The sequence below is a fragment of the Modicisalibacter muralis genome (assembly GCF_900102945.1).
GTDB lineage: Bacteria > Pseudomonadota > Gammaproteobacteria > Pseudomonadales > Halomonadaceae > Modicisalibacter > Modicisalibacter muralis.
The window spans coordinates 112616-169554 of sequence record NZ_FNGI01000010.1 but is presented as its reverse complement, the minus strand read 5'-3'; the positions used below and the strand labels follow the sequence as shown (position 1 = coordinate 169554).

Sequence of the window (56939 nt, the reverse complement as noted above, 5' to 3'; positions counted from 1 at the left end):
TAGGGCGTACCGCGCCCCGTCGTGAAGACCTGAAGGTTCATCCCGGCGGCCAGTTGCAACGTGCCGCAGATGAAATCGCTCGCAGGCGTCGCCGCAAACGTCAGCCCTCGCTTCCTGATTCGCTCTCCGGGCCCGATCACATCGGCGATGGGGCTATTGCCGGACTTGATGATCGAACCGAGCGCCTTCTCCACGACATTGCTCAGGCCGCCGCGCTTGTTGCCAGGGGAAGGGTTGGCGCTGCGATCCGCCTGCCCCTGTTCGAGGTACCGGTCGTACCACTGCATCTGCTGCAGAAGCGCCTGCCCGACCTGCTCATCCGCTGCCCGCGGCGTGAGTAGATGAACGGCGTCTCGCACTTCCGTCACCTCGGAGAACATCACACTACCGCCGGCGCGGACGATAAGATCGGTGGCGAAGCCGACGGCGGGGTTCGCCGTTACGCCGGAAAAGGCATCGCTGCCACCGCACTGCATGCCCACGATGAGCTCGGACGCGGGGCAAGTTTCGCGCCGGCGCCGATCGAGCTTTTCCAGATGACCCTTGGCCATGGCCATGATGCCATCGACCATCTCTTCGAAGCCCATGAACGACTCATCCTGCAGACTCAGGATATTCGCATCGGGATCCGCGGCCTGGCTGTTCTCGTAAATTTTGACCGGCTGATCCGACACCAGGGTCGAGGGCTGCAGCTTTTCGCAGCCCAGGCCGATGACCATGACCTCGCCCCCGAAATTCGGATTCAGGGCAATGTTCTGCAGAGTCCGGATCGGCACGATGGCGGCGGGTGCATTGATCGCGACACCACAGCCATAGGTGTGATTCAGCGCGACGACGTCATCCACATTGGGGTAGTTCGGCAGCAGTTCGTTCTTGATGCGACGGACGACATAGTCGGTCGTTCCCGCCACACACTGGACGCTGGTCGTGATGCCGAGCACGTTCTTGGTTCCTACCGAACCATCGGAGTTGCGAAAGCCCTCGAAGGTATAGCCGTCCAGCGGCTCCGCGGAAGGCGCTGGGCGGGTCGCCAGCGGCATGTTCTCAAGCGCCGGAGCCTCGGGCAGACGGACATTCGTCTCGTTGACATGATCGCCCCGTGCGATCCCGGCCAGGGCGGTGCCAATGACTTCGCCGTAACGAACGATCGGCTCGCCCTCGGCGATGGCCGTCAATGCCACCTTATGCCCCTGAGGAATGGGCACGGCCAACGTCGTGCCCTCTCCCAGTTGACTGCCAGCCGGTAGCCCGCCCGCCTGGATAACAATGGCAACGTTATCCGACTCATGCACCTTGATGACCAGGTTGTTTTCTTGCCTGTTTTCCATGGATTCTTCCTAACTAACCAAGGTGATCAATTCGATTGCACGGCATCGCCACCGCGGCGTGAGCGCATACGCATGTAGATAGGAAACGCCACGGAGATGATGATCAGTACCCACAGGACAACGGCGATCGGGCTCTTGGTAAAGAAGATGGTGAAGTTGCCGAAGGATTCCAGGCTTTTTACGAAGTAAACCTCGGCCGATCTTCCCAGGATGAACCCGATTATCAGAGGAACGACCTCAATACCCACCTTACTGGCAATATACCCAAGGACACCGAAAATCAGCAGCACCCAGACATCGAACATAATGCCGTAATTGATCGCATAAGCGCCTGCCACACACATCATGACGATGATGGGATAGAGCAGGTGCTTGGGCACTTCGATGACCTTGGCAATATATTTAATTGCGAAGAACATGGCAGCGAACATGATCAGGTTCGCGACCACCAGCATGGTAACGATCATATACCAGGTATCGATATTGCTATTGATGAACAGCGGACCCACCTGGATGCCTTGCAAGGTGAACGCACCGATCATGATCGCCGTCGTGGAGTCGCCAGGGATACCCAGGGAGAGCAAAGGTACTAATGCACCGCCAGTAAGTGCGTTGTTGGAGGACTCGGAAGCGATAATACCCTGCGGGGCGCCTTTCCCCATCCGCGAAGAGTCTTTCGAGAAATTTTTCTCTTGCGTATAGGCGAGTATCGAGCAGGTACTGCCCCCAACGCCCGGAAGAATGCCCACGAAGGTACCGATGGAGGAAGAGCGAATCATATTGACCAATTGGCCCTTGATATCGCGAAAGGAGAATCCGGATCCCTTGGTCAGCTTGATGGCTTGGCCATCGCCATCGCCCTTTAACCCTTTCTCGGCGTCCAAGAGAATCACCGAAAGACCGAAGATACCGATCAGTACCGGCAGCAGGGAAAAACCGCTGTACATGTAATATTCCATGAAATCGAACATCAAGCGGGTTTCGCCATTACCGCCAACGGTGACTGGATAGACGCCGATCAGGCTCAACCAGACACCAAGGATACCGCTGAAAATGCCCATCAACATGTTCTTGGCTAGCGAACCGATCACGGTCAGCGCCAGGAAGATGATCAGGAATTTCTCGACGTAAGAAAACTTGATAGCAAAATCGGCAAGAACAGGAGCGAGAAAGAACAGTATAGCGGCACTGAAAAGACCACCGAACAGCGATGCGACGATACCGACCTTGAGCGCTTTTTCCCCCTCCCCTTTCTTGGCCATAGGGTGGCCATCGAATGTCGTGCATATGGATGATGGCGTGCCGGGCAGATTAAGCAGCACGGCTGGAACCATGCCCCCCGCGATACCGCCGACGTAGAGACCCAGCAGCAACGCCAACGCGCCATTGATGCCCAGTGAATAAGTCAACGGCAAACAGACGGCCACCGCCATCGTCGCGGTCATGCCGGGGATAGAGCCGAATATTATTCCTATCAATGTGCCGGCGAACACCAGCAGCAGGATCATCGGCGTTAATTGCGAAAAGAAATCCATGCTTTAGCCACTCCTGCATCACGGCAATGTGATATTGAAAAGCTGTGAGAGTACGTACCAAGCCAGCCCAGGGGCGATAACGGCGTTTGCAAAGATGATCATGACATTCCTTCGCGTCTTGATGCCGACAAAAAGCAGCGAGAGCAGAAAGATGAAGGGCATCGACATTAACAAAAACCCGTACCCCGTATTAGGGAACATCCTGCCGACGGCATACATCAGATAAAAATAAGCCGTCGTCAGCGCTAACGTCCCGAAAAAGCGAAACCTGTCAAAGTCTCCCTCTTTCGAGAAAACAGCCTTCCCGGCCCGGCTCAGGCCTGGCAGTATCGCTTTGCGCTCCCTGATAACGATGATGAAAAGCATGATCAGCAGCACCCACGTTACTATTCTTGGGAAGAACAGGTGAGACTGCTCGAAGTCGATCGCCACATCGAACAATGACAAGAAATTACTCTCCATGATATCCCCACCTAACAGTGCCGCTTAGGGTCAGCTGTTGAGTCGCCATTAATTTCATCCGAATGCGAGTGCGTGAAGGTGGCCGGCGCTATCAGCACCGGCCGGCGCTTACATTACTGGATATTCTCGATAACGGTCTCGTACCGTGCCATCTTGTCCTTCAGGTGAGCCGCAGCCTCGGAAGAGGGCAGGAAGTTGGGAATGAAGAACAAGCTCTTCTGCTGCTCCTGGATCTCGCCTTGGGCATAGATCTCCCCGAGCGCATTGTCGATGCAACTAACAATCTCGGGGCTCATGTCCTTGTTGTAAAGGAAGAAGAATTCCTTATCGAAGGTGAAGTCCTTTTCCCCGTCCATCGTGACGGAGACATTGGGTGTGACATATTGGAGAAGCTCTTCCCGCGTTGTCTCGCCCAGCCCTTCTTCATTGGCTTGCTTGATTGTCTCGTTTCTGGCGGTCAACCAGACGAAACGCATCGCCTTCTGGTCGTCTTCGGGAAGCCGCGTGTACTGCTCATTGGCCTGGACGGAACCATTGATCACATCAGCATAGCCATTGAAAAGTAGCTGATTCTTGTCCGCCTGCGAGCCTGTATTGACCGCGACAATATTGTCTTCCATTCCCGGATATTCGATCTTCACGGCATTCTTGAGCGCGCTGAAACCGATCTCCGAAACGCCGCCAGGCTGTATCGCGACGCTGATTTCCTCGCCATTGCCCGCTGCGTCGATGATCTCATCGACCGTCTGGTAGGGAGAATTCTTGGGGACCAGATAAGCATTGCCGGGATTGATGGCGACCGTCGGCCCGACCTTGTACTTCTCGAAGATATTGTCATAGCCATTGATGCCATAGAGATGGCCCAGATAGGCCATGTCGTGGAAGATCATCAACGTGCTGCCGTTGGAACTCCGCTCGAGCGCCCGGAACGCGGGCATCGCTCCGACGGCATCGACCTTCATGTTGATGTCCAGCTTCTCCGCCAGGCGATCCACGACGATGCTCGAGTTCTGATAGGTATCGCCCCCTGTCGAGGTGGAGCCAATAACGACGCGAACATTCCCGGGAATGGGACACTCCTCCGCCGCGAGAGTGGAGGTGGATACGCCTGCGATCGCGAGCGCGCACAGGGATAAACGAAAACTTACGGGCATACTTTTCATCATCTCTTCCTATCGTGGTTTGGTTTTGTTAATAGGATTCGCTGAATTGCGTGCAAAATTAAGTAACTATGTCTTACCGTCACACCTTCAATTGCCACCTTTGCTCTTAACGGGTGACCAATCCACCTCCTTGCCTCATAAGCGTTTTGCAATATCGATCAACGCCTCCAACGCTTGCCGCTCCTTAGCAGAGGGCATCGGCAAGGGTGCGCGCACATCCCCGGCGGGCCGGCCAATGATGTCCGCCCCCGCCTTGACCAGGCTGACCGCGTAGCCTTTCTTGTTATCGCGTAGATCGACGAAGGGAATGAAGAACTCGTTAGTCATCTTCTTGATGACTTCCCTGTTGCCCTGGCGTAGTTCGCGATAAAACTTCACCGCCATCTCCGGCACAAAATTGAACACAGCCGATGAATAGGTATTCACCCCGATCGCCAGATAGGCTTCGGCGAAGATTTCCGCCGTCGGCACGCCACCGATGTAGACCAGGCGGTCACCCACGGTCTTGACGATCTTGTTAAGCGCTTGAATGTCGCCCTTGCCATCCTTCAAGCCGATCAGGTTGGGACAACTATCGGCGAGTTGCTTGACGGCCTCCGCTTCGAGCACGCCATTGCCACGGTTGTAGTAGATGACATTGAGGCTGGTGGAGTCGCAGATCTGCCGCGCATAGTCCAGCAGACCATCCTGAGAGCATTCCGTCAGGTAAGGAGGCATCAGCAAAATGCCGTCGGCGCCGGCCTCCTCGGCCACCCTGGCGAAAGCCTTGCCGCTCTTCACACTCAGTCCTGCGCTGGCGATTACCGGCAGCTTGCCGTTCATCGTCTCGACGGCCAGGGATACGATGTCACGGAACTCATCCAGCGCCAGGTTGAAGAATTCACCGGTACCTCCCGCTACAAAAAGCGCGGAAACGTCGTGGCCGGCAAGCCATTCGAGACGCTTGCGATAGCTCTCCGGGTTGAAATTGCCCGCGCTATCGAAATCGGTAACGGGGAATGAAAGCAGTCCATCTCCAACCGCCCCGATGACATCGTCTTTCGTGAAGTTCACTACGCGTTCCTCTTGCTCATGCAATGCCTTTGAATTCTGGAGCACTGCTTCAGTTGTAATACATCATACAACTCCAAGATAGAACTCGCTCTCCTACGAAGCAATACAACTAAAGTCTCAAAGCTCCACGCAGGCATGGGTCCAATGGACACCTGCTCGCTTAGCTTCAGACGAGACCAGACCAAGACGAAGGAACGGGAACGAGCATGCCAGCATCGCGACCGTCAAGAATGGCGTGACTCCCCAGTGCGAGGGGCGTCCGGCTGTGAATAAATCCATCGAGCGGTGATGTCTCGACCGCTCGTGATTGGCGACATAGGAGCATTTCAGGCGCATCCCTCCTATGAATCGTGAGTCTCGTCGCCGATTCGCTCGAAGCGACCAAGCGACCAAGCGACCAAGCGACAGTGTTTAGTCGTCGGGATGCCCGAGAGCGACGAACTTGCCCCCCTGATGGACCACGGCCGGATCATTGGGATCGATGCTGTCGTCCTGAGCCTCGACCTCGGCGCGCCATGGTTCGGAGCTATCCTTGGGGGTCCAGCCCAAAAACGATGACTTGCCGTTATCCCACCATTTCTCGGCGTTGTCGGAAGCACCATAGATCACGGTATAAGCCAATTTGGGCGCGGCGAATGCTCGCTCAAGCAGGCTGACGAAATCGTCGACACTCAACCAGGTAGCCATCATGCGGGTATCCGCCGGCTTGGGAAAACACGAGCCGATCCGCACGCTCAGGGTCTCGATGGCGAATTTGTCGTAGTAGAGACTCGCCAGGTCCTCGCCAAAACATTTCGAGACCCCGTATAGCGAGTCGGGGCGGCGCGGCACCTCGGTGTCGATCCGAGTAGTGCGTGGATAGTAGCCGATCGTGTGGTTCGAACTGGCGAAGACGATGCGCGGCTTGCCGAGGTTGCGCGCCGCCTCGTAGAGGTTGTAGACCCCCACGATGTTCGACTGGAGGATACTGTTCCAGGGCCTTTCCACCGATACGCCGCCCAGGTGCACGATGCCGTCACAGTCGGCCACCAGGGCGTTGACCGCCTGGGCGTTGGCCAGATCGCAGCTAACGATCTCTTCGTGCTCGCCCGCATCGCCCAGATCGGCGACATCCGACAAGCGCACCTCGTGAGCCAGGCGTGAAAGATGCGGACGAATGGCCTTGCCCACACCACCGGCAGCGCCGGTCACCAACAATCGATTCAGCATGACAGTTTTCCTCGTAGCGTTGGCGAACGGTCCATTGCGCTAGGCGGACCGGTCGCGATATTGATAAAAAAGACGCCCGGGCCCCAACCATAGGTGGCCGGGGCTCGGGCGCTCAGAAACCGTATAGCGCCGCCGGATTGTCGACCAGAATTTTCCGGCGCACCTCGGGACTCGCCCAGTCGAGCAGGACGTCGAGTTGCTCGGCGTCGTCGGGATATTGTGCACGCGGTACGCCGACGTGCGGCCAGTTGCTGCCCCACAGGATACGCTCCGGCGCGTGCGCGATGACCCGCTTGGCGATGGCGCCCACGTCCTCGTAGCGAGGACCGCCGGTCAGGCTGGCCTCGTAGCCCGCGCAGATCTTGAACCAGGCGTTGCCGCGATCGAGTAGCCTAAGGATCGCCTCGACACGGGGATCGTCCGCCGTTACCGGATCCATGAACTTGCCGATGTGATCGATGATGTATTCGCTCTCGATCCCATGCAGCGCAGCGAGGTAGTCGTCGAGATAACGGCCATTGAACTGCACCATCAGGTGCCAGCCCAACGGACGGACCAGCCGCTCGACTGCAGGCATGTCGGCAATCGTCACCGCACCGCCCGGTAGGTTCATGATCCGCGCCCCACGTACGCCCTGCTCGTGCCAGGCTTCGAGCTCAGTCGACGGCGTGTCCGGCGCCACCGCCGCCACGCCGCGCGCGGCATGCGGGCCCAGTTGAGCAAGTGCCTCGAGTAGCGCACGGTTGTCGCATTGGTAGGCATTCGGCTGGGTGAGCACCACGCGCTCCAGCGACAGACGGCGCTGCACTTGGCGGTAGTCGGCAACCGTTGCCAGCTCGGGGATAGGCGGCCCGCCCGGCTGAGCCCGATAGCCCGGCAAGTACATGTGGATGTGGCAGTCGGTAGCCCCGCTCGGCGCCGCGAGAGCCGGCGCTGGCCCGTCCAAGGGACGCGTATTGTCAGGAATCGTCTCCGACACGATTAGCTCTCCTTCAATGCGAATTGGCGCAGCGCATCACGATTGATGGTGATGCCCAGACCGGGACCCTCGGGGATGGGGATGACGCCGCCATCATGCTCGAGCGGGGTCTCGACCACCGCCTGACGAAATGGGTTCTTGGTACGATCGAACTCCATGATCGGTTCGATGGGGTTGCGGCGCGGCGGATTGGGAGGCAGCGCCGCCATGAACTGCAGACTTGCCGCTATGCAGATCGCCGTGCCCCACACGTGCGGCACCAAACGCACACCGAACATGGCGGCCATGTCGGCGACCCGGCGCATCTCTGAGAACCCACCCACCCCGCAGACGTCGGGTTGGCAAATATCCACCGCGCGCGTCGACAGCGGCTCGAGCATGGCGTAACGACCGTGCCAGTTCTCGCCGCTCGCCACCGGAATTGGCTGGCCGGCGCGCACCGCCCGGTAGGTATCGATCTGCTCGGGCAATACCGGCTCCTCAAACCAGTCGACCCGGTAGGGTTCGGCGCGCCTGCCCACCTCGAGGGCCTCGAGCAGGTCGTAGCCGTGATTGGCATCGATCATCAGCCGCCGCTCCGGGCCGATCGCTTCGCGAACCGCGGCGATCACGCGCAGGTCTTCCTCGACGTCGAAGCCGATCTTGATCTTGACACCATGAAAGCCCTCGCGAGCGTAGCCGGCGACCTCCTCGGCGATATCCTGTACGCGGTCCACGCCGTCGCGACGAAACGAGCCAGTGGCGTAGGAGCGCACATGATCGCGAAAGCGCCCTCCGAGCAGTTCGCACACCGAAGCCCCGTAATGCTTGCCCTTGATATCCCACAGGGCGATATCGATCCCGCTCAAGGCGGTCATCGTCAGACCTCGCTGGCCTTGGTCGCGCAAGCGGTTGTAAAGCTCGAGCCAGAGTTTCTCAGTCTCAAGCGGATTGCGACCGACCAGCGCGCCAGCATAGAGCCCTACTACCGCCGCGTTGGCCTTGGCCGGACCCAGACATTCGCCCCAGCCCACCGTGCCGTCGTCGCAAACCACCTCGACCAGGCAGTGCTGGCGTCGTTCGAAGCGCATCGAGGCACTCTCGAAGGCCTGATCAAGCTCGTAGTCGAGGATATGCGTATGGACGCTTGCGATCTTCATTGTCGTATCCCACAAAACCGGATTGAGGAAAGCGCTAACCGAAGAATCCCGGCAGCGTCAGCGATATAGCGGGAACGTAAGTCACCAACATGAGCACTAAAAAAAGCGCCAGATAAAATGGCCATATCGTACGAACCGCCTGCTCTATTTTTATACCTCCGATCGCACTACCCACGAAGAGGCAAGAGCCAACAGGCGGTGTACACAAACCGATGCCCAGATTCATCATCAGGACAATGCCAAACTGGATAGGCCCCATACCGCACTGTACCGCCACCGGCAAGAAAATCGGAGTGCAAATGAGAATAAGCGCAGCCATGTCCATGATCATGCCAAGACCCAACAAAATCAGGTTCAACATCAGCAGGATCACGTACGGATTTTCCGAAATGGTAGTCAATACGTTGATGAGCAGTTCAGGCACACGGTAAAGCGCCAATAAGTACGAAAAGGCGGAAGCACAGCCTACGAGTATCATCACCAGAGCGGTAGTACGCACCGCCTGGTAAACCGCGCGTTTGAAGGATTCCCATTTCAGTTCACGGTAGACAAGGCTCGTAATGACGATGGCATAGATAGCGCCAAAAGCACCGGACTCAGTAACAGTCAATATACCCGAGAGAACACCACCTACGATAATGACGGCGGTTAAAAGTCCTGGCAATGCTGCTGCAAAGCTTATCAATAGCGCATACCATCCGGGGAATTCTTCTCCGGCATATCCCCGCTTGACGGCAACCAGGTAGGCGGCAATGGCCAAGGCGAGACACATCAGAATGCCAGGCACGATGCCAGCGATGAACAGTTGGGTAATCGAAATGCCGCCACCGGCTGCCACGGCGTACAAAATCATGTTATGGCTTGGAGGAATCACGACACCAGCGATCGATGACGTAACGGTCACATTGACCGCGTAATCGGCATCGTAGCCCTTTTCCTTCATAACCGGCATGAGGATGGAGCCCAGTGCCGATACGTCAGCGACCGCCGACCCGGAGATCCCACCGAACATCATGGAAGAACCGACATTGACCAGACCAAGCCCGCCTCGAACTCGCCCGACAGCGGCGGATGCCAGGCGAACCAATCGGTTGGAAATACCACCATGGAGCATTAGCTCGCCGGCAAAAATGAAAAACGGAATCGCCAGTAAGGAAAAAACCGAGATGCCCGAGAGAATACGCTGAAAGGCAACGAAAATCGGCAAGCCCTCATAGAGAAAGGCCCCAACGGCTGCCAACCCTACAGCGAAGGCTACCGGCGCACCGACTATCAAACCCAGGAAAAATAAACCAAAGAGGATACTCAGTCCCATTTTCTATTCCTTCTCGCGCTTAGGAAAGAAAATACGCTCGACAATACTTACCCCGGAAAACAGCATCATGAGTACTCCACAGATAACGAGCGGCGCGGCGCGCCAGCTTTCCGACAGACCGATAATGGGAATAGGCCTATCGAAATTCCCCATAACCATGAGCCATCCCTGCCAAGCCATGAAACCACCGAACACGAGTACGAAGGCGTCCGACAAGTAACGCATGATTTCACGCGGCAGCGGCGATAACCCTTCGCGAATGAAATCGATACTCAGATGACTGTTATTGCGCACCCCCGCCGCGGCACCCAAGCAGGTGATGTATACCGCAATGACGAGTGAAGCTTGCTCCACCCAAGTTGGGGTATCGTTCAAAACATAACGCCCAAACACTAGCCAACCGAAAATGGCGACCAGAAACACCAGTAAAAATCCGGCACTAATAATACATAGCTTCGCCAGGCAATCTAAAAGTACGTCAAGATTGGATAGCTTCTTTGACTCACTCTGACCGTCAGCCTGATCGGGACAAGAGCTCATAGCCTGTAGTCCTATTCCAATATCCTCGACGACTCCAGGGCCGCCGAGGATATTTGCAATTAGATTAAAAAATCACTTAGCTTTTTGAATGTCGTTGATAAGTGATTCGAGATCAGGATTTTCTGCTATAAACTCTTCGTACACGGGTTTCATACTATTTTGGAACGCCTTTTTATCGTCAACTTCGTTGATCTTCACCCCCGCTTCCAACACGATGTCACGACTGGCTTCGACCCTATCGGCCCAGAGCTTACGCTGCATCTCGGCCGCATCAATGGCGGCTTGCCGTACGATTTTCTGATCCTTATCGGAAAGCTCTTCCCAGCTTGACTTGGCGATGCAAACGCATTCCGGAATGATGAGGTGCTCAGTCAGCGAATAATACTTCGCCACTTCGTAGTGTCCGCTAGATTCATACGATGGATAGTTATTTTCAGCACCATCGAGAACACCGGTTTTCAATGACTGGTAAACCTCCCCATAAGCCATGGGAGTCGCATTGCCACCAAGCACATCCGTCATATCAACATAGATGTCATTGTTCATGACACGGAACTTCAAACCCTGCATATCTTCCGGAGTCTCTATCGGGTGCTTTGTATTGTAAAAGCTACGCGCACCCGAGCCAAACCAGGAGAGAGCGATCAGATTCTTTTTCTCGAGTTCCTCGGCAAAGCGTTGACCAATCTCACCATCCATCACCTTGTACATATGATCGACGCTGTTAAATATGAAAGGCAGTGACAGAACATTTGTTGCAGGAACGATCGGACCCATCGGCCCCATATTGAAGTTGGCAAAGTCAAGCGCGCCACTACGAACCTGCATGATCGCATCCGGTTGTGCGCCGAGAACGCCGTTATTATAAACTCTTGGGCTGACACGCCCTTCGGTCTTTTCCGTAACCTCTTTGGCGAAAGTTTCAAGAGCAACGCTGTTCGGGTAACCCGGCGGATGGATATTCCAACCACGCCAGTCTTCTGCCTGTGCCGGCAAGGCCAATGTCATAAGCGCTCCAGCAACAGCGGCCACATGCAGAAAACGATTCGGAACTAGGCTTTTTCTTATTCTCATGTCACATCTCCTTTGGCTTAGTGTAAATTTCTATTTATCATTATAATTGCTTAGCAATACCAATCAGTCTTTCGAGTTTTGATCGCTCTTCGGAAGACGGCATCGTCAACGGCGCACGCACATTGCCAGCCGGCCTTCCAATGATATTCACCCCCTCCTTTACCAGACTTACGGCATAACCCTTCTTGTTATCCCGCAAGCTTATGAATGGAATAAAAAATTCGCGCGTGATTTTTTTGACCACCTCGCTATTTCCGTTACGCAGCTCTCGATAAAACTTTAGGGCCATCTCGGGCACGAAGTTGAACACCGCAGAAGAGTATGTATTCACGCCGATCGAAAGGTAGGCTTCGGCATAGATCTCGGCAGTCGGCACACCACCGATATAGGTCAGGCGATCGCCAACCGTCTTGATGATCTTGTTAAGCGCCTGAATATCGCCCTTGCCGTCCTTCAGGCCAATCAAGTTCGAGCAGCTATCGGCCAATGCCTGCACGGCTTCGGCCCCCAGCACGCCGTTTCCCCGGTTGTAATAAATGACGTTGATGTTGGTCGAGTTGCAGATCTGGCGCGCGTATTCGACCAGGCCGTCTTGAGGGCACTCGGTAAGATAAGGTGGCATCAGCAGGATGCCGTCAGCACCCGCCTCTTCCGCCATCTTGGCAAAGGCCTTGCCACTGGCAACGCTCAAACCGGCGCTGGCGATCACTGGCAGCTTTCCGCCGACCGCTTCAACGGCAAGCGTCACGATCTCGCGATACTCATCCAGCGTTAGATTGAAGAACTCGCCTGTCCCACCGGCGACAAAAACCGCTGAAACCTCATGCTCGACGAACCACTCGAGGCGTTTACGATAGCTATCACGATCGAATTCACCCTGTGCATCGAAATCCGTAACAGGAAAGGAGAGCAGCCCGTCGCCAATCGCCTTGCTGACATCATTTCTTGAAAAGTTCACAGGCCTTCCTCTTGCCTACACTCTACTGTTGCCATGAGCGTTCATAGAAACCATGACTAACCGAAACGACAGAGTGCGTATTGGTATTCATGGCATCATCTTTTTTGTAATACATCATACAACACACAAGCTAGTGTCAGATGGCGATGCCTGCAATACGGATTTGTCATTTCTAGACCAAAGTCGAGGGCATGGCGATGAATACCACACACTCGAGAGTCAGCGTAGACGGGCCAGGATAAGGGGGAAGGAAAATGGGTATGCCGCTGTTGCGCCAGCGGCGCTCAGCCCGTGCTAACCACGATCTCGAACTGCTCGATTCCGCCGCCCTCTCGTGTCGCTTCAAAAGGCATGGGATTGGCATGGGCACGCTTGAAATCGTCGCTACCGACCCAGGCGCGAAAGGCCTCCTGATTCCGCCATTCGGTCTCGACCATATAGGGTGCCTGGTTGCCCAGCGGCCTTAGCACGCGCATGGCGACAAAACCCGGCTGCTTGTCGATTTCGCCGGCACGGGCCCTGAAGCGGGCCTCGAAGTCTTCCTCGAAACCCGGGTTGACGAAAATACGGTTGTTAACGATGAAAGACATGCTTTGCTCCTTGTGATCGCTATCACCTAGCAATAGCGATTAACCCGGAAATCAGGCCAGTTCGCCAGGGTGGCGAAAATAAGCCAATTGGGCACAGCCGGCCGCCCATACCTCGGCCTGTAGCGCAGCGATGGCGGCAGTTGGCATCGCCAAGCTGCCACGCGGATCACCATCGACCAGGCGCGCGGTCAATGCGCCCACCAGCGGCATATGCCCGACCAGCAACCACGGCACATGCTGGGCTTCGTTCTGAAGCCAATCGATGACCGGTTCGATGGGATCGTTGGGCGTGATAAGCGACAGCGTCTCGACGGGTTTAGCGAGTCGTTCGGCGACGATGTTGGCAGTCTGCCCGGCGCGCCGGTAGGGACTGGCAGCGATGCGCAGTGCAGCCTGTTGAGACGGTTCCAACGTGACAGCCAACCAGTCGGCCACCCGCGCGACCTCATCGCGACCATGCGCGGTCAGCTCGCGCTGGGGATCGGGGTGGCCTGGAACTGCCTCGCCGTGGCGCATGATCCAGAGCCTGGCATTCAGCCCGGCACTCATACGTCGCCCTCCAGGCGACGCGCCTGCTTGACGTCCTCGCGCGATAGGGTGAACTCGACATCACTGCTCTGCTCGCCGAGCATCAGCAACTGCGCCATCTGCCGCGCCGGAACGCCACCAAACAGCACCTGATGGAGCCCCTCGGCAAGCGGCATGTAGATACCCTCCTGGCGCGCCTTGTCGCGCACCAGGCTGACCGTGTTGACGCCCTCGGCGACCTGCCCCAACGCCTCGACGGCTTCTTCCAGACTCTTACCCTCGCCGAGTGCGTAGCCGACTCGATAGTTGCGCGACAGATTCGACGAGCAGGTGACGATCAGGTCGCCGACCCCGGCCAGGCCGATGAAGGTCATCGGATTGGCGCCAAGCGCGACCGCGAAGCGGCTCATTTCCGCCAATGCCCGAGTCATCAACATGCTGCGGGTATTCTCGCCCATGCCCAAGGCGGCAGCCATGCCGGCGGCAATGGCATAAATGTTCTTCAGCGCCCCGCCCAGTTCCACGCCGTAACGGTCGTTACCGGCATAGACTCGGAAATAATCGCAACCCAGCGCCGTTTGTACCCGCGCCCGAGTCAACGCGTCGTCGCTGGCGATCACCGTGGCGGTAAGCTGTTTGGCGGCGACTTCCGAAGCCAGATTGGGGCCGGAGAGTACGCCGATGTGCGTGAATCCGGTTTCCTCCTCGAGAATCTGGCTCATCAACTTGAAGCCGTCTTCCTGAATACCCTTGGTGGTGCTGACCAATATCTGCCGTTCGTTGAGATACGGGCGAGCCTTGCGTACCACATCGCGAAAGGCCTGAGAGGGAATCGCCACGAACACCAGCTCGGCGCCATCGAGCACCTTACGCATGTCGCTCGATGCCACGACCGCGGGGTTCATGGCGTAATCGGGCAGATAACGAGCGTTGCGGTGCGAACGGTTGATCTCGGCGGCAAGTTCAGTATCGCGCAGCCATTGATGAACACTGGCGCCATTGTCGGCGGCGATGCTGGCCAAAGCGGTGCCGAAGCTGCCGCCACCGAGTACCGCCACCTGTGGGCGTTCGTCTGACATGAGTCGATCCATGAACGAGGAATTGGTGCTGTCATTGTAGCGAAAAACGCCCCGAATCGGGGCGTTGGCTTGGTCCTGCGTCGTATTCCCGGCCGGCCAGGCCGGGGTTGTATTCACTCGATCATGGGTACCAGGGCATCGATGCTCGACCGGGCATCGCCGTAGAGCATGCGGGTGTTGTCCTTGAAGAACAGCGGGTTCTCGATGCCGGAGTAGCCGGTGCCCTGGCCGCGCTTGCAGACGAACACCTGCTTGGCCTCCCACACCTTGAGCACCGGCATGCCGGCGATCGGGCTGTTGGGGTCCTCCTGGGCAGCCGGGTTGACGATATCGTTGGAGCCGATGACGATCGCCACGTCGGTGTCGCTGAAGTCGTCGTTGATCTCGTCCATCTCCAGCACGATGTCGTAGGGCACCCTGGCCTCGGCGAGCAGTACGTTCATGTGCCCTGGCAGGCGCCCCGCCACCGGATGAATACCGAAGCGCACTTCCTTGCCGGCGGCGCGCAGCTTGCGCACCAGTTCGCTTACCGCATTCTGGGCCTGGGCCACCGCCATGCCGTAACCCGGCACGATGATCACGCTGTCGGCATCATTCAGGGCGCTGGCCACACCACCGGTGTCGATGGCCAACTGCTCGCCCTCGATCTCCGCGGCCGGGCCCGTGGTGCCACCAAAGCCACCGAGGATCACGTTGATGAAGTTGCGGTTCATCGCCTTGCACATGATGTAGGAGAGAATCGCACCGGAGGAACCGACCAGCGCGCCGGTGACGATCAGCAGATCGTTGGACAGGGTGAAGCCGATGGCCGCCGCTGCCCAGCCGGAGTAGCTGTTGAGCATCGACACCACCACCGGCATGTCGGCGCCGCCGATGCCCATGATCAGGTGCCAACCGATGAAGAAGGCCAGCAGCGCCAGCAGCAGCAATGCCCAGAAACCCGCGCCATTCAGGTAGATGATCGCCAGCAGCAGCGACAGGGCCGCGGCGCCGGCGTTCAGCAGATGGCCACCCGGCAGCTGGCGGGGCTTGCCGCCGATCTTGCCGGCGAGCTTGCCGAAGGCCACCACCGAACCGGTGAAGGTCACCGCGCCGATGAATACGCCCAGCACCACTTCGACTTGCAGGAAAGTCAGCTCGGCCGGGGTCTTCTCGGCCAACAGGGCGGCAAAGGCCGAGAAGCCCTCGGCACTCTGCCCGGCGAGCTGGGAGGCCAGCACGCGGCGCCGCTCCAGGTCGGCGTTGAAGCCGACGAATACCGCCGCCAGGCCGACGAAGCTATGCAGCGCCGCCACTAGTTGCGGCATCTCGGTCATATCGACCTTCTTGGCCACATAGACGCCGATCGCCGCGCCGACGATCATCATCGGCACCATCCACCAGTAGCCGCCGATGCCCGGCCCGAAGGCGGTGAAGAATACCGCGATAGCCATGCCGGCGATGCCGTACCACACCGCCCGCTTGGCCTTCTCCTGATTACTCAACCCCCCCAGCGAGAGGATGAACAACACACTTGCCGCAATCGCCGCGGCAGATACGAATCCCTGACTCAACATCTCGTCTCTCCGCCGCTCAGGATTTCTGGAACATGGCTAGCATCCGGCGTGTCACCAGGAAGCCACCCACGATATTGATAGTCGCGATCAGTACCGAGATCGCCGCCAGCAGTCCGACCAGAATGCTGCCCGAGCCGATCTGCAGTACCGCCCCCAGCACGATGATGCCGGAGATGGCGTTGGTCACCGCCATCAGCGGGGTATGCAGGGAATGGCTCACTCCCCAGATCACCTGGAAGCCCACGAAACAGGCCAGCACGAAGACGATGAAGTGCTGCATGAAGGACACCGGCGCCACCTGACCGAGCAGCAGCATCAGCGCACCACCCACGCCCAGCAGGGTGAGCTGGCGTTTGGTCTGCGCCTTGAAGGCGGCATGTTCGGCGGCCTTCTTCTCTTCCGGCGTCGGCTCCTTCTCCTTGGGTTTGGGCTTGGCGGCGGCGATGGCCTTCACCTTGGGCGGCGGCGGCGGGAAGGTAACCTCGCCCGCATGCGTCACCGTGGCGCCACGGATGACGTCGTCCTCCATGTCGTGATTGACCGTGCCGTCCTTCTCGGGCGTGAGGTCGGTGAGCATGTGACGAATGTTGGTGGCGTAGAGCAGCGAAGCCTGGGTGGCCATGCGCGAGGGGAAATCGGTGAAACCGGTGACGATCACGCCATTATCGGTGACGATACGCTGATCGGGCACGGTGAGATCGCAGTTACCGCCCTTCTCGGCGGCCAGATCGACGATCACCGAGCCGGGCTTCATGGCCGCGACCATGTCCTCGAGCCACAACTTGGGTGCCGGCCTGCCGGGTATCAGGGCGGTGGTGATGACGATATCCACTTCGGGAGCCTGCTCACGGAACAGCGCCAGTTGCTTCTCGCGGAACTCCGGGCTCGACGGCGCCGCGTAGCCGCCGCTTTCCGAGCCGTCCTGGCTGTCTTCGAAGTCGAGGAACAGGAACTCGGCGCCCATCGACTCGATCTGCTCGGCCACCTCGGGGCGCACGTCGAAGGCGCGTACCACCGCGCCGAGACTAGTGGCGGTACCGATTGCGGCGAGCCCCGCCACCCCAGCCCCGACCACCAATACCTTGGCCGGCGGCACCTTGCCCGCGGCGGTCACCTGGCCGGTGAAGAAACGTCCGAACTGATTGCCCGCTTCGATCACCGCCCGATAGCCGACGATGTTAGCGGTGCTCGACAGGGCATCCATCTTCTGGGCCCGGGAGATGCGCGGCACCATGTCCATGGCGATGACACTGGCGCCTTTCTCGCGACAACGCTCCAGCAGCGCCTCGTTCTGGGCCGGCCAGAAGAAGGAAATCAGCGTCTGGCCCTGGCGCAGGCAGTCGGCCTCATCTTCCAGGGGTTCGCGCACCTTGATGACGATATCGGCCTCGTTCCACAACGACTCGGCGCCATCGACCACGCTGACGCCGGCCTCGCGGTAGGCCGCGTCGTTGAAGCCGGCGGCTTCGCCTGCGCCGGCCTCTATGAGGCATTCGTGCCCCAGCTTCTGGATATGTTGGGCGCTCTCCGGGGTCAGGGCGACACGCGCCTCGCCCGGGGCACGCTCCTTGGGTGCTCCGATCTTCACAGTTAGTCTCCCGCTTGGCGACGGACATGCAAGACGTTTTGTCGGCATGAAAGCCGCTTAGTGTTCTGGCAAAGCTCACCAAAGATCAAGCAAATGCGCATAAAAAGTTATCATAAACAAAGGCTTATGCTATCCATAATAGAGCTCTTATGCTTCCAAAAGATACCAACCCCTTGAAAAGGATGAATAAAACGGAGAGTCGAAACCTTGCGTTCTATTTATGCTTAGCATAAGCGATCGTTTATTCCACGACTTTCTTATCGACAGAGCATCATCCACATCTGCCTGATGAAGCAGTCGCGGAGGAAGTCTAAAAATGCTGGATGATGTCGTGTGTCGAAGTGATGTCGGCGTATTCGCCATCGAGCAGCGCCAGGTTCAGATCATGAACCGCCTCGGCACTCCAGTGCCGGCCGTGACGATCGGAGACTTCAAAACCCGCGCAGGCATCGGCCGGCACCGACACCGCAAAATCCAGGCAGGCGGCATGGCGCACCGTGGTGCTCACCGAATGCGCCGTCGCCACGCCGGCCACCACCAGGCGCGATACGCCATGGCGATGCAGCCAGGTTTCGAGCTCGGTGCCGATGAAAGCGCTATTGACGTGCTTGGTGACCACGCGCTCGCCGTCGCGCGGCATGACGCACTCCTTGAACTCGACACCGGGTTGGCCGGGGCGATAGGGCGAACGGGATTCCCGCGAGAAGTGGCGGACATGCACGATGCAGCCATTCCCGGCGCGCCAGCAACTCAACAACTCGGCGAGGCGCGCCTCCAGGCCGGGATTGTTGCGCCGCCCCCAGTAATGCCGATCGTCAATGGCCTGCTGAACATCGATGATGACCAGGGCCGAGCCTTGATCGCGGGCATCGCAGAGTCTCAGGCGAGTGGAACCGGCATTGTTCGACATGAAACGAAGCTCCATGGACGGGCGTCATTGCTCAACACAGCATAACAGGCGTTGGCCACCCTCACCGTTCTAGCCGTGTCGAACCAGCGATCCATGCCTAGGAAGAGCAGGACAGGCACACTGGCGGCGCGCTGGGCGGCGGTGGCGTAAACCAGTCTTCACCGCCGTCGTCATGCGCAGCGAACGGTGCCGCCAGGCGCTCGCGGAAACGCTTGAGCGGCGCACTGTCGCCCGCTTCGGCGGCTTCGATGACACGCTGGGCGAGGTGGGTACGCAACACATAACGCGGATTGACCGCGTGCATCGCTCGCTGGCGATCGCTGGCAGAGCGGGTTTCACGCTCCAAGCGTTTATCGTAGCTGTCCAGCCAAGCGCCGAGCGTTTCGTCGTCGGGTGTTATTTCCAGCAGCGTTGCCAGACGCTCGCGCCCTTCTCGCCCGCCACGATAATCGTCCAGCGCACGAAAGGCGTTGTGGAAATCCACCTGGTGACGGGCCAGCAATGACAGCCAGGCCGACGCCAGCGAGGCATCGTCTTCCTCCTCCACAGCCAATCCCAGGCGCGCGCGCATGCGTTCGGCATAGGCCTGCTGCAGGATCGGCTCGAAGCCGTCGATTATCTCGCGCAAGCGTTCGACGTCGATCAGGGGCGTCAGCGATTGCGCCAACACCGTCAGATTCCATAGCGCCACCCCGGGCTGCTGATCGAAGGCGTAGCGACCGCCGGCGTCGGTATGATTGGGCGTCCAGCTCGGCTGGAAACGCTCCATGAAGGCGAAGGGGCCGTAATCCAGCGTCAGCCCGAGCATCGACATATTGTCGGTGTTCATCACCGCATGCACGAAACCATAGGCCTGCCAGGCGGCGATCAGTGTCGCGGTACGCTCCACCACATCGGCGAACAGAGCCTCGAACGGCGCTTCGCCATCGGCGAGTTCGGGGTAATGACGGTGAATCAGGTGCCAGGCCAGGGTGCGCATGTCCTCGACCTTGCGGCGCTGATAGAGCCACTCGAAATGGCCGAAGCGGGCATGGCTGGGCGCCAGGCGCAGCAAGGTCGCACCCGGCTCGACGCGTTCGCGCATCACGCGCTCCTCGTTAACCGCCACCGCCAGCGCCGTGGTGGTGGGGATGCCCAGCCCGCTCATCGCCTCGCCGGCGAGGTATTCGCGAATCGACGAGCGCAGTACCGCGCGGCCATCACCGAAACGGGAATAGGGTGTCTGACCGGCGCCCTTGAGGTGCAGATCCACCGGTCCATCGGCTGTCATCGCCTCGCCCAGCAACAGGCCACGCCCGTCACCCAGCGCCGGATTGTAACTGCCGAACTGGTGGCCGGTGTATTTCTGGGCGATCGGCGTCATGCCCGGCAATGCTTCGCGACCGGCCATCAATGCCTCGAGGCGGTCGCACTCGATGCTTTCGACATCCAAGCCAAGCTGGGCAGCACCGAGCGGACTGATATCCAGCAACCGCGTGCCCCGCCAGGGTGTTGGCGCAACGGCCGTAAAGAAGTCCTCGGGCAGGCGCGACCAGGCATTGTCGAAGTGCAGGGAATCAAGGGTCATGCGCGTCTCGAAGGGTCGAAGAATGAGGACGACAACTACTGTAGCGCCGAATCCCATGCAACGTAAAACGGCTCTTTTACAGTCGAAGGTATAGGTGCGGTCTGAAGCCACGGTCACCGATTAGCGGCCAGCACTGCCGCGAGGCCTTCTTGCAGGTCCTTGACGAAATACTCGGGTACCTCCAGCGACGGGAAATGCCCTCCGATTTCGGGCGTCCTCCATCGGACGATCTGCCGGTATCGCTCCTGCGCCCAGGCGCGCGGGCACTTCTCGATGTCGCGGGGATATATGCTAATTGCTGACGGGACGTCGACCCGAAGTTTGGGGTCGAGCGAGTTAACACCGCCGTGGCTTTCGTAGTAGATGCGGGCCGACGAGGCACCGGACCGCGTCAGCCAATAGAGGGTGACGTCGTCAAGAATCCTGTCTCGGGAAATCGTCTCGAACGGGCTGTCTTCAGTATCTGTCCACTCAGCGAACTTGTCGAGGATCCAGGCAAGAAGGCCGACCGGTGAGTCGACGAGCGAGTAGCCGATGGTCTGCGGCCGGGTCGCCTGCTGCTTCGCGTACGCCGCGTGGTGGCCCCAGAAATCGCGGGTCTCCTCGGTCCATTTGCGCTCGGCCGCCGTCAGCCCGTCCGTTGTCAACCCGGGCGGTGCCTGCGCCAGCGTTGTGTGGATGCCGAGAACATGCTCCGGGAACCTGCCACCGAGAACCGTGGTGATCACGCCTCCCCAGTCGCCGCCGTGGGCTGCGAACTTGCTGTAGCCGAGCCTCCCCATCAGCTCCACCCATGCGGCCGCAATCTTTCCGGCTCCCCACCCGGTGGTGGCCGGCTTGTCGCTGTAACCAAAGCCTGGTAGCGAGGGAACCACGACGTGGAACGCTGGCGCGTCTGCATCTTTCGGATCTGCCAGCTCGTCTACTATATCGATGAACTCGGCGATGCTGCCGGGCCAACCATGCGTCAAGATCAGAGGAGTGGCATCTGCGCGCGCGGATCGGCAGTGCAGGAAGTGGATTCCGAGATCATCAATGGTCGTGCGGAACTGACCGAGGCGGTTAAGGCGCGCCTCGAACGACCGCCAATCATACTCGGTGCGCCAGTAGTTCACGACATCGACGAGGTCGGCGAGAGGAACGCCCTGTTCCCATCGGCGAGGGTCGGGCGCGGCGCGATAGACCGTCTCGGCCTCCGGTAGCCGCGCCGCGGCTAATCGCGCGCGCAGATCGTCGAGGTCAGCGTCAGTTGCGTGAGCTTCAAATGCTTGCACGTCGCTGGTTAGAAGGTTCATGAGTTTTTGTACCTCCTGGACATTGTGGAACCGGCTAAAATCTATCGCGAACCGCCTTAGATGGTTCTAGCATGCTTTCTTGCCTGCGTGCAACCTGCTAAGGTGGTTCCATGTGTGCCAAGCTTCCTGACTTCCGTCTCGGTAATGTGCTAGCGACTAGCTTCACGGCGACTCTGACGGAGCGTCATGGCAACGCTGTGGAGCGCATTCCCACGCCGCAGCGACTCGTCGACTGGCTGGCAGTGAACGGCCTGGCCGTGGACTCCTGCACCGCCGCTCAGCTCGAACTCGCTAGGGAACTGAGGGAATCAATTCACGCCGCCGCGACAGCGACCGCGATCCAGGACGCTCTCCCTGCGTCTGCTATCCAAGTCATCAATGACTGCAGCATTCAGGGTCGGGCCGCGGCTATTCTGACGCCCGAGGGCAATCGTCAATGGCGACTTGGGGCAGCTTCCTGCGTAGAAGATGCCCTCAGCGTGATCGCCGCCGATGCGATCAGCATCATCGCAGGCGAACGAGACGGGAAATTGGCCTTGTGCGCATCGCCAACCTGCCAAGCCGCCTTCTTCGATACCAGTCAAAGTCGCACCCGCAAATGGTGTGACATGAACACGTGCGGGAATCGTCAGAAGAAGGCGCGCTTCAATGCCAACCATCGCAAGAACGGGACTGCCGCACGGACTGGTGTCATCTGATCTGGCTTGCCCGGGAGGGCGGGCCTGGAAGGAGGGAATTGGCCGTCACACCGCCAAATAAAACGCCGCCGCTCGTTCGAGCGGCGGCGTCCGTGCAACGGGGCCAAGCGCGTCTACACCGTATCGTCGCTACGGTGCCTCGCTATTAGCCGGTCGTTGGTTCTCAGCAGTGACAGCAGCACATCCTGATAGTCGTCACGTACCGCATAGTCTTTCAGCGCCCCGATCAATGCCTCGGCCGTCACCTCGCGGCTCTCGCGCTCCAACTGCGCGCGCAGGGCGCGAAGTTCGGCATAGGCATCGTGTGTATTGAGATTGTGCAGGTAGGTGCGCACCGCTTGCTGCACGCTATCGAATGTCTGGTAGCCACGCCCGCTACCCGCCTGGGTCAGGCCACAGCCATCCGAAAAGCAGCGCAACCCGAACAGGTTGTTACCCTGGCGGGCGAAACGTGAGGTACCCCAGCCGGATTCCTCCACCGCTTGGATCACCGCCATCGACAACGGCACGACGTTGACCCGCGTAAGCAGCTTGTCTATGGCCGCATCGTCGTTGCATTCAAGGCCATAGTCGTCACACAGCGTAGCCAGGAGCGCTTGCTCATCCCGGCTGGACGCGCCACCGCTGGCCTGCAGCTGCTTTAGCCAGGCACGCTGCGCGGCAATCCGTGTGTTCTCCGCCTCGATAACGGGTACCAACAGTTCGAAAAAAGCCTGCTTGCGCTGTGGCCCGGCAGGATAGACGCGTAGATCGGGCAACTCGACGACCGGGTCGACAGCGTTGGCCGGCGGAACGAGGATCGCCGCGTTCATCGCGGTGGGGGCAGTTGGCAGGTTTTTTGTTTCCGCTCTCGTTTCCGCTCTCGTTTCCAATATCGGCTCGGCTTGAGCTGTTATGGGAAAAGGGGGCACGCCGACAACGAGACACGCTAACAGACCAAGGGCCAGCGTAGCTCGAAGTCGTCGCCGAAAGGGACGACATCGATGATGCATACATGGGGCTCCATGCAATAAAACCCGCAGTTTACCAATACGCTCGCCAATCACCGAGTGTTTTATTGCAACCATCGAAAACGCAACTGGCCGGCCCAGGGGACCGGCCAGGTTAGCATGAGCTTACTTCACGCCCTCAGGCGGTCAGCAACCCATTGAGCCGCTTGACGTAAGCGGCCGGGTCATCCAGGTGACCGCCCTCGGCAATAATCGCCTGGTCGAGCAGAATCCGCGCCAGATCTTCGAAACGCTCTGCTTCGACGCTCTCCAGCCGGGTAACCAGGGCATGCTCGGGATTGAGCTCGAGAATCGGCTTGACCTCGGGCAGCGGCTGGCCGGCCGCTTCCATGATGCGACGCATCTGGAAGCCCATCTCGTGCTCGGAGAGCACCACGCAGGCCGGTGAGTCGGTCAGGCGGTGAGTCACGCGAACTTCCTGAACGTCGTCGCCGAGTGCATCCTTGACCCGCTTGATCAGGTCTTCCTTGGCCTTGGCGGTTTCCTGCTGAGCCTGTTTTTCTTCCTCGCCCTCGATATCGCCGAGGTCGAGATCGCCCTTGGCCACATCGGCGAATGTCTTGTCGCCGTACTCGTTGAGGTGGCTCATCAACCACTCATCGATACGGTCGTGCAACAGCAGTACCTCGACGCCCTTCTTGCGGAAGATTTCCAGGTGCGGGCTATGCTTGGCGGCATTGAAGCCGTCGGCGACGATGTAGTAGATCTTCTGCTGACCTTCCTTCATGCGCCCGACGTAATCGGCCAGCGACTGGTCCTGCGTGGCGCTGTCGGTGTGGGTGCTCGAGAAGCGCAGCAATTCGCTGATCTTGTCGCGATTGGCGTGGTCCTCCGCCGGACCTTCCTTGAGCACGCTGCCGAAGGTGTTCCAGAAGTTCTGGTAGGCTTCCTTGTCCTTGGCCAACTTCTTGAGCATGTCGAGCGCGCGCTTGGTCAGCGCCGACTTCATCTTGTCGACCTGCGGGTCCTTCTGCAGCAGCTCGCGGGAGATGTTGAGCGACAGGTCCTTGGTGTCGATCACGCCCTTGACGAAGCGCAGGTAGAGCGGCAGGAACTGCTCGGCGTCTTCCATGATGAATACGCGCTGCACGTACAGGCGCACGCCACGAGCGCCATCGCGCTCGTAGAGATCGAACGGCGCGCGGCCGGGCACGTAAAGCAGGCTGGTATATTCGAGCTTGCCCTCGACCTTGTTGTGACTCCAGGTCAGCGGGTCGCTGAAGTCATGGGCAATATGCTTGTAGAACTCATGGTATTCGTCGTCGCTGATCTCCGCCTTGGGCCGCACCCATAGCGCCTGGGCTTCGTTGACGGTCTCCCAGGTGGTGACCTCACTGCCCTCGACCTCGTTGCCCTCGTCGTCCTTGGCGGTCTCGACCTTGGGCATGCGCACCGGCACTTCGATGTGGTCGGAATACTTGCGCACCAGGTTCTTGAGGCGGAAGTCGTCGGCAAACTCCTTGGCGTCCTTCTTCAGGTGTAGGACGATTTCGGTGCCGCGCTCGGGCTTGTCGATATCGGCGATGGTGAACTCGCCCTCGCCTTGCGAGCGCCATTCCACGCCGGCGTCGCTGCCGGCGCGGCGGGTGCGCACCGTCACCTCGTCGGCGACGATAAAGCCGGAATAGAAACCCACGCCGAACTGACCGATCAGCTTGGCGTCCTTCTGCTGCTCGCCGGAGAGCTGCTTGAGGAACTCGGCGGTGCCACTCCTGGCGATGGTGCCGAGGTTCTTGATCACTTCGTCGCGGCTCATGCCGACGCCGTTATCGCGCACGGTGACGGTTTTTGCCTTGGCGTCGTGCTCGATCTCGATACGCAGGTCGCTGTCGCCGCCATACAGCGCATCGTTGTCCAGCGCCTCGTAACGCAGCTTGTCGCAGGCGTCGGCGGCGTTGGAAATCAGCTCGCGCAGGAATATCTCCCGGTTGGAATACAGGGAGTGGATCATCAGATGCAGCAGTTGCTTGACTTCGGTCTGGAAGCCTAGCGTTTCTTCATGGGTGGCGGTGGTCATGTGGCGAGAGCCCCTCATGGTGTTGGAATAAGGTTCGACACCGATATGGGGCTTGCCGGCAGGTTTTCAAGCTCAGACTTCATGCCCAGGGTTTCAAGACACGGAGTCAGCGCTGGGCAATTCGGCGAGCAGAAAATGCATGCGTGCGCTGGCCACCGGTTGCGCCTCGTCATGTTGCCAGGCAACCACCCGCACATTGGCCAGGCGCTTGCCTTCGCGCACCACCGTGCAGCGCGCCTGGGTCGGCACTTGCTGGGCCGTGCGCAGGTAATCGATGGAGAAGTCGATGGCCTTGGGTAGCCGCGCAGTGCGGGCGGCGAGCATCAACTCGAGCGTGCCGGCGGTTTCCATGAAGGCTGCGACCACGCCGCCGTGCAGGGCCGGCAACAGTATATTGCCGATGTTATGCGCATGCGGCGCCAGGCTGAACACCAGACCTTGTGAATCCTCGGCCACACTGACACCGATATGGCGGGCGTAGGGAATGGCATCCAGCAATTCGCTCAGGTCGCCACTGGCGCGGGTGCGCTCCAGCCACTGTCGGGCGTCGGAAGACTGAGTCATTTCAAATCTCCTCGGCCGACTGTTCACCGGGTTGTGCGACTAGCGTCTCGCCGAATAGGGCCGCGGCGAAGCCCGGCGGCGTATTGCGTGGCCCTAGGCGCACGAAGTTGGCGATACCGCGCGCTATCGGCCGGCCTTCCTTCTGCCATAACGTGCCCTCGGTGAAGACCATCGACGCGGTGACACGCACCACGCGCGCCTCACCGTACACGGCCAACCCGCCGAGCGCGGGGCGGTAGTGATCCACGCGCAGATCCAGCGTCGGGCAAACCTCCGGCTCCGGCAATCCACACAGCACGCTAGCGCCGCAAAGCGTGTCCAGGGTCATGCTCAACACACCGCCGTGGATTAGACCGCGATGCGGGTCGCCAAGCAGCGTTTCGCTCCATGGCAAGCGCATACGCACCACGGGCGGCGCCACCTCGAGCACCTCGAGCCCCAGGCCCTGGGTATGCGGCACGACCTGCACGAAGCGTTCAATCGCCGTGCGCCAGTCGGCGAACGACGGTGGAAGGGAAGGCGAGGTTATCGGCATAATGGCAAACCATCGTTTGAAACGAGTGTACCAACAATAGTCGCGCGCAACTCGCCTGGCAACTTGCCAGGCGCGCTTAATCTCTCAATCACGCTTGCGAGGCGCGCGATCGTTAATGTCGTCGATGCCTTTCCAGCGCCGATAATCGGTCAAGGCGTTATCGACCTTACCCAGCAACCAACCGACGATTACCACATCGTCGAGCACCCCGATCAGCAACAACACATCGGGAATCAGGTCCAGCGGCGAGATCAGATAGATAAATGCCAGCGCCATCCAGCCGATGGCCGCCCAAGGCACCGGGCGATAGCGACCGCGAATGACGTCGGCGCACATCGGCACGAACAGGCGCAGTGCCCGCGCCATGCGTGATAGTGCCCCGCCGCGACTCCTGAGTCGCGAGAACAGGCTCCAGCCGTTGAATGCCATGTCGATTCTCCTGCCTTTGGCTATGCATGCCATGGCGATGGCATTAGTCGAACCAGCCACTATTCAAACCCCGTACTATCGGCGAGGATGAGCACATTGCGACATTCAAGCAAGCATGAGGAAATGCCGGCGATGAACCCCATATTTTCCAGGCGCTGGCTTGCGCCGCTGACGGCACTGCTGCCGACACTCCTGCTCAGCCTGCCGGTGATTGCCGACGCGGCCGACGATCGCGCCATGCGCGAGGCTCTTACCGCCGCGCGCAATCAGCAATGGAGCCAGATCGATCAGAGCGCCATCGAAGATCATGTGCTGGCCGGCTATGTCGAATACCACCGACTACGCAGCCGCTTGCCCAACGTCGCCCCGGAGGTCGTCAACGATTACCTCGAGCGCCATGCCGACTCGCCATTGAGCGGTTGGATGCGCGGTGTCGCCCAGGTCAGTTATGGCAATGCCGGGCGATACGATGCCCTGCTGGCGGTCAGTGACGGTGCGCCGAGCAGTACGATTCGCCAATGTTATTACTATACCGCCCTGCTCGACCGTGCACCGGATACGGCTGCCCAGGGTGGCCTGGAGCTGTGGTTGGTCGGCAGCTCACAGCCCAACCAATGCGACACGCTGTTCGACACCCTGCGTAGCCGGGGGGTGATCGGCGGCAAGGCCATCTGGCAGCGCCAGATGCTGGCCTGGGAGAACGGCGAAACCGGCCTGATGCGTTATCTCTCGGGCCTGCTGCCCGCCGGTTGGAGCGATGCACGGCTTGCCCTCGACCGGCTCCAGGAGAACTACGCGGCAATTACCCGCGTGCCGATCGATATCGGCCCCGAGGGTAAAGGCGGCGGCGCGATGTTCGCGGCGGCGATGCACAACTTCACTCGCGCCGATACCGAGGCCGCGCTGGAAGCCTGGCACAAGATCGGTCCTCACGTACCGATGAGCAATGAACAGCGTGCCGACGTAGAGCATGATCTGGCGTTCTACTCGATGGTTCGCGAGGTGGAAAACAACCGCGGCTGGGTCGATCAGGTACTGCCGCGACTCGCCGACGGCGAACTGCTCGAACTGCGCGTGCGCCGCGCACTCGACGAGCGGGACTGGAGCGGCGTCATCGAGTGGGTGCATGCGATGCCCGACGACACCCGTCAGGATGCACGCTGGCAATATTGGCTGGGGCGCGCCCTGGAACAACTCGGCGACGAACAGACCGCGCACAAGGCGTACGCCGCCGCCGCCGCGCAGCGCACCTTTTATGGCTTCGCCGCCGCCGACCGTATCGGCGTCCCCTACTCGCTCAATCTCGAACGGGCGATTTTCAACGAGGCTTACCGTCGCGAAGTTGCCAACTGGCCGGTAGTGAAGCGCGTCGAGGCACTCAAGCGCATCGGCGAGCCGGGGCTGGCACTCAGTGAATGGTATGCCGCCGTGGCCCGAGCCAATGAGCAGGAAGCCAATGCATTGGCCGATTACGCACTGAGCCAGGGCCTGTATACCTTGCTGGTGCAGACCACCATCGCCGCCGAACAGCGCAACGCACTGCACTGGCGCTTCCCCGATGCCTATCGTGAAAGTTTTTTGCGCTGGGGCGAGGTGGCTGGCGTCGATCCTTATCTGCTGATGGGTATCGCCCGTCGCGAGAGCGCCTTCAATCGCCAGGCGGTATCGCCGGTCGGCGCCCGCGGCCTGATGCAACTGATGCCGGCAACCGCAGCAATGGTCAGCCGCCAACTGGGCCTTACCCCTCCCAGCGCCAGCGAGTTGTTCGACCCGGCGATCAATATTCGCCTGGGCAGCACCTACATCAATGACATGATCGATCGCTACAGCGGCAATCGCCTGGCTGCCGCCGCCGCCTACAATGCCGGCCCCGGCCGGGTGGATCGCTGGCTACGCGGCGCGCCCCAGGAGTTCGACCTGTTCGTCGAGAGCATCCCGTTCAGCGAGACGCGCGCCTATGTCCAGGCGGTGATGGCCTACCGGGTGATCTTCGCCAGCCTGGCGAAGGGCGGCGAGACGCGCAATGTCGCCCTGCTTACTCCCTCGGAGTGGCAGGGAAGCTACGACACCTCGCTGCTGGCACGTAACTGAGCAAGCGTAATCATGACACGATCACCAAAAAGCCCACTTGTGTGGGCTTTTTGGTGGCTGATGGAAAGTTCTTCACGGTCTTTGTTGCAAGGCCAGCTTGATGCCCAGCGCCACCAGCACCGTACCGGTGACGCTGTCCAGGGTGCGTGCCACCCAGCGCTTGGCCAACAACTGCCCGGCCCGCCCGACCATCACCGCCACGCCGATCTGCCATACATTGGCAATCACGAAATGCACGCCGGCCAGCCATAGCGACTTGAGCAGCGCCGGGTCGCCGGGCGCTATGAACTGGGGCAGGAACGCCATGTAGAAGATCACCGTCTTGGGGTTGAACACGTTGGAAAGAAACCCTTCACGCAGCGGCAGCCATAGCGACACCGGGCGCCGACGGGTCATTACCCCGGCCACCGGCAACGGCGCACCGCGCCGCGCACTGAGCAGGCTCTGGATACCCAGCCATACCAGATAACCGGCACCGATCAGCTTGAGCAGCCCGAACGCCCAGGCCGATTGCAGCAGGATCAGCGAGATCCCCAATGCCGAAATCGTGGCATGCACGAACAACCCGCAGCAGATCGCCAGGCTGGTCAGCACGCCATCGCGCAGGCCGCCGCGCGCGGTATTGCGAATCACCAGCAGGGTATCCACGCCGGGCGTGATACTCAGCAAGGTAATGGCCAACACAAAAGGCAGAAATTGCGCGTCGATCAGCATCGCTCGTCTCGTATCTAGCGTAAGAAAGCGGCGCAGTCGTCAGAGCAGCCAATGCCAGATGACCCACGCCCCCACCAACACGACCAGCAGGCCCACCAGCGTCAAGAGACCATCCTCGGCGGTCAGGCCCAGCCCCATGAGCAGGATCGCCAGGGCGGGAATCGCCGACGCGAACGGAAACAGCTCGAGGGGAATCATCGCCAGCGCCAACAGCACCGTCAGCAAGGCGACCAGCCGCTGCGCGAGCCCACTGACCAGCACGGATAATCGCGGCTTGAGCAGGCGATCGAAGCGCCGGGTCCAGGGGCGCACTCGCGTCAGCCTCTGGTGCAGCTTGGCATGGCTGAAACCACGCTCGCTCAGGCGCCGTGGCAACCAGGGGTGGTGCTTGCCCAGCACCAGTTGCATCGCCACCATGGCAATGAACAGCCCGCAAAGCGTCGGCACGCCCGGCACGGCCCCCGTGGGCAGCAAGACGATCAAGGCGGGTATCACCAGCAACGGCCCGAAGCCACGAAACTGGAATATCTCAACGATATCCCTCAGCCGGATCTTCCTGCCGGTATCCGATTCGTCGAGCCGTTCGAGCAAACCGGTCAGCGCCATCATCTCGGCCATTTAGCTCCTCCCTGATTGGACAAGGCACACTCCTGTGCCACGCCGTGTTCCAGGATGCCTTTCAACGGCATCGGGTAGCTACGCGATTGGCGTCCGCTCAGCCATTGAAGCGCCGCGCGTGCTTCTGGGTAATCTGATCGTTGAGCGTCCAGAAGTCGTAAAGCACCCCGAGCAGAAATAGCCCACCGGTGAATAAATACACCAGCCCGGTAAACCACTTGCCCATGTACATGCGGTGTACGCCGAACACGCCCAGGAACGTCAGCAGCACCCAGGCCAAGGTGTAGTTCGTCGGCCCCGCGCGAAAGCGAAAATCGGCCTGGCGATCCATCGACGGAATCAGGAACAGGTCGATCAACCAGCCGATGCCCAGCAGACCGAAGGTGAAAAACCAGATCGTACCGGTGACTGGCTTGCCAAAATAAAAGCGGTGGGCGCCGGTAAAGCCAAGAATCCACAGCAGATAACCAATCAGCTTGCTGTGGGTGTCGTTGGAAGATAGTTGGGTCATGTACCTCTCCTTGTACGGGCACCGGTTGGACGAACGCGCCACTCCGGCTATCAGATCACCCCAAGCTCGCGCAGCCGCTCCTTGAGATAGGAGTCGGCAGTATGCCGCGCCGACAATACCACCTCGGGCCGAGGATGCAGAAACAGCGGTAGCGACAGACGAGACTGCAAGCGTGCCTCGCCGCTGGGATTGACCACCCGGTGCGTCGTCGAGGGAAAATAACCGTTCGAGGCCTCCTGCAGCATATCGCCGACATTGATCACCAACTGCCCCGGATCGCAAGGCACTTCATGCCAGCTTCCATCTCGCCCGCGCACTTCGAGGCCAGGCTCGTTGGCCGCCGGCAGCACGGTCAACAAGTTGATGTCTTCATGGGCGGCGGCACGCACCGCGCCTGGCTCTTCGTCACCGGCCAACGGCGGATAATGCAACACGCGCAGCAGCGTCTGGCCGCTGTCTTCGATCATCCGCGACAGCGGCTCACGATAATACTGGGCGGTTTGTGCCGGGGTCTGTGCCTCGACCCAGCCCAGCAGCGTCGAGGCCAGCGCCTCGGCGCGCCGATAGTAATCCATGATCTCGCCGCGCAGCGCCTCGGGGACACGCCCCCACGGATAAACGTGGTAGTACTCCTTGAGATCCTTGACGCCATGCCCCTTGGCGGTCTCGGACACATCCGGTGGGAAGTAGCCATCCTGACGCCCAGTGTCGTAGCGCCAGTCATGCTTGGCGGGGTCGTCGAAAAAGGCTTGCCAGTGGCGGTAGATCGACGTCACCAGCTCACCGGGGATGGGATGGTTACGAAGAACGCCGAAGCCTGTCTCGCGCAGCGACTCGACGAAGCGTTCGGGGGCCTCGGATGACGTATAGTCGACATTCTGGACGTACATGATTTTTCCATCTATGTTGCTTTTGCGGGCATCGTAACGCGGAAACGGCCATCAACGCAGCTTGGCCTTCCAGGTTACGATAATCCGCTGAGTGGTTCCGTGGTACGGTGTTGCGCCAATCTCGACACGCGGATAGCAAAAAATGCTTGACGCTGCCTTGGGAAAGGTGCACCCTCAATCGCGTTGGTTTATAGGCAGAATAACGTCAGTTGCAAATCGATTCTTCGATATCCTCGTGCGCGTTTCTCTCCCACATAACCCTCGCACTGTTGGCCAAAGCTGCTAAACTTAGCTACGCAAGGCCTCATCAACATCATTTAGTAAGGTAATCGAAAAATGGCAACTGGTACTGTCAAGTGGTTCAACGACACCAAGGGCTTCGGCTTCATCTCTCCGGACGACGGCGGTGACGACCTGTTCGCCCACTTCTCTGAAATTCAAGCTGACGGCTTCAAATCCCTTCAGGACGGCCAGAAGGTTTCCTTCGACGTCACTCAAGGCAAGAAAGGCCTTCAGGCTGCTAACATCAAGCCCGAGTGATATCGGTGCGTTGATCTGACAGTCAGTCGCTATCGCGACAGACTCAGCGAAAAGGCCCACTTCGGTGGGCCTTTTTGGTATCTGCTCGTTTCCTACTGCTGAGCCGGCTGGCCTGGTTCGTCGATTTCCAACTCCTTGGTAACGTCCTTCTCCTCGGCAGCCTTGAACTGCTCGTTCAGCTCCTTCTCCGCCTCCTCGAAACGCTTCTCCGCTTCCTTCAGCGCTTCATCGACATCCTGCTCGGTGCTTTCCCAGTCGTTATCGACATCGGCGCCGGTATCGGTGCCATCGCCGCCACCCGTGCCGCCACCCGTGCCGCCAGCTCCATCGACAGCGCTCTCGGAAGCCGCAGGGCTGTCTGACGAAGGATCGCCTGCCGCAGGGTCAGCATTATCCGCTTGCTTGGTCGTTTCGGCAGGGTTGTCGCCGGCCTCGGTCATGCTGTCCTGGGTCTGCTGCGCCGACTCATCACCGGCTTCACTGGCATTGGGCTCGGCCGCCTCTTCGCCTTCGCTGCCACTATCGCAAGCCGACAGGCTCAACGATAAAACCAGCGCAGCAGCCAGCGTAATCCAGGGCGTTTTGACCATTTTTACCTTCTCCTTGAAATAACGAAACGGCACCTGCCGGAGCCTCATTGCAGCAAACATTCACTCGTATGCGCAAGAAAACCATCCACAGGGCCAACAACAACTACTCACCGATATCTTCCCGCCATACCTCGGGATAACGTTCAATGAAGGACGCCATCAGTTCGTGGCACACATCACTGTCAAGCACATTGAGTTCAACGCCCTGAGCCCTGAGATACGCTTCGGCGCCCATGAACGTGCGATTCTCGCCAATAACCACTCGAGGTATGCCATACAGCACGATGGCGCCGCTGCACATCGGACAGGGCGATAATGTCGTGTAAAGCACCGACTCACGATATATCTGGGCCGGCTGACGACCGGCATTCTCCAACGCGTCCATCTCGCCATGCAGCACCACGCTGCCACGCTGCTGGCGTTGATTATGACCGCGGCCAATGATGCGTCCGCGATGCACCAGCACCGAGCCTATCGGTACGCCGCCTTCCTCCAGCCCAAGGCGCGCCTCGTCGATCGCCGCCTGCATGTACTCATCCATGACGCCTCCTCAGGTCGCGAACAATTGTCCCTCGATATCGCGAAACGCCTTGAACTCCAGCGCATTACCCGATGGATCGAAGAAGAACATGGTGGCCTGCTCACCGGGCTCGCCCTTGAAACGCACATAGGGTTCGATCTCGAAACGCACCCCGGCCTGCGTCAAGCGCTCGACCAGCGCCTCCCAATCGGACATTTCCAGCACGACACCGAAGTGCGGCACCGGCACCCCGTGACCGTCTACCGGGTTGCGATGAACGCCATTGCCATCCGCTCCCAGGTCGGGGTTGAGGTGGCAAACGAACTGGTGACCGTAGAGATTGAAATCCACCCAGCGCTCACTGGATCGCCCTTCCGGACAGCCCAGCAGTTCGCCGTAGAAACGCCGCGCCTCGGTGATATCGCGCACCTGGACGGCAAGATGAAAAGGATTCGGCATACTGCTCTCCTGTATTTATTCAGAGAATTCGAACGGCGCCCCTGCCGGCGACGATAACAGCCGACAATCCGCGGGCATCAACAAACGCAATGCACGCGGCTCCAGCTTGACCGTAAAGCTATCCAGCCGCCGGGGCTCGCCGTCGAGGTTCAGCGGGAAGGCTCCGTCACCATGAAACGACAACTCGGGAGTACGAATGGTACGCACGAATTCGCCGTCTTCGGGAATACGATCCATCTCGGCAATGACCTGGCGCATTTCGCCGAGCGACGAAAAATGCCGCACGATGAGCACATCGAGCAGCCCATCGTCCAACTTGGCCTCCGGGGCCAGGGATTGGCCGCCTCCCGCCTGACAACCATTGCCGATCGCCAGCAGAAACAACGGCGTATCCAGCTCGCCTTCCGGCCATCGAAGCCGGCCCAGGTAAGGCTGGTAGCGCCAGGCCTTGAGCATGCCCATCAGTGAATAGGCCCCACCCCCCAACAGGCGCTTGAGCGCAACCGGCGTCGAGGTGGTGATCTCGGCACCGAAACCGCCGGATGCCATGTTGATGAAATAGTCATCGCCCAGGCGCGCCACGTCCACCGCTCGCGTCGTGCCCTGCAGGGCCGATTTCAGCGCTTCATGCGGCTCGAGCGGCAAGCCCACGCCATTGGCAAAATCGTTGGCGCTGCCCAGTGGCAGAATACCGAGTGCCGGCCGCTGGGCCTCGTCGAGCTCCATCAGGCCATTGACGATCTCGTTGACCGAGCCGTCGCCGCCCCCGGCGATTATCCGACGCACCCCTTGTCGGCTGGCCTCATGCACCAGGCGTATGGCATCGCCGCCTTCCCAGGTCACCCGTACCTGCAGGTCGTGACCGTCTTCGCGCATGGCGGTTACCGCCTCGCGCACCTCGGGGAGCTGCGCCGCTTTGCCATTGATGATCAAGTGAGCTGTCTTTGTCAGCGAGTCGGCCATGCAAGTTCCTTGTGCCGCCATTCCAGTCAACCGCTATACCATCGCCTGTCGCGCCTTATGCCGCAAGTTCACGGCCTACTCGCCGCCCGCTGGTGCCAGTTGGAACTCCAGCACGTTGCTCTGGTGGTGGCGCAGGTACTCGGCCAGCTTGACCAGGTTGCGACGATCATGCGTCTGCAACACCATGTGGTACTGGAAGACGCTACCATGCTCCATCAGACGGTAACGCATCGTCTTGACGAGGCAGCCGTGCTGCTTGAGCAGCTCACGTACCTGCTCTTCCTCGGGCACCGCATCGATGAGATAGCTGAGTTGGTGATCAGCGTAATATTCGCTGGGCAATAGATCTTCCACCCAGCGAAAGATCGACAGCGTCAGCAAGGTCGCCACCGTAGCCACCACCGCCGGCAGCAAAAACCCCACGCCGAAGAGAATTCCCAGCGCGGAAGTGATCCAGATCGACGCCGCCGTCGTCAGCCCATGGACCGTCAACCCCTCCTTGAAGATCACCCCGGCACCCAGAAAGCCAATCCCGGTCATGATGCCTTGCGCCATGCGCGTGGGGTCGGTGCGCAGGGTCGCTTCCGGTATGCTCGAGTCCAGCCATTGCCATTGGTGCGTGGTGACCAACATCAGCATCGCCGAGGCGACACACACCAGCGCATGGGTACGAAAGCCCGCGGGGCGGCCGTGAAAGCTGCGTTCCAGCCCGATCAGGCTTCCCGCCAGCCAGGCCGCGCCAAGGTACAGCAGAATCGTCGGCATATCGTCGGGCATCGATCACTCCTTGCATCCGGTATCTGTCCTGCGTTTCATGATAACCGAGGCAACCCCTTGGCTGTCTTGCGCAAACGTTAACAATCGACCAAAGTCAGTGAATTACCGCATCGTCTCGCCACCGAGGACCCACGCTTGCCGTCGACGGAACCCACCACTCCGCCAACCGGCTACACTGACCGAGACATTCCCATGGCAAAAGGAGATAGCCATGCGACTCGACGGTAGCTGCCACTGCGGCGCGGTTCACTTCAGCGTGGAGGCCGACTCGCCCTACCCCTTCAACCTCTGCTATTGCAGTATCTGCCGCAAGACCGCCGGCACCGGCGGCTTCGCCATCAACCTCGGCGCGCAGTCCGATACCCTGAAGATCGAGGGAGAGGAGCATATTCGGGTATATCGCGCGATCATGGAGGACGGTAGCCGCAGCAGCGCAGAACGGCGCTTCTGTGGCGAGTGCGGCACTGCGTTGTGGCTGTGGTCGCCGGAGTGGCCGGAGTTGATGCATCCGCATGCCGGCGCCATCGACACCCCGCTGCCGGTCCCACCCGAGCGCACGCACTTGTTACTGAATTCCAAACCCGACTGGGTGATGTTAAACCCCGCCGACCGCGACCGCTGCTTCAACGGCTTTCCCGACGAATCGCTGGCCGAGTGGCATCAACGGCTAGGGTTGGGCTCCTGAGCCTGAAATGCATCGGCCGCCCGAGAGGCGGCCGATGCGGTTCGGACGATCAAGCGTTGCGCCGTTCAGGCATGCGAGGCCTGTGGTGCCGAGGCGTTCGCCACCACATTGGCGGCTTCGGTGCGGTTGATCGCCGAGAGCACCGCCTTGAGCGAAGCGCTGACGGTATCGCCATCCTCGGCCATGCCGCTGACTCGAGTACCATTGACGTTCAACTGCACGAAGGCAATGGCTACCGCGTCGCTGCCCTCGCCCAGCGCGTGCTCACCATAATCGACCACGCTGACGCTCTGGCCCGTGTGGCGTTGCCAGGCATCCATGAACGCCGAAATCGCCCCATTGCCCTGACCCTCCAGGGCGATCGACTCATCGCCGCGCATGAGTGTCGCGGTCAACCGTTCGGCGCCCTCGCGGTCGAGCCGATAGCCCTTCAGGGTCAATGGCGCGTCGCGCATGAAGGTGTCGAGCAGAATATCGCGAATAATCTGGCTGGAAAGCTCGCCGCTGACCCGTTCGCTGGCTTGCTGCACGTGAGGCGCCAGTTCGAGGGTCATCCAGCGTGGCAGGCTGATGCCGAAGTCGCGCTCGAGCAGAAACGCCATGCCGCCCTTGCCCGACTGGCTGTTGACGCGAATCACCGCCTGATAATCGCGCCCCAGGTCCTTCGGGTCGATGGGCAGATACGCCACCTGCCACGCCTCGTCGTCCTGCTGCTTGTGCAGGCACTTGCGAATCGCATCCTGGTGGCTGCCCGAGAAAGCGGTGTAGACCAGCTCGCCGATCCACGGATGACGCGGGTGCACCTGTAGCCCGGTGCATTCGGTGCAGACCTCGATGATCTCATCGGGATTGGAGAGATCGAGCCGTGGGTCGATACCCTGGCTGTAAAGATTCATCGCCAGCGTCACGATATCCATGTTGCCGGTGCGCTCGCCATTGCCCAGCAGCGTGCCTTCGACGCGATCGGCGCCGGCCAGCAAGCCCAGTTCAGCGGCGGCGGCGGCGCCACCACGGTCGTTATGGGTGTGCAACGAAATGATCGCACTGTCGCGGTTCTTCAAATGGGTGATGAAGTATTCGATCTGGTCGGCGAAGTGATTGACCGGACCGACCTCGACGGTCGCCGGCAGATTGAGGATGCAGGGCTTTTGCGGTGTCGGCTGCCAGACATCCATCACCGCCTCGCAGATCGCCACGGCGAAATCCAGCTCGGTGCTGGTAAAGCTTTCCGGCGAGTACTGAAACGTCCACTGTGTCTGGGGATAACGCGCGGCATACTCCTGAACCCAGCGCGCGCCTTGCTCGGCGATGCTGATGATGCCCTCGCGCTCCTGCTCGAAGACGCGCTCACGCTGCACCTTGGAGGTCGAGTTATAGACATGGACGATGGCGCGCTCGACGCCTTCCAGCGCGGCAAACGTCTTCTCGATCAAGTGCTCGCGGGCCTGCACCAGCACCTGAACGTTGACGCCCTCGGGGATCTGATCTTCCTCTATCAACCAGCGCACGAAGTCGTAGTCATGCTGGCTGGCAGCGGGAAACCCGACCTCGATCTCCTTCAGCCCGACTTTCACCAATAACGCCCATAGTCGCTTCTTCTGTTCGACGCTCATCGGCTCGAGTAGTGCCTGGTTGCCGTCGCGTAGATCGACACTGGCCCAATAGGGCGCCTGGGTCAGGGTGCGCGAAGGCCACTGGCGATTGGTGAGCGGTACCGGCTCGGCCGGTGTGTATTTACGATGATCGAAGGCGTTGGAAACCATGGGAGTCGTGTCCTTGCCGGTGTTTTGGCGCTGGGTAGCAGCTCGCGCCGGCTGATTAATGGGTCATTGATAATTCTATCGGTGAATCGACACCGGGGCCGGCCCTTGTGGAGCCGGTAGCCCGACGTCAGTTTGCGCCATCGCGGGTAGCGATATTCATAAGCTTACGATATCGCGCGAGACAGGGGATTGCGAAAACATATGACACCCCGGCCCTTATTGGCACAGAATAGCGAAAAAACATGCTTATCAGGCACAGGATTTCACAACATGCCAGCAATCGATACTTTCCCTGCGTTGGATCGCTACGATCGCCATATTCTCGACATTCTCCAACGCGACGGGCGTATCAGCAATCAGGAGTTGGCCGAGCGCATCGGCTTATCGCCGTCACCCTGCCTGCGCCGGGTGCGCGCGCTGGAGGAAAGCGGCTTGATCGTCGGCTACCGTGCCCTGGTCGATAGCAAGCGGCTCGGCTATAGCCTGATGGCGCTCTTGCATATCTCCATGGACCGCCATACGCCGGAGCGCTTCGCCAACTTCGAGGAAAAAGTCGCCGCCCTGCCCCAGGTTCTTGAATGCCTGCTGATCACCGGCCAGGAAGCCGACTATCAGCTCAAGGTGGTGGTGCGCGATATGGAGGACTATCAGGATCTATTGCTCAACCGCATCACCCGCATCGACGGCGTCAGCGGCGCACACTCGAGCTTCGTGCTACGCCGGGTGATCGACAACCCGGCGGTGCCGGTGGGCTGAGCAGGTCGGTCACATATAAGCGCCACGGAGTGCCGTGGCGCGGCCTGTTATCCTCGACTGTAGCTTTCGTGGAATTATCGATAAATACAGAAAACATCATCCAACTGCTAAATCGTCATAAAAGTCATTGCTCAGTAAAGGTCAACGTTTTAGATTGATTGCACAGATGATTGCTTACGACCAGAAGCTGCCTCTTGGGGCTGGGAAGAATCAACCAGATCGGACGCTTAAAAAGATTGCACTGTTCTCGTATCTACATTTAGCCGCGCGCTCCTCAAGCTGCGCTTTTCGAGACTTTCCATTAAGGGTGGTCAGCATTGATAACCAAGATAAAAGTCCATGGCTACCGGATATACAAAAAATTCACACTGAGCCCCAATTCGAAACTGAATCTTATCGTCGGAGGGAATGAGGCTGGAAAGTCAACGCTCATGGAGGCCGTGGCACTCGCATTAACCGGGCGCGTCAATGGGCGAAGTGCATCGGAAGAGCTCAATCCATATTGGTTCAATACCAGCGTAGTCGCAGAATTCGTGCACAAACGTAGGAGCGGTGAGCGCGAGGCTCTACCGGAGATATACATTGAGATTTTCTTCGAAAACCGCACGGAATTGCAGTCATTATGCGGCGCAATCAACAGTGACGTTCCCACAAACGCCTGTCCGGGAGTATCTCTTAGGGTACTGCCCAACCCTGAATTCGCCGACGAATTGGAAGAATGGCTGAAGGATCCCTTGCCTTTGTTGCCCGTTGAGTACTACATGGTCGAATGGCGCTCATTTGCCGATGAGAAGATCACGCATCGGCCGAGGCAGCTCGTGACTGCGATAATCGACTCTCGCACAGTCCGCTCTTCATCCGGTTTGGATTATCATTTACGCCAGATCCTTAGTGACCACCTTGATCCAGCCGAGAGAGCTTCGATCTCGCTTGCATATCGGGAGGTGAAAGCATCGATGTCTGAGACAGCGCTTGCGGATGTGAACAAGCGAATCGGTGAACTACATGCTTCTCTTCATGACCAGACAATTGCCTTAGAAATGGATCAGAGTACGCGGACCTCGTGGGAGGGGTCAGTTACTCCGCATGTCAATGACGTACCATTCTCAATGTCAGGGCAAGGTCAGCAGGCCGCAATCAAGATATCTCTTGCCATGAGTCGCCATTCTGGAAAGGCGAACTTTGTGATGATTGAAGAGCCAGAAAACCATCTATCTCACACAAGCCTTACGACTCTACTGTCTCGCATAGAGGCGCTAGCTAGTGAACAGCAACAACTTTTCGTAACAACCCACAGCGCATTCGTCCTCAATCGGTTAGGGCTGGACGCACTATTGTTGATTGGGCCTGACTCGGCCCGGAAAATCTCTGAGCTTGATCCTGATACAGTCTCATATTTTCAGCGGCTTCCAGGTTATGACACCCTACGCATGGCGCTTGCGAATAAAATAGTGCTCGTAGAGGGACCTTCCGATGAGATTATTTTCGAGCGCATCTTTAAGGATATATACGGAAAGCGCCCGATGGAGTTTGGGATCGACATACTCAGTATGCGCGGCTTAGCTCTCAGGCGCTGCCTAGAACTCTGTGCAGCGCTCGATAAGCCCGTAGCTGTCCTTCGAGACAACGACGGAATAGATCCCACTGAATTGAAAATGCCTGTTGCAGAGTGGCTTGTTGACGGTCGAAGAGAACTCTTTATCGGTAGTGTGGCGAGCGGCTCAACCCTTGAGCCACAACTCGTATACCACAATAGCGAGGCTAGAATTCGGGACATTCTGAAAATCACTACGGCTGCCGATCTAGCTACGTGGATGAATCGAGAGAAAACGGAAACTGCTCTCCGCATCGCTAGTTCCGATCAGAAGATCACGCCACCGGAATACATACGCAAGGCGGCCGAGTTTATTTATGGGTAACCATCTAACTCTTGCTGTTGCTGGCTCTCGCAAGACCCAAGGAATCGTGGATCATTGCGCCACGCTGCCCCGTGAGCGGCGTGCGCTGGTGGTGACATATACCCAAACCAACCAAGATGAGCTGCGCCGCCGTCTGGCGGTCTATGCCGGTGACCATCAAGGGTTAGAGGTTCTGGGCTGGTACACGTTTTTAATTCACCATTTTGCCAAGCCATTCCTGCCGTTCAAATTTCCAGGTAAGCGTGTTCAGGGATTCAACTTCGACGGCCGACCAATGAGGATGGCCAAAGGATATAGCCGCTTCCTCGATTCGAATGGAGCAGTGTATGCGTGTGAGCTTGGTCGCCTTGCTCATGAGCTAGTCCTCGAAAGCAGAGGGACATTGGTACATCGATTGGAATGTCTCTATGAAGAAATACTAATTGACGAGGCACAAGACCTTAGCAGCCATGACTGGGAGATTATTGACGTGCTCCTTGGGTCATCAATTGACATTCGGATGGTCGGAGACATCCGTCAATCTGTGCTCGCGACTAATCCCCGCAGTGCTAAGAATAAAAGGTATGCATATGCCGAAGTGATTGGATGGTTTCGCGAGCGCGAAGCCCAAGGGCTCCTTGAAATTATGCAAAGCGCCACGACATGGCGTTGCCATCCCGATATCGCTTCTTTCTCTGATACCATATTTGATGCTAGCTGGTTGTTTCCAGTAACCGATTCGAAGAACGACACAGTTACAAGTCATGACGGTGTATTCCTCGTTTATAAAAGAGATGTCGAGGAATATGTGGTTAAGTACAAGCCTCAGTGCTTGCGTCATTCAGCCAGTTCCGGCAAGGAATTCAATCTCACCTTCCTGAATTTCAAACTCTCTAAAGGCTCAACACATGAGCGAGTGCTCATTGTGCCAACGCGTGGGATACTCCAATTTTTGCAGACTGGCGCGCACTTGGAGCCAGGCCCGGCGGCGAGTTTCTACGTTGCAATCACGCGAGCAAAACAGAGTGTCGCGATCATAGTCGATGATCCGGGAAACTCATCACTTCCCTACTGGCAGCCATAGAATCAGTTTTTGAATCGGCCTACTTTCTATAGGCACGTTAGAGTGTCTTCTTCTGGCCGAATGAAGAACAACAGTCTATGGTTCAGAGAGCGCTGGGACAGTCAACGACCCAAGGCGGACCTTGCGGAAAATATGCCCGCACATTTATTTGTATTGCGCTGCCAAGCAATGCTTAATTTTCAGCAGGGTCAGTGGCTTATGTGCGAATTTACGCGCTCCTTTATTGACTTAAGCGTGCCAGCTCGATAAGCCGATAACAGAGCGCGCAACCTAATCCCTGTTGGGCCGTAGTAAAGTTGAACTCTTTTTGGGAGCCGGGCGTACAGTCTAGATATTGAACGCAAAACAGGAGAAAGCCAATGTATACGAAGAATTATATGGCTAGTACTATAGGGTTAATAGCGCTAATAGCTGCTGCAACCTATGGAACACGTCCGGCTCAAGCTGCCCTATTTGAGAGTTACCAAGCTGCACTCCATGCGTACTTTTACCAGTACCGCGCTCTTCCCATAATATTACCGACTGATGAAGAGCCTGGCGATATATACTTGAACCCATACGAGGGATTTCTAGCAAGAAAACATCTGTGCTTCGCCGGTTTGAATCCATCGATGTCGACGACGGTACTCGCTGACGCAATAGACACCCGAAGATACGCAGTTAGCGGTGAGCTGCGAAGCACACTGTACAAAGTAGCGGATATTGGTGTTGATGCTAATATCTCGATCTCCGATGCTGTGGAGTTAAGGTTTACGGGCGCCAGAGTGGAGAGATTTACTCAGGGCATTATTGAGAATGCCCTGGCAGATGCCAATCCTGAATGTGACAAAAAGTTACAAGAAATAAATGAACGAGGAGAAGAGTACTCATATCAGGAACGAGTTCCGTGGGTTCTTAGAGATGTAGTCTCAGCAAAGTTTCTATCGAGACTACGTTTTCAGAGAGATATGGGTGCAGCTGTAGAGGCACAGGCGAATAGGAAATTCGCCAAAATGGTATCTGATCTTGGTGGGACTATTTCAGGCGATATAGAAAGTTCTGGAAATATAACTATTGCGGCTGACTCTGCTTTTCCTGTCGCGTTTCGGCCAGCATTTATTTCACGCGAAGATATCGATCGATTACTGGCAATGGATGATCCAAGCCTGTGGGAGAGCCTCAAATCCGCCATCTTTGGCGACGGTGCTGCACGAAATGAACTCAAGGATATCCGAAGTAAGTTTCCGGATGGCGAAATTCCCCTTCTCTCAGAGATGTACGAACAGATGGGATTAGGACCTAGTGTTACTTTTGATCTTGAGAACGAAGAACATGTAATTTATTTTAAGCGAAGAATCCTCCTGTTAACGATGGCATGGGAATTGTATGGAGAGTACTACTAGTGTCTATAGGCGCGCGCTCAACAAGGGCGATTGAGTCCAATGCTTGGCAACTCTCACCTTTGCTACCGCTCCGGTTGTTCGCCGTCTAGCGCGGCTCATCACTAACGTTACATGAGCACATTCTGAATGTCCGCTTATGGCCGTAAGCTGCCGAAGCCCCAAAAACGCCCCTCGGTGCAACTCAGAAGAAGCGCTTGATCGTGGGAGCGTGTGGCTATGGTCGAAAATAGCCGCAGGAAGGGCTCAGATAGCTCCTAAGCGACCAAGCTCCTCTACGATTCCCTTAGCCATCTTATAGTAAGCCAAGCTTGGCTTGCCCCGCCGGTCCATGCTATGTAACCAAGGTGCAATCAGCTTACCTGGTCGCATTTCGCTTTAGTCCCCCTCGCAACCACCACTTGAGCCCAACGCATGGAAGCCACCACCGTCGATAACGCCCAGCCCCAATCCCAGCCCGGACGCTTGACGGGCATGAGTTGGGCGCACTTTCTTAACGATGGTGCCGCCAATTACCTGCCAGGGGTGCTGCCGGCGATTCTGGTTTCGCTGAACCTGTCGGTGGCGTTGGCGGGTACGATCATGGCGGCGCTGCTATTGGGGCAGGCCTTGCAGCCGCTGGTCGGCCTGCTCGCCGACCGGGTGGGCGGGCGCGTGATGATCACCTGTGGACTATTCGGTTCATCGCTGGGTGGTGCGTTGATCGGGTTTGCGTCGAGCTTTTGGTCGCTGGTGCCCGTGCTGATGCTGATCGGGGTGTCCAATTCGTTCTTCCACCCTCAGGCGCTCGCTGGCGTGCGACGATTGGGCGGTGACAAGCCCGGCACCGCCATGTCGATATTCATGGTCGGCGGCGAGGTGGGGCGCGGCGTGTGGCCGGCCATCGCCAGTTGGGTCGTGGTGCAGTGGGGGCTGGGTTATCTATGGGTGCTCGCCGTGCCCGCCCTGCTGACACTGCCGTTTCTCACGCAGTGGGCGCCCAAGCTGCCCGCCCGCGCGGCAAATGCCGAGCCTATCGCCTGGCGCCAGCACGCCGGGCCATTGTCGCGGCTGGTAGCGTTCTCGACGCTGCGCTCGTTGATGATTCTTTCTGTGGTGACGTTCGTGCCCTTGATGTGGACTCAGGCTGGCGGCTCGCTGACCACCGGAGCCAGCTTCATCACGGTGTTGCTGGTGATCGGGGTCATCGGCAATATCGGCGGTGGACGATTATCCGATCGGCTGGGCCGGCGGCCGCTGCTGATCGCGGCCATGAGCCTGTCGGTCGTGATGCTCACGGTCTTTCTGTTCGCCAGCGGCGTCTGGCTGTGGATCGTATTGGGTATTCTCGGTATCAGCCTATTCGCGACGCTGCCGCTGGGCATCCTCATCGCCCAGGATATTCTGCCCGAGAATCGCTCGCTGGGCTCGGGGCTCGCCCTGGGGCTTTCCAACGCACTGGCGGCGCTCGGTATCATGGCGCTCGGCCCGGTCGCCGCCGTGTGGGGGCCGTCCGCTCCATTATGGGTGGCGCTCGTCGGTGGCATCATCAGTGTGCCGCTGGCGGTGGGACTGCCGGAGCACGAACGTATCGGCTTTGCCTGAAAACTGACTGCTCTCGATCATACGGCGTTAAAAATTAGCTCAAAGTGCTCATTTACATCTCGTAAACTCCGCTTTTTCGCTAATTTTTGCCTTGTCTGACCTTCGCTCGCCGACTTTTCAAGCAAAGCCCAAGAGGCTGGATCAGCTTTTATCCTGTGCGAAATCCAGCGCCGCTTGAACGTGTAGTTCGGTGGTGTCGTACAGAGACACGCGGGTATGCGCCTGCTGAACCAGCATGGCGATTTCGGTGCAGCCGAGAATCACCCCTTCGGCGCCCTGCACGCGTAGCCCATCGATGATTCCCAGGAAGCGCTCGCGCGAGGCATCCTCGATCGCGCCATGCACCAGCTCGTTGAAGATGATGTCATGCACGACCTCGCGATCCGGCGCGTCGGGAGTCACGACCTCGATGCCGAAACGGTCACGCAGCCGATCGCGGTAGAACGCCTGCTCCATGGTGAAGCGCGTGCCCAGCAGCCCCACGCGCGACACGCCATCCGCCACCAGACGCGCGCCGGTGGCATCGGCGATATGCAAAAGCGGGATCTCGATGGCCACCTCGATCTCCGCTGCCACCCGGTGCATGGTATTGGTCGCAATCAGAAGAAAGTCCGCGCCAGCCGCCTGCACCTGACGCGCGGCCTTGGCCAGCACGCGCCCTGCTTCATCCCAATCGCCCGCGCGTTGCAGTGTCTCGATCTCGGCAAAATCGACGCTCAGCAGGCAGATCGGCGCCGAGTGGAAGCCGCCAAGCCGCGCATTTACGCCCTCGTTCAACTGTCGATAATAATCTTGCGTCGACTCCCAACTCATTCCACCCAGCACGCCAATCGTCTTCATGGTCGCTCCTCGTGAATGCATTCTTTGCGGAAGTATTTACCCAGCTTCGTTCATCTCGGCGATCAACGAAAATAGATCGGGCCGTCCCTGGCCCTGCCTACGGTGATACGTTGCCACGGCCGCCTCCCGCGACCGTGGCCTCGCTAAGCCAATGTCGCTCCACAGCTTGGACAGAGCTTCTCCGGATGGGCAACGCTCTCGGTCATTTGTGGGCTGTCATGAGCAGGTTGCGGCTTCGACGCTGTCGCCGTGTCATCCTCGGGATACAGCGGCCTGACAAAGCCCTGCTCCACATGCAGGCCAATATCCTTGAGCAGATGCGCATCCAGGTGCGCCAGCGCGCTAACGTTACGCTGGCGATGGCGCATCTCGCTCAATGTTTCGAGCGTGCGGCGAAAAAGTGTCGATAACGGCATGTTACGGTCTCCTTGGTGGAGGCCGGGACCTTATCGGGGAGGGAGGATCGACATCGGGATCATCGTGGCCGCGGTAAGATCCGCGGCCGGTGAGTCAGACTCGGTAGGCGACACGCGGACAGGCGAAGACTCGCACGTCATGATTATTCATGAGTACGGAGACGTTGCCTGGCTCGGTCCACACCGGGGTCATCATCATTTTCGGTTCCAGAACGACTTGCATGAAAACTGGCTAATGCAGCCAGCACTCAATCAGTAAAGAAGGTCCCAGCGAAAACGTCAAGCGATTTGATCATCCACGCTCGGCCACGACAGGATGTCGCGGTGGGCACCGCAAATGCTCTACCATACGCGGGGCGTCGCATCGGCGGGCGCCGCATAGCCGATAACGCGAAACCACACCGCTAGGGACTGGCTACATGGCTGAAAACGGCTTCTTCAATTGGCTCGGCGAGAGCCTCGGCGACGCGATTCGCTTCGTCGTCGACCTGCTGTCGAGCATCTTCGCTGGATTCGGCGGCGCCGTGCATGATTTCATTGAAGGGCTGACCGGTTCGCTGGGCATGAGCCCTTCGCTATTCGGCCTGATCGTACTGCTCATCGGATTGCTGCTACTTTACAAGGGCATCCGCGCCTTTATTAATCATGCGATCGTTGGTGGCTTGATCTGGACACTGCTTGGGCTAATAGTGTTGAGTTGGCTAATCGCCTAAGTACCAGCCTTTCATTCCAGACAACGCACGGACAATCATGACGAAACACCTCAGGTCACGTAAAATGTATGTAGACAACAACCAAGGATGGCTCGCCATGCACTATCGCTTCGCATTACGCTCCAAGATGTTGATGCTGCTGTTTTTAAGCCTGCTTGCGCCGATGGCAGTCGCCCAGCAGCAGCCGGCCAGCGGCCCCGAGTTCAGCTCGGAGCAATTCGAGGATTGGGAAGTGCGCTGCCCGACGAACGCCCAACCGGCCATCTGCGAGATGACGCAGTTGGTCAATAACCCGCAAAGCGGCCAGCCGATCATGCGCGTGATCATGGCCTACCCGCAGGAAATCGACACCGCCGCGATGATTTTCCTGCTGCCGCTGGGCGTTCGCTTGTCGCCGGGCCTGCAATTGGTCGTCGACAACGGCGAACCGATCAACTTCCCGTATCAGGTCTGCCAGCAGCAAGGTTGCCGTGCCGACTTGCCGATTTCCGAGTCCCTGCGCCAGCGGATGCGCAACGGTAGCACGGCGACGGTAAGCGTCATCGGGCCACGCGGCAATCGCCTCGATCTCCCGGTGTCGTTGCAGGGCTTCACGGCCGCCGACGATAGCATCTCCGGCTGAGTTCGCAGCCGAACCAGCCATCGCCAGCTAGCATAAAGGGGCCGCTCGAAAGAGCGGCCCCTTTATCGTCTTGCAGCTATCGGCGCGTCACACCGTCAGCGCCTTTGGTTGCTCACAATTGCCGACGCCAGTGATCCTCGATGCTTTCGAGCTCGATGGGGCCATAGAGCGCGGCGTTTTCGCCGCGATACCAGGCCCATAGTTGGTCGCCGAAATCGTAATGCCACCACTCGCTAGGCAGATTGGTGAAGCCGGCCTCGCTCATGGTGTGATAGAGCAGCCGGCGATTGTCGCGTGCCCGACGCTGGGCATCGTCGGCCGGTGCGTGGCATTCGAAATAGTCGCTATGCGACGCCGGCACCGCTTCATCGAATGCCGTTCCCATGTCCAGTTGCAGCCCGTTTTCATCGCATAAGGTGACGTCCACCGCGCCCCCGGTCAGATGGGGGCTCGGCGCGGCGGGGTCACGGCTGGGCAAGGACACGAACTCGCGCGTGCGGGCGAGCAGGCTTTCATCATCCAGTTCGCCATGCCTAGCGCGAATCGCTGCGAAGAGCGTATCGAACAGGTACTGCTGGACTCGCCACGGTCGCCAGGCATCCAGCAACACCAGCGACAACCCCTCGGGCAACCCACGGGCGGCCTGCAACAGCCGGCGATGCACCTCGGGGCGTACATGGCATTCCGCAACGGCGCCCGGGATGCCGCGCTTGGCATAAACGGGATAGATCACGACGGGCGGCGGTACCAGGCTCATCGGCACCAATGGCGATTGGCAGCCCTGGATGGGCAACGCAGTCACCTGAGACCAATCGGGTTCCGGTCGAGTGGGAATGGGCGGGTAAGTCATAGCCAGATTCATGTGCTCATTATCCCAATAAGGCCGGTAGCCAGAGTGTCAGCGCGGGGAAGAAGATCAACAGCAGCAGTATGCATAGCGCAACCAGCACGAACGGCCAGATGGTCCGGAACAACGAAGTAATATCGATTCGACTCACTGCGGCGGCGACGAACACACAGGCACCCATCGGTGGCGTGATAAGCGCGATGGTGATATTCAGCGTAATGATCACCCCCAGATGCACCGGATCGATGCCGGCGATCATCGCCACAGGAATGAAGATCGGCGTGAGCAGCATCAGCGCCGAGACCTCTTCCATGAACATACCGGTAACGAAGGTGATCGCGCTCAACACCAGCAGCACCATGACCGGGTTGTCGATGTAAGGCGTCAGCAATTCGACGAATTGCGCGGGCACCTGCGCATAGGACAAGAGCCAACTGACGATGGCGGATACCGCCATGATGACGAATATCGCCGAGCTGAGCTTGGCGGTCTCGCGCATCGCCACCCATACCCGAGCGAGTGGCATCGAACCCATCATCAGGCCGAACAATGCCACGTAGGCAACGATCAGCGCGCCAGACTCGGTGGGTGTCACGAAGCCCAGCACAATGCCCGCAACGATGATGAACGGCGCGACCAGTGCCGGCATGGCACCCAGCATCGCCGAACCGAACTCCTTGCGTGACGGGCGCTCGCTGCGTACCGACAACTGCTTGCGCCGGGCATACCAGGCATTCATCAGCATGAAGGCCCCGCCAAGCAATAGCCCCGGAACCACACCCGCCAGGAACAGGCTGCCCACCGAGGTGTTGGTCAGGGAGGCATACAGAATCATGAAGATGCTCGGCGGGATGATCGGCCCGATCAACGAGCTACCCGCGGTCAGCCCCGCCGCGAACGACGTGGAATAACCTTCCTTGCGCATCGCAGGCACCAGCAGTGGCCCCAATGCCGCGGTGTCAGCGACCGCCGAGCCATTCACGCCGGCGAAAAACACGCTGGATACCACATTGACGTGACCCATGCCGCCGCGCAGATGACCGACCATCAAGCGCGCCAGGCGCATCAGGCGTTCGGTCAGTCCGCTGGCGTTCATCAAGTTGCCGGCAAGAATGAACAACGGAATCGCCATCAGCGAGAACACATTGATTCCGCCGAAAAACTGCTGCGGCGCTATGCGCGCGATCATCGCCGGATCGACGAACAGAAACCCCACCAGCGCCGTGGTCAGCAAGGCGATAAACAATGGTAGACCCAACAGCACATGAACGAGAAACACACCCAACATGGTCCAGATCATATGCCGACCTCCTCGAGCTCGGTGCGCAAGGCCCGAGGGCCGTGACACAAAACCTGCCAGGTCAGCAGTGCGAAACCGACCGGTAACGTCATGAGCGGAATGGCGCGACTAATCCCCAACCCCATGGTGGTGAACATCGACGCCGACAAGGCGTATTGCAGGCTCAACCAGGTCGCGGCACCGGCCAGAAACAGCGTCAACAGCCATTGATAGAAAACCAGCACCTTGACCAGCTTGGGTGGCAGCAGACGCTCGATCAGCGACACGCGCATATGCGCGCCTTCGACCCAGACGGCCCCCAGCGCCAGCAGTACGGTGGCGATAGTCAGAAAACGGGCCAGCTCGTTCATCCAGATGGGCGCTCCGCCCAGCACATAGCGGGTCAACACGCCATACAGAACCACCAATACCGTTGCCAACATCAAGGAACTGGCGATCCACAAGGTAATGCGGCGGGAAAGGGTCAGCGACCGCTCGCGCCACACGGCAAAACCGTTCGTCATGATCGTCTCGCAAGCAAATCATCGGAGGGTATCGGCGCTGACTCCCGGCTGGAGCCAGCGCCGACCTATCACGGTCGAGAAGCGCGCAAAATCAGTTTGCGAGCTTCGTCATGCCAGCGTCTTCAAGCGCCATGTCGATCCAGCGCTGTTCGATGCCCTGCTCTTCGGTGAGCCAATTCAAATAGGCTGGCTGGCCCTGGGTGCGCAACGCCTCGAGATTGGCGTCGGTGGGGTTGATGATTTCCATGCCGTGTTCCTTCAGGAAGGCAAGGCGCTCGCCTACCTTGGCCTGGTTGGTCACGCGAGCCATCTGGTTGGCCTCGTGGACGGCCGACATCAGCGCCTTGCGGTTCTCATCGCTGAGGCTATCCAGAAGCTGGCCATTGGCCACCAGGAACTGATCCGAATACTGAATGTTGGCCAGCGTCAGGTATTTCTGAACCTCGTACAGGCTGCCCAGGATGATGTACATCGGCGGATTCATCTGGCCATCGGCCACGCCGGTACGTAGCGCCATGTAGGTTTCCGTCCAGGGAATCGGCGTGCCGGAGGCGCCAAAGGCCTCGTAGAGCGCGACCTGGCTAGGATCCATCGCGCGGAAGCGCAGCCCCTCGAAATCCTCGGGACCGGCTATCGGGCGCACACTGTTGGTGAACGCCAGGAAACCGCCCTCCTCGACCACCGCGAGGATTTTCGCGCCATTGGCCCGCTCGCTGAACACCTGCTGAACGTTCTTCCAATAGTCGCCTTCATCGAAGAACTGGCGCGCGGCCTCGAAGTCCTTGAACAGGAATGGAATCGCACTGACATAAATTTCCGGAATCAGTGGCGCCACGCCCGCGAACGAAGCGATGTTCAGCCCCGGTGCATTGATGACCTGTTCCATGCGCTCCTGCTCGCCACCCAGCATACTGTTGGGGTAGAGCTTGAGCTCCAGCTCGCCATCGGTCTTTTTCTCGACCAGCGATTTCAAGGTACTGGCGAACACATGCACGGCGTTCTTGTCCAGATCGGGCGCGCCGTTATAGCTCAGGTTGATGGTTTCTGCCTGCACGGGAGACGCCAGAACGCCCAGACTCAATGCCATGGCGGACCCCAACAGCGTCAGACGTCGAGTGAACCCTTTGCTCATTGTGTAATTCCCCACTTTGTTTTTTATCGAAGCAGACCGGTAGTGGCCCTGCACGGCCACGCTAATCGTGGTCATGTTGACTATTCAATGGGCAAGGCGTTGTCTTTATGTCCACACCGCTCATCGAGCAGCCGGGGGGCATCGGCGCTGAAGAACCGCAAGCCGCGTCGCAGATGCTCCAGGCACGCCTCGACGGCCACCGTCAGCTCACGTCCCTTGCGGCTGGCGATACAGGCACGCGCCTCGGAGAGTATCGAATGGCGCACGGGCACCAGACGGATCTTGCCACCGCGCAGCTCCTCCACCACCGTCAATTCCGGCATGAAGGTGACGCCGATGCCCGAGCGCACGAAGTTCTTGAGTACCGATACCGAGTTGGTGCGCAGGCGCGGCGCCAGGTGCACCCGCTCCTGATGCGCCGCCTGATCGACCATCTGGCGCATGCCGGTGCAGTTGTCGATCATCGCCAACGGCCATTTCGCCACCTCGGCGAGGCTGACCGGCCCTTTTTCCTGCAACAGGGGATGCTGGGGCGGCACGATCAGATCCAGCGGCTGACGGGTTTCGGCATGACTGACGAGCGCCGGATCCTGGGGCGGAGAATAGAGTAGTGCCAGGTCGACCTCGAAATCCCTGACCAGCGACATCGCCTCGTTGACGCCGGCCATGCGTACCTCGAGTTCGATACCCGGGTGCTGTGCCATGAAGGATTGCAGTGGCGCGGAGACCAGGTCGGCGATGAAGCCCTCGCCTACCGCGATACGTACCTCGCCGCTGCGTAGCCCCTGCAACGCATTCAAGCGCGACAGCGCGGCCGATTCGGCGGCTTTCTGCCGGTGGTAATGATCGATCAGCAAATAACCCGCCTCGGTCGCCCGCATGCCGCCGTCGTGACGCTCGCACAGCGCCACGCCGACGTCTTCTTCCAGGCCACGAATCTGCCGGCTGATCGCGGACGCATCCACGTTCAGATACACCGCGGCCCGGCGCACCGAGCCACGGCGAATCACCTCGTACAGGTACCCCAACGCCCTGGCGCTTAGCATTGCCTCATACTCGAAAAATCACTCTGCCAGCGCCTTCTCGACGATCTCGAAGACATTCGGCGATAGGTCCTCGGCGCGAATGCGTTCGAGCTGCGCCTTCATCAGTGCCTGGCGCTGCTCGTCGAAGCGCCGCCAGCGCGTCAGCGGCGTGATGATGCGCGCGGCGATCTCGGGGTTGAGCTTGTTGAGCTTGATGACCACATCGGCCAGCAGCTCGTAGCCCTCGCCGTCCAGACGATGGAAGTTGATACGGTTCTGGTTGACGAAGGCGCCGATCAGCGCGCGCACCCGATTGGGGTTCTTGAGCGAGAACGCCGGATGCGCCATCAGGTATTTGACGCGATCCAGCGCATCGGGCTGCGGCCGGGTGACCTGGATGCTGAACCATTGGTCCATGACCAGCGGATCATGCGCCCACTTCTCGCCGAACGCCCGCAGTGCCGGCTCGGCGATATCGCTGCGCGAGCTATGCACAAGCAAGGTCAGCGCGGCGCGCACGTCGGTCATGTTGTGGCCGGCCTCGAACTGCTGTTGAGCGAGCTCGACACCGCGTTCGTCCTCGATGCTCATCAGGTACGACAGCGCGACGTTCTTGAGGCTGCGCTGCGCGATCTGCTCGGCACTCGGCGCGTAGACGGCATCGGACTGATTCGCCTGGTATATCGCCAGGAATTCGTCACGCAGGGCGACGGCCAGCGACTGCTTGACGAAGACTCGCGCGGCGTGGATGGCATCGACATCGACCACCGGCTGCTGCTCGGCGATATACGCCTCGGAGGGCAGCGTGAGCATTTCGGCGAGTACCGCCTGATCTTCCTCCGGCGCGGTCAACAGGCCACGGAAGGCTTCGGTCAAGCGGACATCCATGACCTTTTCCACGCCATTGCGATGCGCGGCGATCAGGTCGTCCAATGCCAGCATGGCCAGGCGCTGGCCGGCATCCCAGCGGTTGAAGCCGTCGACGTCGTGTTGCAACAGGAACGACAGATCCTCGCGGCCATAGGGGAAGCGCAGCTTGACCGGCGCGGAAAAGCCGCGCAGCAGCGAAGGTACCGGTGCCTCGGCGACATCGCTGAGCACGAACGTCTGCTCCGCTTCGCGCAGGTGCAGCACGCCGCCCTCGCTCAGGCTCTGCTTGCCTTGTGACCCATTCAGGGTCAGCGCCAGATCCTCGCCGGACTTGGTGCCGACCAAACCGATGCGCACGGGGATATGCAGCGGTTGCTTGTTGGGCTGGCCGGGCGTGGCCGGGGTGCGCTGGCGCAAGGTCAGGTGGTATTCGGCCTTGGCGTAATCGTACTCGCCGTGGGCGTCGATCTCCGGCGTGCCGGCCTGGGAATACCAGAGCATGAACTGGGTCAGATCGAGCCCCGAGACCTCGGCCATGCAGCCGACGAAATCCTCGATGGTCACCGCCTGGCCGTCGAAGCGCGCGAAGTAGAGATCCGAGCCCTGGCGGAAAGTATCCCAGCCCAGCAGGTTGCGCAGCATGCGCACGATCTCCGAGCCCTTCTCGTAGATGGTCAGGGTGTAGAAGTTGGAAATCTCGATGTAATGATCCGGGCGCACCGGATGCGCGGTGGGACCGGCGTCCTCGGCGAACTGCGCGGTGCGCAGATAGGACACATCCTCGATACGCTTGACCGGCGCCGAGTTCATATCGGCCGAGAAGCTCTGATCGCGAAAGACCGTGAAGCCCTCCTTGAGCGAGAGCTGGAACCAGTCGCGACAGGTCACGCGATTGCCCGACCAGTTGTGAAAATACTCATGGCCGACCACGCCCTCGACGCGCTGGTAGGCGGCATCGGTGGCGGTCTGCGGATGCGTCAGCACCGCCGCGCTGTTGAAGATATTGAGGCCCTTGTTCTCCATCGCGCCCATGTTGAAATCGTTGACGGCAACGATCATGAACAGATCGAGATCGTATTCGCGACCATAGGTCTGTTCATCCCAGACCATCGCCGCCTTGAGCGAGCGCATGGCGTGCTCGGTCTTGTCGAGGTTTTCGGGCTCGACCCAAATCTGCAACAGCACCTCGCGACCGCTCATGGTGGTGAAGTGATCCTCGACCTTCTCGAGCGACCCGGCGACCACTGCGAACAGGTAGCTGGGTTTGGGGTGCGGGTCTTCCCAGGTGGCAAAATGCTTGCCATTCGGTAGCTCGCCACGCTCCACCGGGTTGCCGTTGGAAAGCAGCACCGGCAGCTGCTCGCGATCGCCGATCACCGTGGTCGAGAAGGTCGCCATGACATCGGGGCGATCCAGATAATAGGTGATGCGCCGGAAGCCCTGGGCCTCGCACTGGGTGCAGAACATGCCGTTGGAGAGATACAGCCCCTCCAGCGCGGTATTGGCGGCGGGGTCGATCTCGACCTCGGTCTCCAGGCGCAGACGATCCGGGGCGTCCTCGATGGTCAGCGTCTCGGCATCGAGCCGATACTCGCCTTCCTGAAGCTCCTGGCCGTCGATGGCGATGCGCTGCAAGGAGAGCTTTTCGCCATCGAGGATCAACGGCAGGCCGGGTTGACTGTCCGGGTGGCGTTCAAGATGCAGTAGCGCCGTGACACGGGTATTCGATGGCGCCAGATCGAACTTGAGCTCGGTATGGGTGATCCGGAAAGCGGGCGGCTGATAATCCTTTAAATAAACCGGCTGCGGTTCAGTCATCGTTCGAGAACTCCTGTGCAAGATTACCGAGCATTGTACGGTGCCCAGGGCAGGAGTCTCAAAGGCATGTGCGGCTCTTGGCCAGGCAACGCGCGATCAGCGCCCCACACGCTCCGTGGAAAGGCGCTGTGTGGAAAGGCAGTCGGCGGCGGGCTCGATGGCCGAGGGTGCCACGCCGCGCTCTGGCGTCAGCCGGCGTGGCTCGGGCCTGGTGACGATCCATAGCGCCAGCAGGGCGAGACCGACGACCAGCATGCCGCTTAGCCATAAGGAATCGACGGTGAAGACGATGATCGCCGCCGACACCGCCAGCATGCCAGCCGCCAAGCGCTTGGCATGGCGGGGAATCGCGCGTTCGCCCTCCCAGGCGCGAATCGGCGGGCCGAAGCGCGGATGCCGACGAATCCACAGCGCGAAGCGCGGCGAACCCTTGGAGGCCAGCCATACCGCCAGCAGCATGAAGCAGGTGGTCGGCATCAGCGGCACGAACAGGCCCACCACGCCCAGGCCGAAACTGACACCCGCCAGGCTGGCGTACATGGCATGCTGTAGTTTCGGCATCCGCCTCCTCCGTTCGTTGCGGTCGCTACTGGACAACCGCCCTCATTACAGCCCAGCCACTCGACTTACTGCCAATCGATCAGCTTAATGAAAGTAGATACCCCTATAGCAAGACTAGGCAACCTTAATCGCCACGTCATCTTCGTACCGTCAGCCCTGCGGCAACGTTGCCCGGCGGTGAACGGTCTATTGCCATTGCCTCGGCTAGTTCCCGGCGGTGGATGCGTTAGGCTTGCGGTCAATGGGCCGAACCGATTGGCCTGCCTGACGGGAGAGCGTCACATGCGCAACGTACTGTTCATTTCCCATGGGTCGCCGAGTCTGACCATCAGCGAACACCCCGCCCGCGATTTCCTCGTCGAACTTGGGCAGCGCCTGCCGCGTCCGCGCGGGGCGCTGGTGGTATCGGCGCATTTCGAGACACCGACACTCACCCTGGGTGGCGCCGCCCAGCCGCAGACCCTGCACGATTTTCATGGCTTTCCACAGGTGATGTACCAGCAACGCTACCCGGCGCCAGGGCTGCCCGACATTGCCGAGCGGCTTTCTGCACAGTTGTCGGCCCACGGCATCGAGGCGCGGGTCGACTCAAAGCGCCCGCTGGATCATGGCATCTGGTCGCCGCTCTCGCTGGTATGGCCCGAGGCCGATGTCCCGCTGCTGCCGGTCAGCGTGCCGATGGCGCTTGGCGATAACGAACGCCTGGCACTGGCGGCGCAACTGGGTCGCTTCGCCGAACGCGAGGAGCTCTGGCTGATCGGCTCCGGCTCGGCGACCCATAACCTGGGCGACCGCAAGCCCGGCGATGCGAGGCCCGACGCCTGGGCGCAGGCCTTCCATGATTGGTCGCGTGACGTCGCCGAGCGTGGCGATCTCGCGGCGCTCGGCGACTGGCAACGCCGCGCGCCGCATGCCCGGCATGCCCACCCCACGCCGGAGCATTTCCTGCCACTGCTGATGGCGGTGGGAGCGCTCGAGGGCGCGCCGATGACCACGCTGCACGAGAGCTTCATGTTCGGCAACCTGAGCATGCTGTGTCTGGCGGCGAGCGCTACCGCCGATACACTGGCGGCCTGAACCGAGCGCTAATCATCAGTCGCGGAAATTGTTGAACTGCAGCGGCAGGTCGATCGACTTGTCAGCCTTGAGCAGCGCGATGGCCTGTTGCAGGTCGTCGCGCTTCTTGCCGGTAACGCGCACCTTATCGCCCTGAATCTGTGCCTGCACCTTGAGCTTGGCGTCCTTGAGCGACTTGACGATCTTCTTGGCCAGCGGCTGGTCGATACCCTGGCGCAGCAATACCTGCTGACGCGCGCGCACGCCTGCGGTATCGGCTTCCTGTTCTTCCA

57 protein-coding genes (2 of these 57 running past the window's edge) are annotated in these 56939 nt (G+C 59.4%); 12 read left to right on the top strand and 45 right to left on the bottom strand.

The window, feature by feature from the left end:
* The 20 genes from garD to BLR92_RS15910 form a co-directional block, all read right to left on the bottom strand.
* Positions 1 to 1328, bottom strand: the 5' portion of a protein-coding gene (garD, locus tag BLR92_RS16005) for a galactarate dehydratase (RefSeq protein WP_089730278.1). It extends 241 nt beyond the left edge of the window; the window shows 1328 of its 1569 coding nt (coding positions 1–1328); it begins with the start codon at positions 1326 to 1328; its stop codon lies beyond the left edge, outside the window.
* A gap of 26 nt (positions 1329 to 1354) precedes the next feature.
* On the bottom strand, positions 1355 to 2863 hold the full coding sequence (locus BLR92_RS16000) for a tripartite tricarboxylate transporter permease (RefSeq protein ID WP_089730277.1): 1509 nt from the start codon (positions 2861 to 2863) through the stop codon (positions 1355 to 1357).
* An 18-nt stretch (positions 2864 to 2881) separates the two neighbouring features.
* Positions 2882 to 3325: a tripartite tricarboxylate transporter TctB family protein gene (locus BLR92_RS15995; protein ID WP_089730276.1), complete on the bottom strand. Its 444-nt coding sequence runs from the start codon at positions 3323 to 3325 to the stop codon at positions 2882 to 2884.
* 113 nt (positions 3326 to 3438) lie between these two features.
* Positions 3439 to 4488 (bottom strand): type 2 periplasmic-binding domain-containing protein, encoded by a 1050-nt coding sequence (locus BLR92_RS15990; protein WP_089730275.1) that lies wholly within the window; start codon positions 4486 to 4488, stop codon positions 3439 to 3441.
* A gap of 135 nt (positions 4489 to 4623) precedes the next feature.
* Entirely contained in the window at positions 4624 to 5541 is a 918-nt protein-coding gene (gene kdgD, locus BLR92_RS15985; protein ID WP_089730274.1) for a 5-dehydro-4-deoxyglucarate dehydratase, read from the bottom strand.
* A 411-nt stretch (positions 5542 to 5952) separates the two neighbouring features.
* Positions 5953 to 6750: an NAD-dependent epimerase/dehydratase family protein gene (locus tag BLR92_RS15980; protein ID WP_089730273.1), complete on the bottom strand. Its 798-nt coding sequence runs from the start codon at positions 6748 to 6750 to the stop codon at positions 5953 to 5955.
* A 112-nt stretch (positions 6751 to 6862) separates the two neighbouring features.
* Positions 6863 to 7729, bottom strand: a complete 867-nt coding sequence (locus BLR92_RS15975) for an amidohydrolase family protein (RefSeq protein ID WP_089730272.1) — start codon at positions 7727 to 7729, stop codon at positions 6863 to 6865.
* A 2-nt stretch (positions 7730 to 7731) separates the two neighbouring features.
* A complete protein-coding gene (locus BLR92_RS15970; RefSeq protein ID WP_089730271.1) occupies positions 7732 to 8868 on the bottom strand; it encodes a mandelate racemase/muconate lactonizing enzyme family protein in 1137 nt (378 codons plus the stop codon).
* Between the two features lie 34 nt (positions 8869 to 8902).
* Positions 8903 to 10183, bottom strand: coding sequence for a TRAP transporter large permease (locus BLR92_RS15965; protein ID WP_089730270.1), 1281 nt, complete (start codon positions 10181 to 10183; stop codon positions 8903 to 8905).
* A 3-nt stretch (positions 10184 to 10186) separates the two neighbouring features.
* Positions 10187 to 10723: a TRAP transporter small permease gene (locus BLR92_RS15960; protein ID WP_089730269.1), complete on the bottom strand. Its 537-nt coding sequence runs from the start codon at positions 10721 to 10723 to the stop codon at positions 10187 to 10189.
* 72 nt (positions 10724 to 10795) lie between these two features.
* Complete coding sequence (locus BLR92_RS15955; protein ID WP_089730268.1) at positions 10796 to 11797, bottom strand: TRAP transporter substrate-binding protein; 1002 nt, start codon at positions 11795 to 11797, stop codon at positions 10796 to 10798.
* A gap of 40 nt (positions 11798 to 11837) precedes the next feature.
* Positions 11838 to 12755, bottom strand: a complete 918-nt coding sequence (gene kdgD, locus BLR92_RS15950; protein WP_089730267.1) for a 5-dehydro-4-deoxyglucarate dehydratase — start codon at positions 12753 to 12755, stop codon at positions 11838 to 11840.
* Between the two features lie 284 nt (positions 12756 to 13039).
* On the bottom strand, positions 13040 to 13345 hold the full coding sequence (locus BLR92_RS15945; RefSeq protein ID WP_089730266.1) for an antibiotic biosynthesis monooxygenase family protein: 306 nt from the start codon (positions 13343 to 13345) through the stop codon (positions 13040 to 13042).
* Between the two features lie 51 nt (positions 13346 to 13396).
* Positions 13397 to 13894: a phosphohistidine phosphatase SixA gene (gene sixA / locus BLR92_RS15940; RefSeq protein ID WP_245704237.1), complete on the bottom strand. Its 498-nt coding sequence runs from the start codon at positions 13892 to 13894 to the stop codon at positions 13397 to 13399.
* The gene (locus BLR92_RS15935; RefSeq protein WP_089730265.1) at positions 13891 to 14952 is read right to left on the bottom strand and encodes an NAD(P)H-dependent glycerol-3-phosphate dehydrogenase; all 1062 of its coding nucleotides are present in this window, start codon (positions 14950 to 14952) and stop codon (positions 13891 to 13893) included. The genes sixA and BLR92_RS15935 overlap by 4 nt, the downstream gene beginning before the upstream one ends.
* Before the next feature lie 113 nt (positions 14953 to 15065).
* Entirely contained in the window at positions 15066 to 16508 is a 1443-nt protein-coding gene (locus tag BLR92_RS15930) for an NAD(P)(+) transhydrogenase (Re/Si-specific) subunit beta (protein ID WP_089730264.1), read from the bottom strand.
* A gap of 16 nt (positions 16509 to 16524) precedes the next feature.
* Positions 16525 to 18096, bottom strand: coding sequence for a Re/Si-specific NAD(P)(+) transhydrogenase subunit alpha (locus BLR92_RS15925; protein WP_089730263.1), 1572 nt, complete (start codon positions 18094 to 18096; stop codon positions 16525 to 16527).
* Between the two features lie 310 nt (positions 18097 to 18406).
* Positions 18407 to 19006, bottom strand: coding sequence for a cysteine hydrolase family protein (locus BLR92_RS15920; RefSeq protein ID WP_089730262.1), 600 nt, complete (start codon positions 19004 to 19006; stop codon positions 18407 to 18409).
* Positions 19007 to 19103: 97 nt separating this feature from the next.
* Positions 19104 to 20573 (bottom strand): protein adenylyltransferase SelO, encoded by a 1470-nt coding sequence (locus BLR92_RS15915; RefSeq protein WP_089730261.1) that lies wholly within the window; start codon positions 20571 to 20573, stop codon positions 19104 to 19106.
* A gap of 113 nt (positions 20574 to 20686) precedes the next feature.
* Positions 20687 to 21868, bottom strand: coding sequence for an epoxide hydrolase family protein (locus BLR92_RS15910; RefSeq protein WP_089730260.1), 1182 nt, complete (start codon positions 21866 to 21868; stop codon positions 20687 to 20689).
* Positions 21869 to 21978: 110 nt separating this feature from the next.
* On the opposite strand from BLR92_RS15910, the gene BLR92_RS15905 reads away from it, so the two are divergent.
* Positions 21979 to 22566 carry a CGNR zinc finger domain-containing protein gene (locus BLR92_RS15905; protein ID WP_089730259.1) on the top strand — a complete coding sequence of 196 codons (588 nt, stop codon included), beginning with the start codon at positions 21979 to 21981 and terminating at the stop codon, positions 22564 to 22566.
* Between the two features lie 113 nt (positions 22567 to 22679).
* On the opposite strand, the gene BLR92_RS15900 is transcribed toward BLR92_RS15905, so the two are convergent.
* The 5 genes from BLR92_RS15900 to BLR92_RS15880 all read right to left on the bottom strand — a co-directional run bounded on the left by BLR92_RS15900 (position 22680) and on the right by BLR92_RS15880 (position 27121).
* Positions 22680 to 23378 (bottom strand): protein bax, encoded by a 699-nt coding sequence (locus BLR92_RS15900; RefSeq protein ID WP_245704236.1) that lies wholly within the window; start codon positions 23376 to 23378, stop codon positions 22680 to 22682.
* A gap of 316 nt (positions 23379 to 23694) precedes the next feature.
* Complete coding sequence (htpG, locus tag BLR92_RS15895) at positions 23695 to 25593, bottom strand: molecular chaperone HtpG (RefSeq protein WP_089730258.1); 1899 nt, start codon at positions 25591 to 25593, stop codon at positions 23695 to 23697.
* Positions 25594 to 25686: 93 nt separating this feature from the next.
* A complete protein-coding gene (locus BLR92_RS15890) occupies positions 25687 to 26157 on the bottom strand; it encodes a PaaI family thioesterase (RefSeq protein WP_089730257.1) in 471 nt (156 codons plus the stop codon).
* Position 26158: 1 nt separating this feature from the next.
* Positions 26159 to 26692: a PaaI family thioesterase gene (locus BLR92_RS15885; protein WP_089730256.1), complete on the bottom strand. Its 534-nt coding sequence runs from the start codon at positions 26690 to 26692 to the stop codon at positions 26159 to 26161.
* Between the two features lie 84 nt (positions 26693 to 26776).
* Positions 26777 to 27121: a YkvA family protein gene (locus tag BLR92_RS15880; protein WP_089730255.1), complete on the bottom strand. Its 345-nt coding sequence runs from the start codon at positions 27119 to 27121 to the stop codon at positions 26777 to 26779.
* A 132-nt stretch (positions 27122 to 27253) separates the two neighbouring features.
* On the opposite strand from BLR92_RS15880, the gene BLR92_RS15875 reads away from it, so the two are divergent.
* The gene (locus BLR92_RS15875) at positions 27254 to 29212 is read left to right on the top strand and encodes a transglycosylase SLT domain-containing protein (protein ID WP_089730254.1); all 1959 of its coding nucleotides are present in this window, start codon (positions 27254 to 27256) and stop codon (positions 29210 to 29212) included.
* A 72-nt stretch (positions 29213 to 29284) separates the two neighbouring features.
* Here BLR92_RS15875 and BLR92_RS15870 read toward each other — a convergent pair whose 3' ends face one another.
* From BLR92_RS15870 to BLR92_RS15855, 4 genes are all read right to left on the bottom strand, one after another.
* Complete coding sequence (locus BLR92_RS15870; RefSeq protein ID WP_089730253.1) at positions 29285 to 29926, bottom strand: LysE family translocator; 642 nt, start codon at positions 29924 to 29926, stop codon at positions 29285 to 29287.
* 39 nt (positions 29927 to 29965) lie between these two features.
* Positions 29966 to 30544 (bottom strand): exopolysaccharide biosynthesis protein, encoded by a 579-nt coding sequence (locus BLR92_RS15865; protein ID WP_089730252.1) that lies wholly within the window; start codon positions 30542 to 30544, stop codon positions 29966 to 29968.
* Between the two features lie 97 nt (positions 30545 to 30641).
* Positions 30642 to 31055: an NINE protein gene (locus tag BLR92_RS15860; protein WP_089730251.1), complete on the bottom strand. Its 414-nt coding sequence runs from the start codon at positions 31053 to 31055 to the stop codon at positions 30642 to 30644.
* A gap of 50 nt (positions 31056 to 31105) precedes the next feature.
* Positions 31106 to 31945 carry an isopenicillin N synthase family dioxygenase gene (locus BLR92_RS15855; protein ID WP_089730250.1) on the bottom strand — a complete coding sequence of 280 codons (840 nt, stop codon included), beginning with the start codon at positions 31943 to 31945 and terminating at the stop codon, positions 31106 to 31108.
* 336 nt (positions 31946 to 32281) lie between these two features.
* Here BLR92_RS15855 and BLR92_RS15850 point away from each other — a divergent pair, with 336 nt between their 5' ends.
* Entirely contained in the window at positions 32282 to 32485 is a 204-nt protein-coding gene (locus BLR92_RS15850; protein ID WP_048308232.1) for a cold-shock protein, read from the top strand.
* 92 nt (positions 32486 to 32577) lie between these two features.
* On the opposite strand, the gene BLR92_RS15845 is transcribed toward BLR92_RS15850, so the two are convergent.
* From BLR92_RS15845 to BLR92_RS15825, 5 genes are all read right to left on the bottom strand, one after another.
* Positions 32578 to 33075 (bottom strand): hypothetical protein, encoded by a 498-nt coding sequence (locus tag BLR92_RS15845; protein WP_089730249.1) that lies wholly within the window; start codon positions 33073 to 33075, stop codon positions 32578 to 32580.
* A gap of 103 nt (positions 33076 to 33178) precedes the next feature.
* Positions 33179 to 33616, bottom strand: coding sequence for a nucleoside deaminase (locus BLR92_RS15840; RefSeq protein WP_089730248.1), 438 nt, complete (start codon positions 33614 to 33616; stop codon positions 33179 to 33181).
* A 9-nt stretch (positions 33617 to 33625) separates the two neighbouring features.
* The gene (locus BLR92_RS15835; RefSeq protein WP_089730247.1) at positions 33626 to 34054 is read right to left on the bottom strand and encodes a VOC family protein; all 429 of its coding nucleotides are present in this window, start codon (positions 34052 to 34054) and stop codon (positions 33626 to 33628) included.
* Between the two features lie 15 nt (positions 34055 to 34069).
* The gene (gene yegS, locus BLR92_RS15830) at positions 34070 to 35017 is read right to left on the bottom strand and encodes a lipid kinase YegS (RefSeq protein WP_089730246.1); all 948 of its coding nucleotides are present in this window, start codon (positions 35015 to 35017) and stop codon (positions 34070 to 34072) included.
* Between the two features lie 75 nt (positions 35018 to 35092).
* Positions 35093 to 35794 (bottom strand): MgtC/SapB family protein, encoded by a 702-nt coding sequence (locus BLR92_RS15825; RefSeq protein ID WP_089730245.1) that lies wholly within the window; start codon positions 35792 to 35794, stop codon positions 35093 to 35095.
* A gap of 211 nt (positions 35795 to 36005) precedes the next feature.
* Here BLR92_RS15825 and BLR92_RS15820 point away from each other — a divergent pair, with 211 nt between their 5' ends.
* Entirely contained in the window at positions 36006 to 36479 is a 474-nt protein-coding gene (locus BLR92_RS15820) for a GFA family protein (RefSeq protein ID WP_089730244.1), read from the top strand.
* Between the two features lie 65 nt (positions 36480 to 36544).
* Here BLR92_RS15820 and BLR92_RS15815 read toward each other — a convergent pair whose 3' ends face one another.
* A complete protein-coding gene (locus BLR92_RS15815; protein ID WP_089730243.1) occupies positions 36545 to 38242 on the bottom strand; it encodes a 2-isopropylmalate synthase in 1698 nt (565 codons plus the stop codon).
* A gap of 270 nt (positions 38243 to 38512) precedes the next feature.
* Between BLR92_RS15815 and BLR92_RS15810 the strand changes: the two genes are divergently transcribed.
* The 5 genes from BLR92_RS15810 (at position 38513) to BLR92_RS15790 (ending at position 44943) form a co-directional block, all read left to right on the top strand.
* Entirely contained in the window at positions 38513 to 38998 is a 486-nt protein-coding gene (locus BLR92_RS15810; protein WP_089730242.1) for an Lrp/AsnC family transcriptional regulator, read from the top strand.
* 317 nt (positions 38999 to 39315) lie between these two features.
* Positions 39316 to 40917 carry an ATP-dependent nuclease gene (locus BLR92_RS15805; RefSeq protein ID WP_089730241.1) on the top strand — a complete coding sequence of 534 codons (1602 nt, stop codon included), beginning with the start codon at positions 39316 to 39318 and terminating at the stop codon, positions 40915 to 40917.
* Positions 40910 to 41980 carry a UvrD-helicase domain-containing protein gene (locus BLR92_RS15800; RefSeq protein WP_089730240.1) on the top strand — a complete coding sequence of 357 codons (1071 nt, stop codon included), beginning with the start codon at positions 40910 to 40912 and terminating at the stop codon, positions 41978 to 41980. The genes BLR92_RS15805 and BLR92_RS15800 overlap by 8 nt, the downstream gene beginning before the upstream one ends.
* Positions 41981 to 42339: 359 nt before the next feature.
* Positions 42340 to 43362, top strand: a complete 1023-nt coding sequence (locus tag BLR92_RS15795; RefSeq protein WP_089730239.1) for a hypothetical protein — start codon at positions 42340 to 42342, stop codon at positions 43360 to 43362.
* Positions 43363 to 43773: 411 nt separating this feature from the next.
* Positions 43774 to 44943, top strand: coding sequence for an MFS transporter (locus tag BLR92_RS15790; protein WP_089730238.1), 1170 nt, complete (start codon positions 43774 to 43776; stop codon positions 44941 to 44943).
* 141 nt (positions 44944 to 45084) lie between these two features.
* On the opposite strand, the gene BLR92_RS15785 is transcribed toward BLR92_RS15790, so the two are convergent.
* Both BLR92_RS15785 and BLR92_RS15780 read right to left on the bottom strand, forming a co-directional pair.
* On the bottom strand, positions 45085 to 45783 hold the full coding sequence (locus BLR92_RS15785) for an aspartate/glutamate racemase family protein (RefSeq protein ID WP_089730237.1): 699 nt from the start codon (positions 45781 to 45783) through the stop codon (positions 45085 to 45087).
* A gap of 143 nt (positions 45784 to 45926) precedes the next feature.
* The gene (locus tag BLR92_RS15780; RefSeq protein ID WP_089730236.1) at positions 45927 to 46199 is read right to left on the bottom strand and encodes a DUF1127 domain-containing protein; all 273 of its coding nucleotides are present in this window, start codon (positions 46197 to 46199) and stop codon (positions 45927 to 45929) included.
* A gap of 419 nt (positions 46200 to 46618) precedes the next feature.
* On the opposite strand from BLR92_RS15780, the gene BLR92_RS15775 reads away from it, so the two are divergent.
* Together BLR92_RS15775 and BLR92_RS15770 are read left to right on the top strand one after the other, a co-directional pair.
* Positions 46619 to 46912, top strand: a complete 294-nt coding sequence (locus BLR92_RS15775) for a hypothetical protein (protein ID WP_089730235.1) — start codon at positions 46619 to 46621, stop codon at positions 46910 to 46912.
* Between the two features lie 97 nt (positions 46913 to 47009).
* The gene (locus BLR92_RS15770) at positions 47010 to 47534 is read left to right on the top strand and encodes an invasion associated locus B family protein (RefSeq protein ID WP_089730234.1); all 525 of its coding nucleotides are present in this window, start codon (positions 47010 to 47012) and stop codon (positions 47532 to 47534) included.
* Between the two features lie 112 nt (positions 47535 to 47646).
* Here the strand turns inward: BLR92_RS15770 and BLR92_RS15765 are convergent, their stop codons facing one another.
* The 7 genes from BLR92_RS15765 to BLR92_RS15735 all read right to left on the bottom strand — a co-directional run bounded on the left by BLR92_RS15765 (position 47647) and on the right by BLR92_RS15735 (position 55590).
* Positions 47647 to 48396 (bottom strand): M15 family metallopeptidase, encoded by a 750-nt coding sequence (locus BLR92_RS15765; RefSeq protein WP_217636603.1) that lies wholly within the window; start codon positions 48394 to 48396, stop codon positions 47647 to 47649.
* A gap of 7 nt (positions 48397 to 48403) precedes the next feature.
* Entirely contained in the window at positions 48404 to 49681 is a 1278-nt protein-coding gene (locus BLR92_RS15760) for a TRAP transporter large permease (protein ID WP_089730233.1), read from the bottom strand.
* Positions 49678 to 50184 (bottom strand): TRAP transporter small permease, encoded by a 507-nt coding sequence (locus BLR92_RS15755; protein WP_089730232.1) that lies wholly within the window; start codon positions 50182 to 50184, stop codon positions 49678 to 49680. Before BLR92_RS15755 ends, BLR92_RS15760 begins: the two co-directional genes overlap by 4 nt.
* Before the next feature lie 91 nt (positions 50185 to 50275).
* Positions 50276 to 51316, bottom strand: a complete 1041-nt coding sequence (dctP, locus tag BLR92_RS15750; RefSeq protein WP_089730231.1) for a TRAP transporter substrate-binding protein DctP — start codon at positions 51314 to 51316, stop codon at positions 50276 to 50278.
* Positions 51317 to 51396: 80 nt separating this feature from the next.
* Entirely contained in the window at positions 51397 to 52362 is a 966-nt protein-coding gene (locus tag BLR92_RS15745) for a LysR family transcriptional regulator (protein ID WP_089730230.1), read from the bottom strand.
* A gap of 18 nt (positions 52363 to 52380) precedes the next feature.
* Positions 52381 to 55029: an aminopeptidase N gene (gene pepN, locus BLR92_RS15740; protein WP_089730229.1), complete on the bottom strand. Its 2649-nt coding sequence runs from the start codon at positions 55027 to 55029 to the stop codon at positions 52381 to 52383.
* 96 nt (positions 55030 to 55125) lie between these two features.
* Positions 55126 to 55590, bottom strand: a complete 465-nt coding sequence (locus tag BLR92_RS15735) for a YbaN family protein (RefSeq protein WP_089730228.1) — start codon at positions 55588 to 55590, stop codon at positions 55126 to 55128.
* Positions 55591 to 55872: 282 nt separating this feature from the next.
* Here BLR92_RS15735 and BLR92_RS15730 point away from each other — a divergent pair, with 282 nt between their 5' ends.
* Positions 55873 to 56667 carry a DODA-type extradiol aromatic ring-opening family dioxygenase gene (locus tag BLR92_RS15730; protein WP_175488835.1) on the top strand — a complete coding sequence of 265 codons (795 nt, stop codon included), beginning with the start codon at positions 55873 to 55875 and terminating at the stop codon, positions 56665 to 56667.
* Between the two features lie 15 nt (positions 56668 to 56682).
* Here the strand turns inward: BLR92_RS15730 and BLR92_RS15725 are convergent, their stop codons facing one another.
* On the bottom strand, positions 56683 to 56939 hold the 3' portion of the coding sequence (locus BLR92_RS15725; protein WP_089730226.1) for a YajQ family cyclic di-GMP-binding protein. 229 nt of this gene lie beyond the right edge of the window; the window shows 257 of its 486 coding nt (coding positions 230–486); the start codon falls outside the window, past its right edge; it ends in the stop codon at positions 56683 to 56685.

Coding starts and splice junctions, on each gene's coding strand:
- BLR92_RS16000 (WP_089730277.1), bottom strand. CDS start 2,863: ATGGATTTCTTTTCGCAATTAACGCCGATGATCCTGCTGCTGGTGTTC.
- BLR92_RS15995 (WP_089730276.1), bottom strand. CDS start 3,325: ATGGAGAGTAATTTCTTGTCATTGTTCGATGTGGCGATCGACTTCGAG.
- BLR92_RS15990 (WP_089730275.1), bottom strand. CDS start 4,488: ATGAAAAGTATGCCCGTAAGTTTTCGTTTATCCCTGTGCGCGCTCGCG.
- BLR92_RS15980 (WP_089730273.1), bottom strand. CDS start 6,750: ATGCTGAATCGATTGTTGGTGACCGGCGCTGCCGGTGGTGTGGGCAAG.
- BLR92_RS15970 (WP_089730271.1), bottom strand. CDS start 8,868: ATGAAGATCGCAAGCGTCCATACGCATATCCTCGACTACGAGCTTGAT.
- BLR92_RS15965 (WP_089730270.1), bottom strand. CDS start 10,183: ATGGGACTGAGTATCCTCTTTGGTTTATTTTTCCTGGGTTTGATAGTC.
- BLR92_RS15960 (WP_089730269.1), bottom strand. CDS start 10,723: ATGAGCTCTTGTCCCGATCAGGCTGACGGTCAGAGTGAGTCAAAGAAG.
- BLR92_RS15955 (WP_089730268.1), bottom strand. CDS start 11,797: ATGAGAATAAGAAAAAGCCTAGTTCCGAATCGTTTTCTGCATGTGGCC.
- BLR92_RS15945 (WP_089730266.1), bottom strand. CDS start 13,345: ATGTCTTTCATCGTTAACAACCGTATTTTCGTCAACCCGGGTTTCGAG.
- sixA (WP_245704237.1), bottom strand. CDS start 13,894: ATGAGTGCCGGGCTGAATGCCAGGCTCTGGATCATGCGCCACGGCGAG.
- BLR92_RS15935 (WP_089730265.1), bottom strand. CDS start 14,952: ATGTCAGACGAACGCCCACAGGTGGCGGTACTCGGTGGCGGCAGCTTC.
- BLR92_RS15930 (WP_089730264.1), bottom strand. CDS start 16,508: ATGTTGAGTCAGGGATTCGTATCTGCCGCGGCGATTGCGGCAAGTGTG.
- BLR92_RS15920 (WP_089730262.1), bottom strand. CDS start 19,006: ATGTCGAACAATGCCGGTTCCACTCGCCTGAGACTCTGCGATGCCCGC.
- BLR92_RS15915 (WP_089730261.1), bottom strand. CDS start 20,573: ATGACCCTTGATTCCCTGCACTTCGACAATGCCTGGTCGCGCCTGCCC.
- BLR92_RS15910 (WP_089730260.1), bottom strand. CDS start 21,868: ATGAACCTTCTAACCAGCGACGTGCAAGCATTTGAAGCTCACGCAACT.
- BLR92_RS15905 (WP_089730259.1), top strand. CDS start 21,979: ATGTGTGCCAAGCTTCCTGACTTCCGTCTCGGTAATGTGCTAGCGACT.
- BLR92_RS15900 (WP_245704236.1), bottom strand. CDS start 23,378: ATGAACGCGGCGATCCTCGTTCCGCCGGCCAACGCTGTCGACCCGGTC.
- htpG (WP_089730258.1), bottom strand. CDS start 25,593: ATGACCACCGCCACCCATGAAGAAACGCTAGGCTTCCAGACCGAAGTC.
- BLR92_RS15890 (WP_089730257.1), bottom strand. CDS start 26,157: ATGACTCAGTCTTCCGACGCCCGACAGTGGCTGGAGCGCACCCGCGCC.
- BLR92_RS15885 (WP_089730256.1), bottom strand. CDS start 26,692: ATGCCGATAACCTCGCCTTCCCTTCCACCGTCGTTCGCCGACTGGCGC.
- BLR92_RS15880 (WP_089730255.1), bottom strand. CDS start 27,121: ATGGCATTCAACGGCTGGAGCCTGTTCTCGCGACTCAGGAGTCGCGGC.
- BLR92_RS15875 (WP_089730254.1), top strand. CDS start 27,254: ATGAACCCCATATTTTCCAGGCGCTGGCTTGCGCCGCTGACGGCACTG.
- BLR92_RS15870 (WP_089730253.1), bottom strand. CDS start 29,926: ATGCTGATCGACGCGCAATTTCTGCCTTTTGTGTTGGCCATTACCTTG.
- BLR92_RS15865 (WP_089730252.1), bottom strand. CDS start 30,544: ATGGCCGAGATGATGGCGCTGACCGGTTTGCTCGAACGGCTCGACGAA.
- BLR92_RS15860 (WP_089730251.1), bottom strand. CDS start 31,055: ATGACCCAACTATCTTCCAACGACACCCACAGCAAGCTGATTGGTTAT.
- BLR92_RS15855 (WP_089730250.1), bottom strand. CDS start 31,945: ATGTACGTCCAGAATGTCGACTATACGTCATCCGAGGCCCCCGAACGC.
- BLR92_RS15850 (WP_048308232.1), top strand. CDS start 32,282: ATGGCAACTGGTACTGTCAAGTGGTTCAACGACACCAAGGGCTTCGGC.
- BLR92_RS15845 (WP_089730249.1), bottom strand. CDS start 33,075: ATGGTCAAAACGCCCTGGATTACGCTGGCTGCTGCGCTGGTTTTATCG.
- BLR92_RS15840 (WP_089730248.1), bottom strand. CDS start 33,616: ATGGATGAGTACATGCAGGCGGCGATCGACGAGGCGCGCCTTGGGCTG.
- BLR92_RS15835 (WP_089730247.1), bottom strand. CDS start 34,054: ATGCCGAATCCTTTTCATCTTGCCGTCCAGGTGCGCGATATCACCGAG.
- yegS (WP_089730246.1), bottom strand. CDS start 35,017: ATGGCCGACTCGCTGACAAAGACAGCTCACTTGATCATCAATGGCAAA.
- BLR92_RS15825 (WP_089730245.1), bottom strand. CDS start 35,794: ATGCCCGACGATATGCCGACGATTCTGCTGTACCTTGGCGCGGCCTGG.
- BLR92_RS15820 (WP_089730244.1), top strand. CDS start 36,006: ATGCGACTCGACGGTAGCTGCCACTGCGGCGCGGTTCACTTCAGCGTG.
- BLR92_RS15815 (WP_089730243.1), bottom strand. CDS start 38,242: ATGGTTTCCAACGCCTTCGATCATCGTAAATACACACCGGCCGAGCCG.
- BLR92_RS15810 (WP_089730242.1), top strand. CDS start 38,513: ATGCCAGCAATCGATACTTTCCCTGCGTTGGATCGCTACGATCGCCAT.
- BLR92_RS15800 (WP_089730240.1), top strand. CDS start 40,910: ATGGGTAACCATCTAACTCTTGCTGTTGCTGGCTCTCGCAAGACCCAA.
- BLR92_RS15795 (WP_089730239.1), top strand. CDS start 42,340: ATGTATACGAAGAATTATATGGCTAGTACTATAGGGTTAATAGCGCTA.
- BLR92_RS15790 (WP_089730238.1), top strand. CDS start 43,774: ATGGAAGCCACCACCGTCGATAACGCCCAGCCCCAATCCCAGCCCGGA.
- BLR92_RS15785 (WP_089730237.1), bottom strand. CDS start 45,783: ATGAAGACGATTGGCGTGCTGGGTGGAATGAGTTGGGAGTCGACGCAA.
- BLR92_RS15780 (WP_089730236.1), bottom strand. CDS start 46,199: ATGCCGTTATCGACACTTTTTCGCCGCACGCTCGAAACATTGAGCGAG.
- BLR92_RS15775 (WP_089730235.1), top strand. CDS start 46,619: ATGGCTGAAAACGGCTTCTTCAATTGGCTCGGCGAGAGCCTCGGCGAC.
- BLR92_RS15770 (WP_089730234.1), top strand. CDS start 47,010: ATGCACTATCGCTTCGCATTACGCTCCAAGATGTTGATGCTGCTGTTT.
- BLR92_RS15765 (WP_217636603.1), bottom strand. CDS start 48,396: ATGAATCTGGCTATGACTTACCCGCCCATTCCCACTCGACCGGAACCC.
- BLR92_RS15760 (WP_089730233.1), bottom strand. CDS start 49,681: ATGATCTGGACCATGTTGGGTGTGTTTCTCGTTCATGTGCTGTTGGGT.
- BLR92_RS15755 (WP_089730232.1), bottom strand. CDS start 50,184: ATGACGAACGGTTTTGCCGTGTGGCGCGAGCGGTCGCTGACCCTTTCC.
- dctP (WP_089730231.1), bottom strand. CDS start 51,316: ATGAGCAAAGGGTTCACTCGACGTCTGACGCTGTTGGGGTCCGCCATG.
- BLR92_RS15745 (WP_089730230.1), bottom strand. CDS start 52,362: ATGCTAAGCGCCAGGGCGTTGGGGTACCTGTACGAGGTGATTCGCCGT.
- pepN (WP_089730229.1), bottom strand. CDS start 55,029: ATGACTGAACCGCAGCCGGTTTATTTAAAGGATTATCAGCCGCCCGCT.
- BLR92_RS15735 (WP_089730228.1), bottom strand. CDS start 55,590: ATGCCGAAACTACAGCATGCCATGTACGCCAGCCTGGCGGGTGTCAGT.
- BLR92_RS15730 (WP_175488835.1), top strand. CDS start 55,873: ATGCGCAACGTACTGTTCATTTCCCATGGGTCGCCGAGTCTGACCATC.